54 protein-coding genes and 3 pseudogenes (1 of these 57 running past the window's edge) are annotated in these 57671 nt (G+C 38.5%); 22 read left to right on the top strand and 35 right to left on the bottom strand.

Going from position 1 to position 57671, the window contains the following annotated elements:
• A protein-coding gene (metH, locus tag H6G44_RS11700) for a methionine synthase (protein WP_190386602.1) crosses the window boundary here: on the bottom strand, positions 1 to 3098 show its 5' portion. The gene continues 445 nt to the left of window position 1, outside the view; only the first 3098 of its 3543 coding nucleotides appear in the window; the start codon lies at positions 3096 to 3098; its stop codon lies beyond the left edge, outside the window.
• Between the two features lie 88 nt (positions 3099 to 3186).
• Positions 3187 to 3315: a hypothetical protein gene (locus tag H6G44_RS20520; RefSeq protein WP_276513850.1), complete on the bottom strand. Its 129-nt coding sequence runs from the start codon at positions 3313 to 3315 to the stop codon at positions 3187 to 3189.
• Here H6G44_RS20520 and purC point away from each other — a divergent pair.
• From purC to H6G44_RS11655, 9 genes are all read left to right on the top strand, one after another.
• On the top strand, positions 3314 to 4057 hold the full coding sequence (gene purC, locus H6G44_RS11695; protein WP_190386603.1) for a phosphoribosylaminoimidazolesuccinocarboxamide synthase: 744 nt from the start codon (positions 3314 to 3316) through the stop codon (positions 4055 to 4057). The genes H6G44_RS20520 and purC overlap by 2 nt on opposite strands.
• A gap of 52 nt (positions 4058 to 4109) precedes the next feature.
• Complete coding sequence (locus tag H6G44_RS11690; RefSeq protein WP_190386604.1) at positions 4110 to 6452, top strand: BamA/TamA family outer membrane protein; 2343 nt, start codon at positions 4110 to 4112, stop codon at positions 6450 to 6452.
• Positions 6453 to 6567: 115 nt separating this feature from the next.
• Positions 6568 to 7416, top strand: coding sequence for a UDP-3-O-acyl-N-acetylglucosamine deacetylase (gene lpxC, locus H6G44_RS11685; RefSeq protein ID WP_190386605.1), 849 nt, complete (start codon positions 6568 to 6570; stop codon positions 7414 to 7416).
• Between the two features lie 68 nt (positions 7417 to 7484).
• Positions 7485 to 7994, top strand: a complete 510-nt coding sequence (gene fabZ, locus H6G44_RS11680; protein ID WP_190386606.1) for a 3-hydroxyacyl-ACP dehydratase FabZ — start codon at positions 7485 to 7487, stop codon at positions 7992 to 7994.
• Positions 7995 to 8207: 213 nt separating this feature from the next.
• Positions 8208 to 9023, top strand: coding sequence for an acyl-ACP--UDP-N-acetylglucosamine O-acyltransferase (gene lpxA / locus H6G44_RS11675; protein WP_190386607.1), 816 nt, complete (start codon positions 8208 to 8210; stop codon positions 9021 to 9023).
• A 181-nt stretch (positions 9024 to 9204) separates the two neighbouring features.
• Entirely contained in the window at positions 9205 to 10362 is a 1158-nt protein-coding gene (lpxB, locus tag H6G44_RS11670; protein WP_190386608.1) for a lipid-A-disaccharide synthase, read from the top strand.
• A gap of 12 nt (positions 10363 to 10374) precedes the next feature.
• Positions 10375 to 11622, top strand: a complete 1248-nt coding sequence (locus tag H6G44_RS11665) for a DNA cytosine methyltransferase (RefSeq protein ID WP_190386609.1) — start codon at positions 10375 to 10377, stop codon at positions 11620 to 11622.
• Between the two features lie 78 nt (positions 11623 to 11700).
• Positions 11701 to 12147, top strand: coding sequence for a deaminase domain-containing protein (locus H6G44_RS11660; protein WP_190386610.1), 447 nt, complete (start codon positions 11701 to 11703; stop codon positions 12145 to 12147).
• 14 nt (positions 12148 to 12161) lie between these two features.
• Positions 12162 to 12932, top strand: coding sequence for a hypothetical protein (locus H6G44_RS11655; RefSeq protein ID WP_242035064.1), 771 nt, complete (start codon positions 12162 to 12164; stop codon positions 12930 to 12932).
• A gap of 9 nt (positions 12933 to 12941) precedes the next feature.
• Here H6G44_RS11655 and H6G44_RS11650 read toward each other — a convergent pair whose 3' ends face one another.
• The 4 genes from H6G44_RS11650 to csaB form a co-directional block, all read right to left on the bottom strand.
• A complete protein-coding gene (locus tag H6G44_RS11650) occupies positions 12942 to 13520 on the bottom strand; it encodes a Uma2 family endonuclease (protein ID WP_190386612.1) in 579 nt (192 codons plus the stop codon).
• An 81-nt stretch (positions 13521 to 13601) separates the two neighbouring features.
• Entirely contained in the window at positions 13602 to 14213 is a 612-nt protein-coding gene (locus H6G44_RS11645) for a PIN domain-containing protein (RefSeq protein WP_190386613.1), read from the bottom strand.
• A 5-nt stretch (positions 14214 to 14218) separates the two neighbouring features.
• The gene (locus H6G44_RS11640) at positions 14219 to 14671 is read right to left on the bottom strand and encodes a hypothetical protein (RefSeq protein WP_190386614.1); all 453 of its coding nucleotides are present in this window, start codon (positions 14669 to 14671) and stop codon (positions 14219 to 14221) included.
• A gap of 45 nt (positions 14672 to 14716) precedes the next feature.
• The gene (gene csaB, locus H6G44_RS11635; RefSeq protein ID WP_190386615.1) at positions 14717 to 15763 is read right to left on the bottom strand and encodes a polysaccharide pyruvyl transferase CsaB; all 1047 of its coding nucleotides are present in this window, start codon (positions 15761 to 15763) and stop codon (positions 14717 to 14719) included.
• 75 nt (positions 15764 to 15838) lie between these two features.
• Between csaB and H6G44_RS11630 the strand changes: the two genes are divergently transcribed.
• The 3 genes from H6G44_RS11630 to hisA are packed head-to-tail and all read left to right on the top strand — an operon-like array spanning position 15839 to position 17308.
• Positions 15839 to 16174: a DUF2499 domain-containing protein gene (locus H6G44_RS11630; protein WP_190386616.1), complete on the top strand. Its 336-nt coding sequence runs from the start codon at positions 15839 to 15841 to the stop codon at positions 16172 to 16174.
• Entirely contained in the window at positions 16171 to 16500 is a 330-nt protein-coding gene (locus tag H6G44_RS11625) for a DUF3593 domain-containing protein (RefSeq protein ID WP_190386617.1), read from the top strand. Before H6G44_RS11630 ends, H6G44_RS11625 begins: the two co-directional genes overlap by 4 nt.
• Before the next feature lie 34 nt (positions 16501 to 16534).
• Positions 16535 to 17308, top strand: a complete 774-nt coding sequence (gene hisA / locus H6G44_RS11620; protein WP_190386618.1) for a 1-(5-phosphoribosyl)-5-[(5-phosphoribosylamino)methylideneamino]imidazole-4-carboxamide isomerase — start codon at positions 16535 to 16537, stop codon at positions 17306 to 17308.
• Here the strand turns inward: hisA and H6G44_RS11615 are convergent.
• The 4 genes from H6G44_RS11615 to lipB all read right to left on the bottom strand — a co-directional run bounded on the left by H6G44_RS11615 (position 17305) and on the right by lipB (position 20950).
• Complete coding sequence (locus tag H6G44_RS11615) at positions 17305 to 18411, bottom strand: alpha-hydroxy acid oxidase (protein WP_190386619.1); 1107 nt, start codon at positions 18409 to 18411, stop codon at positions 17305 to 17307. The genes hisA and H6G44_RS11615 overlap by 4 nt on opposite strands.
• A gap of 23 nt (positions 18412 to 18434) precedes the next feature.
• Positions 18435 to 19310 (bottom strand): M48 family metallopeptidase, encoded by an 876-nt coding sequence (locus H6G44_RS11610; protein WP_190386620.1) that lies wholly within the window; start codon positions 19308 to 19310, stop codon positions 18435 to 18437.
• Between the two features lie 223 nt (positions 19311 to 19533).
• On the bottom strand, positions 19534 to 20193 hold the full coding sequence (gene msrA / locus H6G44_RS11605; protein ID WP_190386621.1) for a peptide-methionine (S)-S-oxide reductase MsrA: 660 nt from the start codon (positions 20191 to 20193) through the stop codon (positions 19534 to 19536).
• Positions 20194 to 20224: 31 nt separating this feature from the next.
• Positions 20225 to 20950 carry a lipoyl(octanoyl) transferase LipB gene (gene lipB, locus H6G44_RS11600; protein WP_190386622.1) on the bottom strand — a complete coding sequence of 242 codons (726 nt, stop codon included), beginning with the start codon at positions 20948 to 20950 and terminating at the stop codon, positions 20225 to 20227.
• 536 nt (positions 20951 to 21486) lie between these two features.
• On the opposite strand from lipB, the gene hpf reads away from it, so the two are divergent.
• From hpf to H6G44_RS11585, 3 genes are all read left to right on the top strand, one after another.
• Entirely contained in the window at positions 21487 to 22131 is a 645-nt protein-coding gene (gene hpf, locus H6G44_RS11595; protein WP_190386623.1) for a ribosome hibernation-promoting factor, HPF/YfiA family, read from the top strand.
• A 138-nt stretch (positions 22132 to 22269) separates the two neighbouring features.
• Positions 22270 to 22854 carry an L-threonylcarbamoyladenylate synthase gene (locus H6G44_RS11590; RefSeq protein WP_190386624.1) on the top strand — a complete coding sequence of 195 codons (585 nt, stop codon included), beginning with the start codon at positions 22270 to 22272 and terminating at the stop codon, positions 22852 to 22854.
• The gene (locus H6G44_RS11585) at positions 22844 to 23770 is read left to right on the top strand and encodes a sensor histidine kinase (RefSeq protein WP_190386625.1); all 927 of its coding nucleotides are present in this window, start codon (positions 22844 to 22846) and stop codon (positions 23768 to 23770) included. Before H6G44_RS11590 ends, H6G44_RS11585 begins: the two co-directional genes overlap by 11 nt.
• On the opposite strand, the gene H6G44_RS11580 is transcribed toward H6G44_RS11585, so the two are convergent.
• From H6G44_RS11580 to H6G44_RS11560, 5 genes are all read right to left on the bottom strand, one after another.
• Positions 23718 to 24182, bottom strand: a complete 465-nt coding sequence (locus H6G44_RS11580; RefSeq protein ID WP_190386626.1) for a GNAT family N-acetyltransferase — start codon at positions 24180 to 24182, stop codon at positions 23718 to 23720. The two genes, H6G44_RS11585 and H6G44_RS11580, sit on opposite strands and share 53 nt — an antisense overlap.
• A 213-nt stretch (positions 24183 to 24395) precedes the next feature.
• Positions 24396 to 24806: a hypothetical protein gene (locus tag H6G44_RS11575; protein ID WP_190386627.1), complete on the bottom strand. Its 411-nt coding sequence runs from the start codon at positions 24804 to 24806 to the stop codon at positions 24396 to 24398.
• A 74-nt stretch (positions 24807 to 24880) separates the two neighbouring features.
• Positions 24881 to 25849, bottom strand: coding sequence for a protein translocase subunit SecF (secF, locus tag H6G44_RS11570; protein WP_190386628.1), 969 nt, complete (start codon positions 25847 to 25849; stop codon positions 24881 to 24883).
• On the bottom strand, positions 25846 to 27258 hold the full coding sequence (secD, locus tag H6G44_RS11565; RefSeq protein ID WP_190386650.1) for a protein translocase subunit SecD: 1413 nt from the start codon (positions 27256 to 27258) through the stop codon (positions 25846 to 25848). Before secD ends, secF begins: the two co-directional genes overlap by 4 nt.
• 166 nt (positions 27259 to 27424) lie before the next feature.
• A complete protein-coding gene (locus tag H6G44_RS11560; protein ID WP_190386629.1) occupies positions 27425 to 28408 on the bottom strand; it encodes an alpha-ketoacid dehydrogenase subunit beta in 984 nt (327 codons plus the stop codon).
• A 202-nt stretch (positions 28409 to 28610) separates the two neighbouring features.
• On the opposite strand from H6G44_RS11560, the gene H6G44_RS11555 reads away from it, so the two are divergent.
• Positions 28611 to 29135, top strand: a complete 525-nt coding sequence (locus tag H6G44_RS11555; RefSeq protein ID WP_190386630.1) for a hypothetical protein — start codon at positions 28611 to 28613, stop codon at positions 29133 to 29135.
• Positions 29136 to 29137: 2 nt separating this feature from the next.
• Here the strand turns inward: H6G44_RS11555 and H6G44_RS11550 are convergent, their stop codons facing one another.
• The 10 genes from H6G44_RS11550 to H6G44_RS11505 form a co-directional block, all read right to left on the bottom strand.
• Positions 29138 to 30262 carry an extracellular solute-binding protein gene (locus H6G44_RS11550; RefSeq protein WP_190386631.1) on the bottom strand — a complete coding sequence of 375 codons (1125 nt, stop codon included), beginning with the start codon at positions 30260 to 30262 and terminating at the stop codon, positions 29138 to 29140.
• Between the two features lie 106 nt (positions 30263 to 30368).
• Positions 30369 to 31478, bottom strand: a complete 1110-nt coding sequence (cobT, locus tag H6G44_RS11545; RefSeq protein ID WP_190386651.1) for a nicotinate mononucleotide-dependent phosphoribosyltransferase CobT — start codon at positions 31476 to 31478, stop codon at positions 30369 to 30371.
• A 7-nt stretch (positions 31479 to 31485) separates the two neighbouring features.
• On the bottom strand, positions 31486 to 32196 hold the full coding sequence (locus H6G44_RS11540; RefSeq protein ID WP_190386632.1) for a DUF2232 domain-containing protein: 711 nt from the start codon (positions 32194 to 32196) through the stop codon (positions 31486 to 31488).
• 182 nt (positions 32197 to 32378) lie between these two features.
• Positions 32379 to 33071 carry a glycerol-3-phosphate 1-O-acyltransferase PlsY gene (gene plsY / locus H6G44_RS11535; protein WP_190386633.1) on the bottom strand — a complete coding sequence of 231 codons (693 nt, stop codon included), beginning with the start codon at positions 33069 to 33071 and terminating at the stop codon, positions 32379 to 32381.
• An 89-nt stretch (positions 33072 to 33160) separates the two neighbouring features.
• Positions 33161 to 34348 (bottom strand): DUF3086 domain-containing protein, encoded by a 1188-nt coding sequence (locus H6G44_RS11530; protein ID WP_190386634.1) that lies wholly within the window; start codon positions 34346 to 34348, stop codon positions 33161 to 33163.
• Between the two features lie 68 nt (positions 34349 to 34416).
• A complete protein-coding gene (locus H6G44_RS11525) occupies positions 34417 to 34806 on the bottom strand; it encodes a DUF3119 family protein (protein WP_190386635.1) in 390 nt (129 codons plus the stop codon).
• 77 nt (positions 34807 to 34883) lie between these two features.
• Entirely contained in the window at positions 34884 to 35639 is a 756-nt protein-coding gene (locus tag H6G44_RS11520) for an MlaE family lipid ABC transporter permease subunit (RefSeq protein ID WP_190386636.1), read from the bottom strand.
• Positions 35640 to 36088: 449 nt separating this feature from the next.
• On the bottom strand, positions 36089 to 38101 hold the full coding sequence (locus H6G44_RS11515; protein ID WP_190386637.1) for a cation:proton antiporter domain-containing protein: 2013 nt from the start codon (positions 38099 to 38101) through the stop codon (positions 36089 to 36091).
• A 195-nt stretch (positions 38102 to 38296) separates the two neighbouring features.
• A complete protein-coding gene (purD, locus tag H6G44_RS11510; RefSeq protein WP_190386638.1) occupies positions 38297 to 39574 on the bottom strand; it encodes a phosphoribosylamine--glycine ligase in 1278 nt (425 codons plus the stop codon).
• A 690-nt stretch (positions 39575 to 40264) separates the two neighbouring features.
• Positions 40265 to 40564 carry a hypothetical protein gene (locus H6G44_RS11505; protein ID WP_190386639.1) on the bottom strand — a complete coding sequence of 100 codons (300 nt, stop codon included), beginning with the start codon at positions 40562 to 40564 and terminating at the stop codon, positions 40265 to 40267.
• A 174-nt stretch (positions 40565 to 40738) separates the two neighbouring features.
• Between H6G44_RS11505 and H6G44_RS11500 the strand changes: the two genes are divergently transcribed.
• Positions 40739 to 40993, top strand: coding sequence for a type II toxin-antitoxin system Phd/YefM family antitoxin (locus H6G44_RS11500; protein WP_015081214.1), 255 nt, complete (start codon positions 40739 to 40741; stop codon positions 40991 to 40993).
• Entirely contained in the window at positions 40986 to 41246 is a 261-nt protein-coding gene (locus tag H6G44_RS11495; protein WP_190386640.1) for a Txe/YoeB family addiction module toxin, read from the top strand. Before H6G44_RS11500 ends, H6G44_RS11495 begins: the two co-directional genes overlap by 8 nt.
• A 650-nt stretch (positions 41247 to 41896) precedes the next feature.
• On the opposite strand, the gene H6G44_RS20745 is transcribed toward H6G44_RS11495, so the two are convergent.
• The 3 genes and pseudogenes from H6G44_RS20745 to H6G44_RS20735 all read right to left on the bottom strand — a co-directional run.
• Complete coding sequence (locus H6G44_RS20745) at positions 41897 to 42622, bottom strand: bluetail domain-containing putative surface protein (protein WP_390802822.1); 726 nt, start codon at positions 42620 to 42622, stop codon at positions 41897 to 41899.
• Positions 42608 to 43867, bottom strand: a pseudogene (locus H6G44_RS20740) (Calx-beta domain-containing protein); the annotation flags it as partial. The gene H6G44_RS20745 and the pseudogene H6G44_RS20740, both read right to left, overlap by 15 nt.
• Positions 43868 to 44959: 1092 nt before the next feature.
• Positions 44960 to 46603: pseudogene (locus H6G44_RS20735) on the bottom strand (S8 family serine peptidase); the annotation flags it as partial.
• Positions 46604 to 46922: 319 nt separating this feature from the next.
• Here H6G44_RS20735 and H6G44_RS11485 point away from each other — a divergent pair.
• The 3 genes from H6G44_RS11485 to H6G44_RS11475 all read left to right on the top strand — a co-directional run bounded on the left by H6G44_RS11485 (position 46923) and on the right by H6G44_RS11475 (position 49662).
• Positions 46923 to 47825 carry a helix-turn-helix domain-containing protein gene (locus H6G44_RS11485; protein WP_190386641.1) on the top strand — a complete coding sequence of 301 codons (903 nt, stop codon included), beginning with the start codon at positions 46923 to 46925 and terminating at the stop codon, positions 47823 to 47825.
• A gap of 257 nt (positions 47826 to 48082) precedes the next feature.
• Positions 48083 to 48709, top strand: coding sequence for a dTMP kinase (gene tmk, locus H6G44_RS11480; RefSeq protein WP_190386642.1), 627 nt, complete (start codon positions 48083 to 48085; stop codon positions 48707 to 48709).
• 2 nt (positions 48710 to 48711) lie between these two features.
• Complete coding sequence (locus H6G44_RS11475; protein WP_190386643.1) at positions 48712 to 49662, top strand: DNA polymerase III subunit delta'; 951 nt, start codon at positions 48712 to 48714, stop codon at positions 49660 to 49662.
• 30 nt (positions 49663 to 49692) lie between these two features.
• Here H6G44_RS11475 and H6G44_RS11470 read toward each other — a convergent pair whose 3' ends face one another.
• The 6 genes from H6G44_RS11470 to H6G44_RS11445 all read right to left on the bottom strand — a co-directional run bounded on the left by H6G44_RS11470 (position 49693) and on the right by H6G44_RS11445 (position 56684).
• The gene (locus tag H6G44_RS11470; RefSeq protein WP_190386644.1) at positions 49693 to 50136 is read right to left on the bottom strand and encodes a VOC family protein; all 444 of its coding nucleotides are present in this window, start codon (positions 50134 to 50136) and stop codon (positions 49693 to 49695) included.
• A complete protein-coding gene (locus tag H6G44_RS11465) occupies positions 50133 to 51521 on the bottom strand; it encodes a hypothetical protein (protein ID WP_190386645.1) in 1389 nt (462 codons plus the stop codon). The genes H6G44_RS11470 and H6G44_RS11465 overlap by 4 nt, the downstream gene beginning before the upstream one ends.
• Positions 51518 to 51892 carry a hypothetical protein gene (locus tag H6G44_RS11460; protein ID WP_190383048.1) on the bottom strand — a complete coding sequence of 125 codons (375 nt, stop codon included), beginning with the start codon at positions 51890 to 51892 and terminating at the stop codon, positions 51518 to 51520. Before H6G44_RS11460 ends, H6G44_RS11465 begins: the two co-directional genes overlap by 4 nt.
• 3 nt (positions 51893 to 51895) lie before the next feature.
• Positions 51896 to 54952 (bottom strand): CHAT domain-containing protein, encoded by a 3057-nt coding sequence (locus tag H6G44_RS11455; RefSeq protein ID WP_190386646.1) that lies wholly within the window; start codon positions 54950 to 54952, stop codon positions 51896 to 51898.
• 111 nt (positions 54953 to 55063) lie between these two features.
• The gene (locus tag H6G44_RS11450) at positions 55064 to 55906 is read right to left on the bottom strand and encodes a tetratricopeptide repeat protein (RefSeq protein ID WP_190386647.1); all 843 of its coding nucleotides are present in this window, start codon (positions 55904 to 55906) and stop codon (positions 55064 to 55066) included.
• A 463-nt stretch (positions 55907 to 56369) separates the two neighbouring features.
• A complete protein-coding gene (locus H6G44_RS11445) occupies positions 56370 to 56684 on the bottom strand; it encodes an RNA recognition motif domain-containing protein (RefSeq protein ID WP_190386648.1) in 315 nt (104 codons plus the stop codon).
• 354 nt (positions 56685 to 57038) lie between these two features.
• On the opposite strand from H6G44_RS11445, the gene H6G44_RS11440 reads away from it, so the two are divergent.
• A complete protein-coding gene (locus tag H6G44_RS11440) occupies positions 57039 to 57485 on the top strand; it encodes an SRPBCC family protein (RefSeq protein WP_190386649.1) in 447 nt (148 codons plus the stop codon).
• 51 nt (positions 57486 to 57536) lie between these two features.
• On the opposite strand, the pseudogene H6G44_RS11435 reads toward H6G44_RS11440, so the two are convergent.
• A pseudogene (locus tag H6G44_RS11435) lies at positions 57537 to 57671 on the bottom strand (photosystem II q(b) protein); the annotation flags it as partial.

Raw genomic sequence — 57671 nt, 5'->3', positions numbered from 1 at the left:
ATACATAAGCGATTCAAAGACTTCTGACGCGGAAACTCAAAACCGACTCTTACCTCCGTGTCCTCCGTGCCTCCGTGGTTCGTTTCATAAATCAATAAACTATTCCCCACAGACTGACAAGGAAAATACCCATAAATCACATGAGGGTGCAATAAATTTTCCTCAATAATTCGCCCTTTCCACACCTCTAAAACCGGATAAACCTTATCAGCTAAAAACCCCTGATATTCCTCCTTAGATTGTTCCTTAGGTTTACGAAATTGCCATTGTCCAGCCACCAAAGCTTGCAAATCCAAATACCAAAATAATTCCTCCAAAGAAATATCATCAGGTTCTAAAAACTGCGTTCCCCAAAAAGGTGGTTTTGGACGTTCAATATCTACAGACACAAAATCAGAACGCCGCGTATCAACCTCTTTTTTAATCTCAACATTATCTATTGTGGGGTGGGCATCTTGCCCGCCCTTTTTCCCAACTAATTCATGTCCATTTTCTGCAACTTCATCCAAGAACCCTTGTAAATCATCCCAATTGCCGCCGATTTTTGCAGGCATTAATTTATCCATAAAATGCAAATCAGAAAAAGCATCTTTGCCATAAATAACCTTACCTTGGTAAGTATTTTGGCAATCTTGATTAACAAATTTAGGAGTTAAAGCTGCACCACCTAAAATCACGGGAACAGTAATACCCTTTTCATTAAAAGTCTGTAAATTCTCCTTCATAAAAGCGGTGGATTTTACTAATAATCCACTCATAGCAATACAATCAGGTTGATATTGTTCGTAAGCTTGAATGATATTTTCTACAGATTGCTTAATGCCCAGGTTAATCACCTTATAACCATTATTAGATAAAATGATATCCACCAGGTTTTTACCAATATCGTGAACATCACCTTTTACCGTAGCAATCACAAAAGTTCCTTTGGCATTATTACCAGATTCCGACTTTTCCATAAACGGTTCTAAATAAGCAACCGCAGCTTTCATAGTTTCCGCTGATTGTAATACGAAAGGTAGCTGCATTTGTCCAGAACCGAACAATTCTCCCACAACTTTCATGCCGTCTAATAAGAAAGTATTGATGATTTGTAAGGGAGGATATTGTTCTAAAGCCTTAGTTAATTGTGCTTCTAAACCAATACGTTCACCGTCAATAATATGGCGTTTCAAACGTTCTTCAATTGGTAAACTTTCATCAATTCCCGTATTCCGTTTAGTTTTGACTCCTGCAAAAATTGTCGTCAGTTCTCCCAAAGGATCATAAATGCAGACATTACCATCAAATTTGCGTTGATCATAAATTAATTGTCGACAAACTTCTTGATGTTGAAGTTCGATTTTAGCTAGTGGTAAAATTTTACTCGCGCTGACAATTGCTGCATCCATACCAGCTTTCATGGCTTCATGCAAAAACATGGAATTTAGGACCATCCGCGAGGCAGGATTTAAACCAAAGGATATATTAGAAACCCCCAACATGACATGACTTCCGGGCAATTCTTGACGAATACGGGCAATTGATTCTATTGTCGCCTTACCATTTTTTCGATCTTCTTCAATTCCCGTAGAAATAGGTAAAGCTAAAGTATCAAAAAATATTTCCGTAGGAGCAATACCATATTCTACAGCTTGACGGTAAGCACGTTGGGCAATTTGAAATTTTTTGTCCGCAGTCCGGGCCATACCATCTTCATCAATTGTCCCAATAATTACACCAGCACCGTATTTTTTAGCTAATTCTAGCACTTTCAGAAATCGCGGTTCGCCATCTTCGTAATTAGTGGAATTGAGCAAACACTTACCACCAGCTACCTTTAACCCTGCTTCCATTTTTTCCCATTCAGTGGAATCAAGCATTAAAGGTAGTGTAACATTATTCACGATACGAGAAACCAACTGTTGCATATCACGCACGCCGTCACGTCCGACATAATCAACGTTAACATCAAGGATATGCGCCCCCTCTTTTACCTGACTTCGCGCCATAGAGACTAAACCATCCCAGTCTTCGGCGTTCAGTAAATCACGGCATTTTTTAGAACCACTGGCGTTAAGACGTTCACCAACAATCAAGAAAGAATTTTCTTGTTCATAAGGTTGAGTAGTATAAATTGATGCGGCTGCTGATTCTAAACTTGGCTGTCTAACTTTCGGTTTTAAATCCCGAGCAATTTCCGCCAATTGTTGAATGTGTGCTGGTCGTGTCCCACAGCAACCCCCAATCACTTGGACACCTAGATCTTCGATAAAGTGCATTAACGCCATTCGTAATTCTACGGGCGTAAGCCTGTAATGTGCTTGACCACCTACATTTTCCGGTAAACCCGCATTAGGAATACAGGAAACCACGAAGGGAGAATGTTCTGATAAATACTTGATATGTGGTTTCATCAAGTCAGGTCCAGTGGCGCAATTTAAACCCAGAATATCAATGGGGTAAGGTTCTAAAATCGTGAGAACGGCGTTGATTTCTGTACCTACTAGCATTGTCCCCATGCTTTCCATGGTTACAGACACCATTAATGGTCTTCTTTCCCCTTTTTTGCTAAAAATTTCCTCAATTCCGTTTAATGCGGCTTTAATTTGCAGTACATCTTGACAAGTTTCCACGAGGAATAAATCCACACCACCATCAAATAAAGCTTCTGCTTGTTCAGCAAAAGAGGCTTTCATCGTGTCAAAATCAATATGACCCAAGGAGGGAAGTTTGGTGGTAGGACCTATAGAACCGGCTACAAACCGGGGTTTTTCTGGGGTGGAAAATTCCGCAGCCACACTTTTGGCTAGTTCGGCGGCTTTTTTCGTGAGATAGTAAGCTTGCTCTGCTAGGTCGTATTCTGCTAGAACTATGGACATAGAACCAAAGGTATCAGTTTCAATGACATCAGCGCCAGCGGACAGAAAATCACGGTGAACTTTAGCGACAGCTTCGGGTTTACTGTGGACTAAATACTCATTACAACCTTCATACTGCGCGCCTCCAAAATCTTCGGCGGTCAGGTTTTGAGATTGTAAGTTTGTTCCCATAGCACCGTCAAAGACGATAACGGGACGTTCTGGACTATGTAGGTGTTTAATAAAGGGATGGGTCATATTCTGTGAAAAAATAGAGTTTGTTTTGTAATACTAGACTTAATGTATTATCTGTTTACAAATTGAGGTAGTCTAGCTTCAATTATTGTCAGTTATCAGTTGTCCGTTGTCCGTTGTCCGTTGTTCCCTGATCATTAATTTTTAACGCTAACCTACTTAAAATAGGAAAATTTTCAGATTTAAGCAGTCCATTACCGAAAACATTATCTACCACCATGTCTGTTAATTCTAAGCTCTATGAAGGCAAAGCTAAAATTCTTTACGCAACAGATGATCCAGATATCTTGTTAACTGAGTTCAAAGATGATGCTACAGCCTTTAATGCTCAAAAACGGGGTAGCATTCAAAACAAAGGCATGATTAACTGTAGTATTTCCAGTCAACTATTTCCACAATTAGCGGCACAGGGGATTAAAACACATTTTATTGATAGTCCAGCCCCTAATTTGATGAGAGTTAAGGCTGTAAAAATCATTCCCTTAGAAGTAGTAGTAAGAAATATTGCCGCTGGTAGCCTGTGTCAGCAAACGGGGTTAGCATTAGGGACGGTATTATCACAGCCCTTAGTGGAATTTTATTATAAAAATGATCATTTAGGTGATCCTTTACTAACAAGCGATCGCTTATTTCTTCTAGAATTAGCGACAAGGGAACAAGTGGCTCAAATTACCGATCTTGCTTTGGAAATCAACGAATTTCTCAAGCAGTTTTGGAAAAAATGTCAAATTATCCTAGTGGACTTTAAACTTGAATTCGGTGTGGACTCACAACAGCAGGTGCTTTTAGCGGACGAAATTAGTCCCGATACCTGTCGTTTATGGGACATAGCCGAAACCGATACTAACCGCCGAATTATGGATAAAGACCGATTTCGTCGTGACTTAGGAAACGTAGAAAATGCCTACCAGGAGGTTTTAGAAAGAGTATTAAAAGTAGTAGATAACTACAAAATTGAGTAAATAATTTTTCGTATAACTTAAAGAACAATGGTGTGTGGTAGTGAAAAGAAACATGATTAAAAAACATTTAACACCGAGATTAATGGCAATGGTAGCCATGACAATCCCGTTAGCAATTTCCGTCAAAGCAAATGCCCAAACTACTGATAGTCAAGCACAGACCACAGAAGTTTTGACATCAGAAACAAACCAACCAGAAAAACAGAATCTTGTAAAAAGTGCTGTTAATGAAAATCCAGCACCTTATACCCTGGTAGTGCCAACAGTTACAGAAAAAGAACCTAACCAATTTTCTCCTCTGGTCAAAGTTTTAACTCCCAACATCACAGCACAAGCTCCTGAGACTGAAACTGGTCGAGAAAAACCCAAACCGCCCACTGTAGAGCCTAAACCAGTAAATCAGCAACCTGTTATTATCCCAAAACCGACAATAGTTCCTCAAAAAACACCAGTTACTCCAACACAACCGACCCAAGCACCTGAGGCTGAAACTCCCACAGCAGCACCCACACCCTCCCCTAATCCTGAACCAAGGGAAACCCGTGTACTGATATCCGAAGTCATGATTAAATCGGAAACAGGACCAGTTACCCCCGAACTAGAAACCGAAGTTTATAAAGTAATTCGCACCCAAGCCGGACAAACAAGCACCCGTTCCCAAATCCAAGAAGATATTAATGCGATTTTTAGAACTGGGTTTTTCTCCAACGTGCAAGCATTTCCAGAAGATACCCCCCTTGGTGTGCGGGTAAGTTTTATTGTTACCCCCAATCCCATTCTTTCTAAAGTCGAATTAGAAGTTAATCCTGGTACGGGTGTAGCTTCTGTACTGCCTGTGACAACGGCCAACGAAATATTTAGCAGTCAATATGGCAAAATCCTCAACTTGCGAGAATTGAATGAGGGAATCAAGCAATTAACCAAACTTTATCAAGACCAAGGTTATGTACTGGCCAATTTAATTGGAGCGCCCAAAGTATCAGAAACCGGAGTTGTCACCCTACAAGTAGCAGAAGGGGTTGTAGAGAGCGTTAAAGTCCGGTTCCGTAATAAAGATGGTGAGGATGTAGACGACAAAGGAAATCCAATTCGGGGGCGGACAAAGGATTATATTATTATCAGGGAATTGGAATTAAAGCCAGGAACCATATTCAACCGGAATACAGTCCAGAGAGACCTAGCACGGGTATATGGATTGGGGTTATTTGAACCACCAGATACTGAGCCTATATCCCTTGCCCCTGGTAGTGACCCCAGCAAAGTAAATGTGTTAGTTAATGTAATTGAACGCAGTAGTGGTTCTATTGCCGCTGGGGCAGGGATAAGTTCCGCCAGTGGTTTATTTGGGACTATCAGCTATCAGCAACAAAACCTGGGGGGAAGAAATCAAAAATTAGGGACGGAGATACAGTTAGGAGAACGGGAACTACTGTTTGACCTGCGCTTTACTGACCCTTGGATTGCTGGTGATCCTTACCGTACCTCCTATACGACAAATATTTTCCGTCGTCGTTCTATTTCCACAATATTTGAAGGTAAAAATCAAAATATTAATACTTTTGATCCTAGTAATATAACGGATACAAATCAGCAAGTTACCCCCCGGATTACCCGGTTAGGTGGTGGTATTAACTTTACCCGTCCCCTTTCCGCCAATCCTTTCAAAAACTCCGAGTGGTTGGCTTCCGCTGGACTACAGTATCAACGGGTTTCTGGTCGTGATGCTGATGGCAATTTGCGAAAGGAAGGGGCAATATTTGATGGTAGTGGCAAGATTATCAGCGATAAAATTCCTCTCACCGTTTCGCCTTCTGGGGAAGATGATTTGTTACTATTAAGACTGGGAATACAAAGGGATCTCCGTAATAATCCCGTACAACCCACAAAAGGTTCTTTCCTCAGCTTTGGAATTGATCAATCTGTACCTATAGGTACAGGTAGTGTTTTTATGACGAGGTTACGGGGTAATTATAGTCAGTATTTACCGATTAAATTGATTAGCTTTAGTAAAAAATCGGAAACTTTGGCCTTTAATCTTCAAGGGGGAACAATCTTGGGCGATGTCCCTCCCTATGAGGCCTTTACCTTGGGTGGTAGCAATTCAGTTCGGGGTTATGATGAAGGACGATTGGGTACTGGTAGCAGATATTTACAAGCTGCTGTTGAATATCGTTTCCCTGTTTTCTCTGTTGTTAGTGGTGCACTATTCTTTGATTATGGTAGTGACCTGGGAAGTAGTACCAAAGCGGCACAGGTGTTAAATAAAAACGGTAATGGCTATGGCTATGGTTTGGGTTTACGGATACAATCTCCACTCGGACCAATTAGGATAGATTACGGTATCACTGATGAAGGTGATAGTCGAATCAATTTTGGCATTGGAGAAAGATTTTAATTTGGTCAGTTGTCGGTGGCTAAGGATTTTCATAATTTTCAGACAAGATTAATCAGGGTTTGTACTCAAGACGGAATATGAACAATACTCACTACAATATCTGGATTGTCAGGCCATGCAACAACATACTTTAGCTGGGGAAATTACTCAGACTGGTGTGGGGTTACATAGTGGTGTCAATACTCAAGTACGAATACTACCCGCACCAACCGACAGCAATCGCTTTTTTATGCGGGTAGATTTACCAAATTCACCAATAATTCCCGCTCAAGTGGCGGCTGTGAGTCAAACTGTGCTTTCTACTCAATTGGGTCAGGGTGAGGTCTGTGTTCGCACGGTGGAACATTTATTAGCAGCTTTGGCGGCTATGGGGGTAGATAATGCCAGAGTGGAAATTGATGGACCAGAAGTACCACTTTTAGATGGTTCGGCTCAAATTTGGTGTGAAAGCATTGCTCAAGTCGGTTTGGTCTCCCAAACAGCTAATCATTTAACCGCACCTGTGGTTATTACTGAACCGATTTGGATTTATGAAGGTGATGCTTTTGTTTGCGCTTTACCTGCGTCGGAAACTAGATTTAGCTATGGGATAGATTTTAACTTGCCTGCAATTGGTAATCAATGGCACAGTTGGTTATTAACGGCCAGTTTAGAAAAATCTGCTGGTGATTTTGCGACAGAAATTGCTCCAGCACGGACTTTTGGTTTACAACATCAAATCGAATATCTGCAAAAGTCGGGACTGATTAAAGGTGGTAGTTTAGATAATGCTTTGGTTTGTGGGGACCAAGGTTGGCTAAATCCACCATTAAGATTTGCAAATGAACCAGTTCGTCATAAAATCTTGGATCTAGTCGGAGATCTAAGTTTACTGGGAACTTTCCCTGTTGCTCATTTTTTCGCGTACAAAGCTAGTCATAATTTACACATTGAACTAGCACGGAAAATTTTAGAACTGATCTAAAATTCCCAAGTTTATAGCAGTTACTTCACTTATTTCTAGTGTTTAATCATTCAAATAACGTACAACTAATGTCAACTATTACCGAAGCTGATTCTCAGGAAGTGAATACATCAAGTGAGGATAATACCAATACACAGACAATTAAAACTACCTTTAGTATTGAGGAGATTCAGGAACTTTTACCCCATCGCTATCCGTTTTTACTCGTAGACCGGATTATTGATTATGTACCGGGAAAAAAGGCCGTGGGTATTAAAAATGTTACCTTTAATGAACCCCAATTTCAAGGGCATTTCCCAGGGCGATCGCTGATGCCCGGTGTGCTAATTATTGAGGCGATGGCCCAGGTCGGGGGTGTGGTAATGACGCAAATGCCAAATTCACAAGGAGGACTATTCGTATTTGCTGGTATTGATAAGGTCCGCTTCCGGCGGCAAATTGTCCCCGGTGATCAACTGGTGATGACTGTGGAACTGTTGTGGGTGAAGCAGCGTCGTTTCGGAAAAATGCAAGGACGAGCGGAGGTGGACGGAAAACTAGCCGCTGAAGGAGAACTAATGTTTTCTCTAATTAGTTAAAGGTGATTGGTTGTTAGTCATTAGTTATTATTTATTAATATTGAATCTCAATGGCTAATGTTTAGATACCTTGCAGCCTCAAGCAAGCCTAAATAAATTAAACACAACTTTTGGCTAATTCTAAATTTTTGCCCTCACACATAACTTACTTTGCCCGACACTTTTATTCAGTAAAATATTTCATACACAGCACTTAGTTTTGGAGATTCACCCTTGAAAACACTTATTCATCCAACTGCTGTCATACATACTAATGCGGAACTCCACCCAACAGTGCAAGTCGGCGCTTATGCTGTGATAGGAGAGAATGTTAGAGTTGGTGCAGATACTGTCATTGGACCTCACGTTGTTTTAGAAGGACTTTGTGAAATTGGTACGGGAAATCAGATTTTTCCGGGTGCTGCTATCGGTATGCAGCCCCAAGACCTCAAATATGTCGGAGAACCAACTTGGGTAAAAATTGGCAATAATAATTCCATTCGTGAGTACGTAACGATTAACCGCGCTACTGGGCGTGGAGAAGCGACGGTAATCGGTAATGGTAATTTATTAATGGCTTATGTTCATGTGGGTCATAATTGCTTAATTGAAAATTCTGTAATTATTGCTAACTCTGTAGCATTAGCGGGTCATGTACATATTGAATCACGAGCTAGATTGAGCGGTGTTTTAGGTGTACATCAATTTGTACATATTGGGGGGATGTCAATGATAGGCGGTATGGCACGCATTGATAGAGATGTACCTCCGTATATGTTAGTAGAAGGAAATCCTGCAAGAGTGCGATCGCTAAATTTGGTAGGATTAAAACGTTCGGGAATGCTAAAAAGTGATTTTCAATTAATTAAAAAGGCTTTCCGTCTTCTCTACCGTTCTGAGTTCTTATTTAAAGATGCTTTAGAAGAGTTGGAAAATTTAGGAGATACAGAAGAATTAAAACATCTCCGCCGTTTTTTGCTACTTTCCCAAATGCCAGGAAGAAGAGGTTTAATTCCCGGAAAAGGCAAAAAAACAGTTATTGATGAATAATAAGTAAGGACTCAAATCTGGGGGCGGGTTTTTCCCGTTCTCAAAATTTATCAGTTACTTTGTTTTGGTAGGAAGAATAAAGTTTTAAAAAACCACAAAAACGCAAAGAATACGAAGGAAGAAAAGAAGAAGAATCAAGAAAACAGAAAAGGAAGTAAAAATCTAAAATCTAAAATCTAAAATGCGGATATTTATTAGCACTGGTGAAGTTTCCGGCGATTTACAGGGGTCGCTATTAATTGCAGCACTTCAGCGTCAAGCTGTAGCTGTCGGGTTGACATTAGAAATCGTGGCTTTGGGTGGGGAGAAAATGGCCAAAGCTGGGGCGAAAATTTTGGGTAATACGAGTGGTATTGGTTCTATGGGTTTGATTGAATCTTTACCTTATGTTATCCCTACATTAAGAGTACAACGGCAAGCGATTACTTATTTAAAAGAAAATCCTCCTGATTTGGTTGTATTAATTGATTATATGGGTCCTAATTTGGGTATTGGGACTTACATGAAGGAAAATTTACCTGATGTTCCTGTTGCTTATTATATTGCGCCCCAAGAGTGGGTATGGTCAATGAGTTTTCAGAATACTAACCGCATTGTTGGTTTTACAGATAAACTATTAGCAATTTTCCCAGAAGAAGCGCGATATTATCAACAAAATGGGGCTAATGTTTGTTGGGTAGGACATCCTTTAATTGATAGAATGGCAAATGCACCCAGTCGAGAAATTGCTAGGGAGAAATTAGGAATTAAAGACGCAGAAATGACCATTGCTTTATTACCAGCTTCCCGTCATCAAGAATTAAAATATCTATTACCAGTTATTTTTCAGGCTGCTCAAAATATTCAATCTAAATTACCAAATGTCCATTTTTGGATTCCGCTATCTTTGGAAACATTTAGAAATACAATTACAGCAGCAATTAAAGATTATGGTGTGAAAGCTACGGTAGTATTAGGTCAACAAAGAGAGGTTTTTGCAGCGGCTGATTTTGCAATTACTAAATCGGGAACTGTGAATTTAGAATTAGCATTATTAAATGTTCCCCAAGTTGTTGTTTATCGTCTAAACCCCCTTACAGCTTGGATTGCACGTCATATTCTTAAAGGTTCAATTCCCTTTGCTTCTCCGGTAAATTTAGTGGTTATGCGGGAAATTGTCCCAGAATTTTTACAGGAAAAAGCCACAGCAGAGAATATTACTCAAGCTACTATGGAACTATTATTAAATTCAGAAAAAAGACAAAAAACCTTGACAGGTTATCAAGAAATGCGCTATTCTTTGGGAGAATTGGGAGTGTGCGATCGCACTGCAAAGGAAATATTAGCAATGAAAAAGTAGATAATAGTTAAAATGACCAAAAAACGACCAATAGCAGTTGATTTATTTGCAGGTGCAGGAGGGATGACTTTAGGTTTTGAACAAGCTGGTTTTGATGTCCTTGCCTCTGTGGAAATAGACCCAATTCATTGTGCAATTCATAAATTTAATTTTCCTTTTTGGACTGTATTATGTAAAAGCGTAGAAGAGACGACAGGGGAGGAAATTAGAAATAGTTCTCAAATTGCTAATCAAGAAATTGATGTAGTTTTTGGTGGTCCTCCCTGTCAAGGTTTTTCATTAATGGGAAAACGTTCTTTTGATGATCCCAGAAATTCTTTAGTTTTCCATTTTATTAGATTGGTTGTAGAATTACAACCCAAGTTTTTTGTATTAGAAAATGTCAAAGGAATCACAGTAGGAAAACACAAGGAATTTATTGCTGAAATTATTAATCAATTTACTGAAAGTGGTTATCAAGTTAATGCAAATTATCAAGTTTTAAATGCAGCTAATTATGGAGTACCACAAAATCGGGAAAGGTTATTTTTACTCGGTTCACGTCAAAATATAGAATTACCCAAATATCCAGAAAAAATTACATTCCCTGATCAAAAATCTCCGACAGTTTGGGACGCATTACAAGATTTACCAGTCATAGAAAACTATCCAGAATTATATCAACAAGATTGGATAATTACTGAATTTAGTAACCCTAGTAATTATGCTAAAAAACTGCATAATCTGGAAATTGCCAAAAACAACTATTCCTATCAACGTCAGTATGATCATAATTTACTCACATCAAGTTTAAGAAGCAAACATTCAACGGAATCTAGAGAAAGATTTGCCTCTACACCCCATGGTAAAATCGAATCAATCAGTCGTTTTCATAAACTTGATCCTCATGGTTTATGTAATACCTTAAGAGCGGGAACACCTAGTAATAAAGGGGCATTTACTTCTCCTCGTCCTATACATCCTTTTATTCCCAGATGTATTACTGTGAGGGAAGCTGCGCGGTTACATTCCTATCCTGATTGGTTTAGATTTCATCCCACAAAATGGCATGGTTTTCGACAAATTGGTAATTCTGTTCCCCCGCTTTTAGCGCAAGCAGTCGCAGAGGAAATTATTCAAGTTTTAGATATTAAATCTTCTCAACCTCAAGGTGTTAAAGAGTTAGGGGATATTAGTTTATTAACATTTGATATGTCAGCAGCCGCAAAATATTTTGGAGTCAATCCTCATGTGATAGAACCAAGAACCAGAAAAAAATGAATATTTAGCATTTATTTAGCTAATACAGCAATTTTATTGTAGCTAAATTAATTATTTGATTATTATTATAAATCCAATATGGAAGAACCAAATTTAATCTCAGATGCAGCTAATATCCGAGAGATATATCTTAGAAGATCATTTCCGAAGGGTAATATTGCTATTATCGAGGTACGATTAGAAGATGGTAAAGCTTTTGGAATGGGTGCAACATCTAGAGCCAACAGTCCAGCACCTCAACCAGAACCTAAGTCAAAGGGAGGACAATTTGAACCTGCTGTAGATTCTCACTCAGAACGTATTATGGATACTGATGCGGAATATAAGGTTTTGTCAGCCATTGCAGAAACTTTAGAATTTATCTACAATAAGGATAATAACCGCGTTAGAGGGCAATTGTATCTTTACACAGAAAGAAAACCTTGTGAAAGTTGTCAAGGTGTTATAAATCAGTTTCGTCAAAAATTTCCTGAGATAAAAATAACTATCTCCTGGACATATCCTTATCCTCCGAGTAGCAATTAACTATGACATTCATATTGCATGAAGTTGAAAAGTCTCCTCTCATTTTATCTGCTAAAATTCCTGATTCTTTACGTTTAGTCATAGAGAGAATTCAGTCATATTCCTATGCAGAATTATATGAAGAGAAAAACATTAAGGGAATAAGTTTAGAAGATTCTTTAATCACTGTATTTGATGCAATAGAAAAAGAAAAAAATAGTTTAGATATAAGTTATTGCTATTTCTTTATGGCTATAGTTATGGGAATCGCTGTACAACCAACGATTAAAACTTATTTACCCGGTGAGACAGCTCGTTTTAATCGTGAAACAATAACTGGTAATATATTTCAGTATCTTTTTCGAGATTGGATATATTCTCAACATAATTATCAGCCATATTTTAACGTTTCATTTCAGGATTATCAGAATTATTTGGGACAATATCAAGCTCTTGATGAAGCTGTTGATGTTTTTGACAATATGCTGCAAGTGCTGGAGTCTGTGAGAACCAGAGCAGCTATATTAAACATTTTAGATGATTGCTTCCAGGGTTATGCTATTTTTCCAGGATCACAAGGTAGACGGGAACTTTTTGATTGGTGGTTATTAGATGTTGTTCCCTCTGTTTTTTGTGGACGTTTACCTAAAAGTATTCATACTTTAAAGGGAATTGATAAAATGACTAAACATATTACTAGAATCCGAAACTGTTTTTTTAAAGTAGTCGGGAATAATCAGTCTCAAGGAAATACAGATTTGGAAAAACAAAATTTGTTGTTGAGATTTTTGGCAGTTGATAAATAATATTAATATTTATCCCCACATAATTTCCACATTTAAAATAAATCCTGGTAAAATATCTTCCCCTGATAATTCTTGAGGAAAGTCTAATATTTCCACTGGTTTACCAAGACAATAAATTTCCACCTGACCCATTTTCCGATTAATTAACCAACCTAATTTAACTCCATTATTTATATATTCCTGCATTTTTGCTCTGGTTTCCTGTAAAGTATCACTAGGTGACATTAATTCTAAAACAAAATCTGGAGCAATTGGTGGAAACTTTTCCTGTTCTTCTGTTGTAAGTTTATCCCATCTATCTTTTTTTATCCAAGCAACATCAGGAGAACGATTTGCACCATTAGGAAGTTTAAAACAGGTGGAAGAATCAAAACAAACTCCTAATTTAGTTTGACGATTCCAAAATACAAAATCTGCTGCAACTTCTACATTACGTTTTCCTGTCTCTCCTCCTGTTGGTGACATAATCAATATTTCTCCTTTGGTATTGCGTTCAAATTTGATTTCAGGATTTTCTCGACAGAGTTGATAAAATTGGTTGTCAGTAAGTTGGATAATGGGGTTTAAGTTGACGGTTATAGCTGTCATAATCAATCTCCTTGAGGATGATATCAACCTTAACTAAATTATAAAGTAAGTTGCAGGTTTTGTCATCACAATTTAAGTTAGTTAGACAATCCCGATTTGATTTTTAATATAGCCAAATCCAGCATCAAATTTAAATAATATTCGGCAATTATATTTATCTAAAGCTTCTTGAATATCTGGATTATCGAAGTCCTTAGAATTTCTATTAATAAAGCAACATCGCTGTTCACCTGACTTATTCAAATGTTCAACAACCGAAGCGTAAACAATAGCATCCTGGGGTGTAAAGTCAAGATCAGACTGATATCCCATAGCTGCGATTAATATCTCCACTGTTAAAGGAATGACTTTGCTAACCACTAATAACTTCTCTACAACTATTTGGAATCTTTGCTTTTCTTCTCTTCCACTATTTACCAAAAACTCAGTAATCTCTTGATAAGTATGTACCTGTTGTTGGTAAGGTAGAGAACGTCCAAGCTGAGAAAGCTCTTTATGCAAATCTTGTGATAAGTTTCGACGATTTTTTTCCCTACGAATTAGCGTTTCATAAGGTTCTGTAAGACTGAATGCGGGTAAAATCAAATTTATTCTTCCTGCTTCTGCCAAGTCTAGCAGTTTTTGACAACTTTCCTGCTGCTCCTGAAGCAACGCCAGTTCTAAGACAAAATTCGTTTCTACATAAACATCCATTACAATCAAACCAGTTCCTGTAATTTTAGGTGTCCGTGGTGAATAGCATCAAATAGACCTGAATTTACTAACCAATCCATATTTTCCGGGAGTAAATCAACAGATGGTAATGTTAATATTTGATGAAGCCAAGCAGAAACTATTAGCTCAAAACCTTCACCACTAATTTCATAGTTGGGAGCATAAGCTTTAGGGTAATAAGGCTTAAGAAAAGATTCAGGGTTAATTTCATAATCTGGCTCTATCAAATCAGTAGATAAACCTATATTTTTCCACAAATAAAATTTATCTGGAAGTGCTAATAGAAAAAAAGGTGCTTCTGGAAGTAACCCATGAGCATACATATTGCGTCGCATTTTAGCAGCCCAAATTTTAGATGCACTACGTTTATTTTTAACTTCCACTAAAAGCTGTAAATGTCTATTTTTTCCGTGTACTGCCATATCAGCATAATACATCTATATCACCTCATAACTAGGAAATGACTCACCTATTCGGAAATTTCATTTTAACACTTTACTTAACAAATCCCGATGCAAAAAAGCTCCATTTACTAAAGATTGAATTTTATTAGGTGACAAAGCCGCACCATGATGATAATAATCAATCCAAGTTTTACTAATTAACTCTACATCATTTGGTAAATTATGTAAATCCCAACCAGGTATTTTTAAATCTTCCATTAAATGATTGACTTTAGGATCATAACTCAATGCAAAACAACGAGAACCTTCACTAGCTGCCATAATTAAACTATGTAAACGCATTCCTATGGACATTTCCACACCACGAAACACACCTTTTAAAACTTGTGGATCTTCGGAACAAATAACTCTACTCACATCTTTTAATTGAGTATGAATCTTTTCCGCAATTGCTAGATCTTCGCTTTTTTGAAATGGCAATAATAAAATAAAAGTTTGAGTCTCTTTCTGTAAATTAACTAAAGCTTGAATTAAATTTGTTAACCGATTTTCTGTTAATTGAGGATGATTTCTTAAAGTAACCGCAATTCTCGGTTTTGGTAAATCTACTAATTCCGGTACTGGCTTTGATTCTAACGCCCAAACCGGGTCAGGGGCAAGAATATGGGGTATACTCCAATCTGATAATAACCGAGAACTAGCAATATCGCGCACACTCACCTGAGTACAACCCGCAAAATTACGCTGGGCTAAAAATCGAGTTTGGGAGCGCAACAACGGACCTATACCCTGTCCCCAAGCCACAGTTTTTAAACCCATAACTTGAGCTAAAGCCATCAATCCGCCATAATAAAAAGGGCTAATTATGCTAGTACAATCTTGAATTAAACTACCACCACCCCAAACAAAAGCACCACAAGAACGCAAAGCCTTGAAGACGGAGAAAAACGCCATACGATTGTAACATTCCACACCATAATGACGATGAGTTTCTTCAGGATTTCCAGAAAGCACCACAGGAGTAACATCAAGTGGTAACATTTGCAGAAGTGTGGCTAACAAAGCTTCATCACCACCATTACCCTTACCGTAATAACCAGACAATAAAACCCGCATTTTTGCCATTTTTAGATTTTAGATTTTAGATTTTTTTAACCCAGTTATTTACAACTGACCACTGACCACTGACAACCGACAATTATGCACGTACTTTCAATTCCCACCTGGATAATTCATATTTCCAGCGTTCTTGAGTGGATAACCGCAATATGGCTAATTTGGATATATGGTGAACTTACAGAAAATCGGACTTGGTGGGGATTATCCTTTGCTATGTTACCAGCTTTAATTAGCGCAATGTGTGCTTGCACTTGGCATTACTTCGACAATTCCGAATCTTTAGAATGGTTAGTCACCCTACAAGCTACCATGACATTAGTTGGTAACTTTACCCTTTGGGCGGCAGCTTATGTAATTTGGCGTTCTACCAAGCCTAAAAGCCCAATTAAGACACAAACCATCAAATCAGAACAATGATATCAAAAGAAACCCTCTTTGCCCTTTCTCTGTTTCCCTATTTGGGTTTCTTGTGGTTTATCAGCCGCAGTCCACAAATGCCACGGTTAGCCCTATATGGATTTTACGGCACATTGGTATTTGTTGCTGTCACCATTCCCGCCGGCATTTACGCCAAAGTGCAGTATGGAGAACAATTAGCCAATGTAGACTGGTTACATGGCAGCGCGGAAGCCTTTTTAACCCTAGCTAACATCTTACTAGTCTTAGGCTTCCGTCAAGCAGTACAAGAATTAAGGAACAGGGAACAGGGAACAGGGACTGAACAACGAACAACTGACAACTGACCATTGACAACTGACAACTAACCACTGACAAATCATGGAAGTAATACCCGCAATTGATTTACTAGAAGGTCGCTGCGTGCGACTATACAAAGGAGACTACACACAATCCCAAGTATTTAGCGAAAATCCCGTAGAAGTTGCTAAAATGTGGGCAGACCAAGGCGCGACCAGATTACACCTAGTTGATTTAGACGGCGCGAAAGCTGGTAAAATAGTTAACCTAGCAGCCATTGCAGCCATTAGAAATCATCTTTCCATACCCATTGAAGTTGGGGGCGGATTGCGCGATCGCACAAGTGTGGTAGAATTATTTAATCTAGGAGTAGATTGGGCAATTCTGGGAACTGTCGCAGTTGAACAGCCCCAACTAGTTCAACAACTCTGTCAAGAATTTCCCGAAAAGATTATTATTGGTATAGATGCCCGTAACGGCCTAGTTGCCACTCGTGGTTGGTTAGAAACCTCATCAGTATTAGCCACCCAACTAGCAGTACAAATGCAGGAATTAGGAGCAGCAGCCATAATTTATACTGATATAAACAGAGACGGAACATTAGAAGGACCAAATTTAGACGCATTACGAGAACTTGCTGCGGCCATTTCCATACCCGTAATTGCTTCTGGAGGTGTAAGTTCAGTCACCGACTTATTAAGTTTATTGTCCTTAGAACCCCAGGGTGTAACAGGTGTGATAGTGGGGAAAGCCTTGTATACTGGTGATATTATCCTCAAAGAAGGATTACAAGCCATTGGACCGGGAAGAATACAAGATATACCACCAGATTTAAGTATTTCTAACATTGCTTAGATAGAACCCCGATGATCACCGATGATACTAACTAAGCTAGAATCAATATCTGTTATGGTAGCACAACCGCTGAGAGCCATTGCCACATTTAACTCATCTTGTAACAAAGAAATAATATGAGATACACCAATTTGTCCAGCTACTGATAACCCCCATAACACAGGTCGTCCAAGGAGTACAGCTTTAGCACCATAAGCTAAAGCTTTGAGTATGTCCGTACCGCGACGAATTCCTCCATCTAACAGAACTTCGGCTTTACCGTCCACTGCGGCTATAATTTCCGGTAGGGCATCCAAAGAAGCAATCGCCCCGTCTAATTGTCTACCACCGTGATTAGAAACAACAATAGCCTGTGCTCCATATTCTACAGCCCGGACAGCATCATCAGCCCGTAAAATGCCCTTTACTACCAAAGGTAGGGGACTGAGGGATTGTAACCATTGTAAATCTGGCCAAGTGACTGCGGGATTAATCTGTTGAGCAAAATAAGTCAATAAACCAGATTCTCCTGGTGCTTGGGGAATATCCAAACCAGAGATATCAGTTAAATTGGCAGGATATAAGCCAGGAGGCAAGGTAAACTCATTTTGGTGATCTCGTTCTCGCTTTCCCAGTATAGGAGCATCTACAGTCAGACAGAGTGCTTTATAGCCAGCTTTGTATGCTCGTTCCACCAAAGCACGAGTTAAACCCTGATCTTTGTGAATGTAAAGCTGAAACCATTGTAAACCATTGGCAACTGTAGCAACCGCTTCTAAACTTTTAGTAGCCAAGGTACTCAAAACCATACCCACACCTGAGTCAGCAGCAGCTAAAGCTGTAGCAATTTCCCCCTCTGAATGAGCTAGACATTGAAAAGCCATTGGTGCGATTAATAGAGGTAGTTGCAAAGATTGTCCTAAAATCTTGGTAGTGAGGTTAACTTCACTGACATCGACCAGCATTTTCGGACGCAGTTTAACTCTTGTAAACGCAGCCAGATTGTCTCGCAATGTGACCTCATCCCATGCACCACTACTATAATAGTCAAAAGCCATCTGTGAAAGATGCTCTTTTGCCAATTGTTCATATTCCCATAAATTAATCGCTGACAAAGAACTCATAATTCCAATTTACCCTTTAAAGTCTACCAATTACGCCATCCTCCTGAAGATGCAGGTTCACCTTTATGATTAATACCGTGATTATGCACTAATTTTTGGTACTCTTGACTACTTGCCCAACGGTCAATTTCTCGCGCCCTCAGCACTGGTACAGGATGGGATAATTGGGCCGTGTGGGCAAATTTTACCATTTCTCCTAATTCGGTTTTACTAATATCATCATAGGCGCGAGCTTGGTCAACAAAGGCATCTAAATTGAGTTGGGGTGCTAAGGTAGGGGAACCGCCGGCTAACTTCATTAATACCGACATGACAACTTTCGGGTTTTGAGTAGCCAACAAAGCAGCGCGGTCACAAGTAAACTCAGCACAACGTACCCATTCTAACAATTGTGACTGAATAGCTTGAGCCAGAATAGCGCCGACATTTGGCACCGTTGCGGCGGCTAAAATTAATAAATTCACAGGTGTTAAATACACACTATGATCACATTTAAGATGACCTAACTCATGGGCAATTACAGCCTGTACCTCCTCTGGTGTCAAGATTTCCAGCAAGGATGTATGAATAACCACAAAAGGCTGCTTACCTCGCATAGCAAAAGTATAAGCATTAGGGGCTGGATGTTGACGCACATATAACTGAGGTGGCGCAATATCGAGAGTTTGACAAGCTTCCAATAATAAATTGTGTAAATTAGGGAGTTGTTTTTCTCCCACCAAAATACTAGAAGCGATATTTTCCACATAAAAAACCTGCTCAGCCATTGGACCGAGCCAAGTCCGCACCATCATATCTAAACCAGGAATTTGTTTAAGAGTTTTAGTAGCTTCCAAATCCAGAGGGTGACGAAACGAGTCAGCTTTTAAGCCAGTCAGCGAGGTTTTGAGTAAAGACATACAGCGTTTTCCGCTCTGAGGAGGTACAAAGTTAAATCATGAAACTCTTGTATTGCGGGCATCTTGCCCGCTAGATATGTAACTCATAACACCGATAAGTCCTGTAATATTGATTTACCATGGGATAATATCAGTACGAGTTACGTTTCGCGCAAAAGCACAAAGTAGCAAAGACTTCAAACTCTTACTCTCTGAGACTGGAGCGCCTCTGCGTGAGGTAAAATCATATCGGGCTCAGCATACCCACCGGACAAGCCACATTAGTACCACCTAAACCACAATAACCACCGGGGTTTTTAGCCAAATATTGCTGATGGTATTCCTCAGCATAATAAAATTTAGGAGCATCTAAAACTTCTGTGGTGATTTTACCATAACCGGCACTGCTGAGGGCTGCTTGATAAGCGTTTTGTGATGTTACCGCTAATTCTTTTTGCTCTTGTGAATAGACATAAATTCCTGAACGGTACTGAGTACCAGTATCATTACCTTGACGCATTCCCTGGGTGGGGTTGTGGCTTTCCCAGAAAACTTTCAACAGTTGGGAATAAGTAATGATTTTGGGGTCAAATACCACTAATACTACTTCATTATGACCTGTCAGACCGCTACAGACTTCTTGATAGGTGGGGTTGGGTGTGTAACCAGCCGCATAACCTACCGCAGTGGTGTAAACTCCTTCTTGTTGCCAGAATTTGCGTTCTGCACCCCAAAAACAGCCTAAACCAAACATGGCGGTTTCTAGGTCTTGGGGAAAGGGTGCTTGCAGAGGGTTTTTGTTAACGTAATGTTGTGCAGGTACTCGCATTACTTCGTCCCGTCCCGCTAAAGCTTGCTCAGGTGTAGGTAAAGCTGATTTTTTACCAAATCCAAATATTCCCATGGTTTTTAATTTGTATTATCTATGATTGCTGTTATTCTTCATTGTAAAGATTTTTGTGGCTATTACAGGTTGGGTGAATAAACTTCATGTCGTTACTTTTAACTAGGGTTATATCAAATACTTCTGCAAAGCACTGACTGACAGAATCAGTAATTTGGTTACAGGTAATGTCAGGAATCCATGCGGCTAAACTGCTAACTGGTTTATCAATAATACCACAGGGGATAATTTTCTCAAATCCTGTCATGTCTGGACATACATTTAAGGCGAATCCGTGCATAGTGATCCATTTACTAACTTTTATGCCTATAGCTGCAACTTTGTATCCTTCTAGCCAAACACCGGTAAAACCAGAAATTCGTTCTCCTTTCAAGTCGTAATGTGCTAAAACGCGAATTAATACTTCCTCAAGTTGATGTAAGTACCAATGCAGGTCTTGACGATAACGACGCAAATTTAAAATCGGATAACCTATCAATTGTCCAGGACAATGATATGTAACCTCTCCTCCTCTTTCAACGCGGTGCACATCATAATCACTTTTGTCAATATTAAATTTTATAAATTTTGGGTTTGCTCCCGTCCCTAAGGTATAAACGGGAGGGTGTTCTAATAACATTAACACATCATTTAGCTCTGGGTTATGAACGCGCTCTGCAACTAACAACCGCTGCCACTGATGAGCAGTTTCATAGGACATTAAACCAAAATTATATAATAAACAACTGGATTTAGGAAAATGAGTGCTATAAGTCATCAGTAATTGTCAAGGGATAATTGTCAAGCTATGCAAAGGATCTTAAAGGAACGTCAAGAAAATATACTTTAGAACCCACAAGATGCTAGTTTGAATATATAACCTGAATGGGCTGGGGAGGAGTTTTCTATAATTAGTGCCAGGCCAAAACAATGGCAGTTTAAAAATTTATTGTCGTCAATTAGGATCAAATTTCCCAAAAGAGTTGTATTCTCTATACAATAGAAAACACAAATGAGGAACAAAAAAAGAGTCAGCACTCCTGTTTTGGTAAAGTCCCATAGAAGTAGGTGTTTAAAAGAACCATATCTCAAAAAAGCCTAATTCAATAGTTTTGCTTAAAAAACCAATTCCTTGGCAAACGGTTGGAAACAAGAGGGTCAGTAGTGCAAGTATAAAGATGTAAAAATGTTAAAAATCCTCAGGCAGTGTCTGAGGAATAGGTAACGATTTATGCTGGTGGCAGTGATAAGCCTTACCGCAATTTCTATTCCTACCTGAAAACATCACATATAATATTGAACGGGAGAGTTTACATGAAGCTTGTCATCCACGGTAAAAATATTGAAATCACTGATGCAATCCGCGAATATGTGCATCAGAAGATTGAAAAGGCAGCTAGTCACTTCCAGAACATCACAAATCAAGTGGATGTCCATTTAAGCGTAGCTCGCAATCCCCGAATAAGTACAAAGCAAGCAGCAGAAGTAACTATTTATGCCAATGGTATCGTTATCCGTGCGGAGGAAAGCAGCGAAAGCTTATATGCAAGTATTGACCTAGTTGCAGATAAAATTGCTCGGCAATTACGTAAATATAAGGAAAAAAGGCAGGATCATAAAACTCAACCTATATCAACTAAGGAAGCAGTAGCACCGGAAACTGTTGCAGCGGATTTAATTGGAGATCGTACTCCTGAATTACCCGAAGAGGTTGTTCGCACCAAATACTTCTCTATGCCGCCAATGACATTAGAAGAAGCGCAAGAACAACTACAACTGGTGGGACACGACTTTTATATGTTCCATAATGCGGAGACTGGCGAGATTAATGTCATTTATGAACGTAATCACGGTGGTTATGGAGTAATTCAACCCCGCAATAACGGTAACTCCAATGGTAAAAATGGCAAATCAGCTAACGTTAATGTGACTGTAGCGGAAAAATCCCACTCTAAATAAAGTCTAATTAAATGCTAACTGTGTAGGGGCGTTTGGTAAAACGTCTCTACTGTCTTGTTTGTGGGAATAACACTAATGATAATATGAAAATAAAATAATTCATCCCCAACTCAAAAAACCGACAGAAAAACCACCTTTATGAATCTTTCATTAGAAATCCTGATAAAAGCTGCAAAAGCTGGAAAAATGATTAGTTTCCCCACAGATACTGTCCCTGCATTAGCTACCATACCCAGACAAGCAGAATTAATTTATGCTGCGAAACAACGCAGTTTTGATAAACCTTTAATTTTAATGGCTGCTAAAGCTGAGGATTTATGGGATTATGTTCAATGTGGTAATAGAGAATATCAAATTTGGCAAAAAATTGTTAATCAAAATTGGCCAGGTGCGTTAACTTTAGTTTTACCAGCTAGTGACAAAGTTCCCAGGGTCATGAATCCTCAAGAACCAACTACCATTGGTATTCGAGTTCCAAATCATCCAATTGCTCAAACTATTTTAGCCCAAACAGGTCCAATGGCAACAACTAGTGCTAATTTATCAGGACAACCAACTTTAGAAACCAAAGCAGAAATAAAAGCTCAATTTCCAGAGGTTTTAACATTAGAATTAACAGAATACAAAGGTTTGGGAATACCTTCTACTGTTGCTAAATGGACAGAAAACAATTGGCAAATTTTACGACAAGGTAGTATTAAATTGGATAATTATGAATTTTGATAAATGGCTATATTTAGGAGCAGGAATAGGAATAGGAATAGGTTATTGTAAATTATTCTTCCAGTCTATCAAATCTGTATCTATTCCCCGCCAAAATGCCCTACAACTGCCAGAAAATCAATTTTTGCAAGAATTGAAGCAAACCCAATTAGCCTATTATAGTGCGCGGGAAATGAGTCAATTTCAAGCTGGTTTTTTAGCACGGACTAGTCATGAATTGCGATCGCCATTAAGTGGTATAATTGGTTTACATCAGTTAATTTTGGCGGATTTGTGTGAAAATCCCGAAGAAGAGCGAGAATTTATCGGCCAAGCTCACGAAAGATCTCTAAAATTATTAAAGCTAATTGATGAAATTCTGGATGTTTCCAAAATCGAATCTGGTAGAAATAAATTAGATATTCAGACTTTAGAATTAAGTAAACTTTTAGAAGAAGTTTATAACTCAACCTATCTATTAGCAGTTAATCGTAATTATACTTTTATTTTATCACGGTCAGATTCAGAAATTCGGATTTTAGCAGATTCCCGTTATCTTAAACAAGTATTAATAAATTTGATAGATACAACAATTACTCAAATGGAAACCGGAAATATTTATCTTTCTAGTAATTTACCATCTACAGGTAATTGTGTAAATATTTGGTTAGATGTACCCACTGACGCAGTAATGACCTGTGAACCTATAGATTTAATGAAATCTGAAAATCCCACAAATCAGGAAAATATAGCACTATCACCGGGAATGAAACTGGCAATTAATCAAAGTTTAGTAGAATTGATGGCAGGAAAATTAGAAATTTTGTCTTTTCCCACCGAAAAAGCAGAAACACCACAGTTAACTAGATTGCAAATATCTATTCCTATAGAGACTCTTGAAAACACATTTCCTCACTCATCAAAGCATCAAAATTAGACTGATTTTGTAAAACCATTGTCGTGGTGTTATTGACTTGAAAACCAATCTTTTCATAAAATTCCTGTTGGTGAGTTGTCATCAAGTATACACGCTCTACCTTTTGCATTCGGGGGTGACTTAAAACAGTTTCTACCAACTTGCTACCCAGTCCTTTACCCTGATAATCTGGATGAATGGCAACATCCCAAATTGTAGCGCGATAGATGCCGTCAGAAGTCGCCCTCGCAAAACCAATCAATAATTCCCTATCCCAGATAGAAACCACAGGTTCACTGTTAGCAATAGCTGTACCCCAATCCTTAATACTGCGTTCTTTTGCCCAAAAAGCAGCCAAATTAAACAATTCTTGGAGTTGGTAAAGATCAATATCCGCAAGGCTTTGGCTAAATTGAATCTGAGAAACATTCATAAGTTGTCGCAGTAAGTAGAAAAAGAGCGCGTTAGACCTGAGAGGGAAGCGACACGGGCGGTTTTTGAACTATAGACATCTAATAATCGTAGTATCTTTGTTTATCTTATGGCATATTTTTCTATAAGTTACTAAACTTGTATATGTATATGCAACAATTCAGTTAAAAATTAAAAATTAAAAATTAAAAAACTCCTGCTTCCTATTCCCTCCTTACTGACAAACCCACTTCCATAGAGGGTGGGAAGGTCCTTGTTGACGAATGCGATAAAGTTGCTTTTGTAGATTTTCCTGTTCTGGTAATGGTAGTCCCCAAATAATATTACGACTTTGCCAAACTAAAACAGAAGTTGTCATTCCAATACATAAACTTAAACCTAGAGTAGACAAAGGATGAAATATTAGTGCATATCTTAGTCCTACCCAGGTAAAATATTGTTGTAACAAATAAATTTCCGCCCACAAATCCCACAGACAGAAAGGTGCGATAATTAGCCACAAACAACCCGCAAATAACCATCTACCGTATACTGTTAGACTATGTAGCTTTTGTATTTGTTGAGCAAAAGCAGGGTCTAAACTCAAATCTTCTGCTTCAATTTCTGGTTTTTCAGGTTTATCCATAGGAAAGGTATAGGGTGGGTCTAAAAAATCTTGTTAATCTCGTTCCCAGTGTGACTAAGAACGAGTGAATAAATTTAACTTTCTGGGGAACTGATAGGGGGTTCAACCGGATAACTTTGACTGCGTTCTCGCCACCAGATTAAGAGTGTACTAGCAATGAAAATACTAGAATAAGCGCCCATTGTAAAGCCGACAATTAAAGCTAAGGAAAAATTATGCAGTGTTTCGCCACCAAAGAAGAAGATAGCAGATAATGTCAGTAGAACAGTTAAAGTGGTATTAATTGACCTGGTTAAAGTTTGGTTAACAGCATCATCAACAACTTCAGCAATTGGTTGTCCAGGGTGAAGTTCAATAGTTTCCCGAATTCGGTCATAAATGACCACAGTATCATTAACGGAGAAACCTGTGATAGTCAGCAAAGCCACGATAAACAGACTATCCACTTCAACGCCGAAAACCAAGCCTAAAATCGAGAAAACCCCAGTGGTAATCAAAATGTCGTGAAACAAGGCTACAATGGCAAATACAGCGTAATCCCATTGAAACCTAACAGCCATATAGATAGTAATTCCTATAAAGGAAACTATTAAAGCTAACACCCCAGAGGTAAATAACTCCTTTCCTAAAGTCGCACCAACGGAGTCAATTTGATTTTTTTGCGGGTCGAAAGCGCCGATTTTTTCAGTTAGGGAACTTTGTAAATTACTTCGTTGTTCTGTTTCCAGGTTTTTGGTGCGAATAGTAATACCATTTTCTTGGCCATTTTCCGAGATTAATTGAATACTACTATCTCCAAGACCCTGGGATTTAGCCACTTCTCGCACAACATTGATATCTATTGGCTGGTCACAATTACCAGGTTTGCTACAGTCCCGCACCAATTGCAATCTTGTACCGCCGATAAAATCCAAACTAGGGCGCAGAGGTGCTTTGATACTGGGATTTAGAGAAGATATCACCATAGAAATCATCCCAATCAGGATAATAATAGCGGAAATAGTCCACCAAGTACCCCGGGCTTTGTTAATATCTAATCTCATTGTGCCACTCCTGTCTTATTTATTACTGGCACATTCGGAGCATAAAGTTTTTTGTTCCGCAAAGAGGGAATGGAAATAACTAAAAACATCAATGTGCGACTACAAGTAATTGCGGTAAACATACTTACTGCTACCCCTAAAGCCAAGGTGAGGGCGAAACCTTTTACCAGTCCTGAACCTAACCAAAATAAAGCAGCACAAGCAATCCAGGTAGTGACGTTACTATCTAAGATACTAGAAAAAGCGCGGTAAAAACCGGATTCTACAGAACGATACAAAGATTTACCTGCTTGTAATTCTTCCCTAGTGCGTTCAAAAATTAAGACGTTAGCATCAACCGCCATACCGATACTGAGAATAAAACCCGCAATTCCTGGTAAGGTGAGGGTGACACTGAGTAAACAAAATGCTGCCCAAGTCAGGAGAGAGTAAATCAATAGTGATACATTTGCGATCATTCCTGGTAAGCGATAGTAGCATACCATAAATATTAATACTAAGGTCAGACCACCAATACCAGCGTATATGCTTCTTTGAATACTATCTTTTCCTAAAGTAGCGCCTACTGTTCTTCTCTCCGCAATTTCCACAGGAACAGGTAATGCACCACCGCGCAACTGTACCCCCAAGTCATTAGCTTCTTGGGCTTGAAAACGACCTGTAATGATAGCAGAACCACCTGTAATCCCAGTAGCAGCAAATTCTGCTCCTACGGTGGGTGAACTGATTAATTCATTGTCGAGGAAAATACCGATAGTGCGACCAGTTCCAGCCAGGTCTTTTGTTAGCCCTGCAAAGAGTTCACCACCCTTTTGATCAAAACGGATGGCCACGTCCCAATTATCGCCCTGAGTGGGCTGTCCATAGGCATCCTGGAGATATTTACCGGTTAGGGGTGGGTTGGTACTTGCAAACAATTCTGCTATTGCTTGATTACTTTTATCAAACTCTTCTTTATTTTTATCAATTGTTACTTGATCTTTGGTCTTTTTCAAGTCTTCGCGCTTGGTTTTCAGGTCGTTTATTGTTACTTGTAAAGCAATAAGTTGACTTTCTGTATTTGGTTTTTGGACGCGGAACTCTAATTGCGCCGTACCTCCTAATATCCGTTCTGCTTGTTCTGGGTCATTGACACCCGGTAGTTGTACTGATATTTTATCCGTACCTATAGTTTGAATTACTGGTTCGGAAACACCTAGACCATTAATTCGTCCTTCGACGACTTTTTTCACAGCTTCTAATTCCCTTTCGGTAATTTGGGGAATTTCCGCTGTTGGTTTTACCTGAATGGTAAGCTGAGAACCGCCCCGCAGGTCTAACCCTAGGGGTACAGGAATTTTGACAATTACCGTAATAGCGGCAATTACCAAGACTATAATTAATGCTAATAGCGATCGCTGTTTTTGCATACTATCACTCACAACTGACAAAGGTTATAATAACGCTCTTTTTGTCGGTTGTGAGTAGAAAATTTCCAAGGGAATAGGTAATACTTCGCTCAGGACAAGTCGCTCAGTAACCAGAGGCGGCCGTTGGGGCGAACGGCCGTTCGCCCGTACAACTGTCAACTGTCACCTAAACCCGCAAAGCCACCATTTTCTGGACTGCTTCCACGATTTGCTCTGGTTGGACAATGGTTAGGCGTTCCAGATTACCATTGTAAGGTGTGGGGATATCTTGAGAAGAAAGCCGCAATACAGGCGCGTCTAATTCATCAAATAAGCGATCATTAATTGAAGCCGTTAATTCTGCACCAATACCTCCGGTTCTCATACACTCTTCTACAACAATCACCCGGTGAGTTTTGCGAATTGATGCGCCAATAGTGTTAAAATCGAGAGGTTTCAAAGAAATTAAATCAATAACTTCTGGATCATAACCTTGTTTTTCCAAAACTTTCACTGCTTGCAGTACATGATAGCGCATCCGCGAATAAGTTAAAATTGTCACATCCTTACCTCGACGGACAATTTCAGCCTTATCTAGGGGGAGGACATATTCTGTTTCTGGTAAGTCTTCTTTTAAATTATAAAGTAAAACGTGTTCAAAAAATAACACTGGGTTATCATCGCGGATAGCTGCTTTTAACAATCCTTTAGCATTGTAAGGGGTGGAACAAGCCACAATTTTTAAACCAGGAACAGCTTGAAAATAGGCTTCTAGCCGTTGGGAATGTTCCGCACCTAATTGTCTACCCACACCCCCAGGACCACGAATCACCATAGGGATTTTAAAGTTACCACCGGAAGTGTAGCGTAACATACCCGCATTATTAGAAATTTGGTTGAAGGCGAGGAGCAGAAAGCCCATATTCATTCCTTCAATAATTGGACGTAACCCAGTCATAGCAGCACCTACAGCTATTCCAGTAAAGCTATTTTCCGCAATAGGCGTATCTAAAACTCGCAGATCACCATACTTTTGGTGTAAATCTTTGGTAACCTTATAAGAGCCGCCGTAGTGTCCTACGTCCTCACCCAAAACAAATACGCTAGAATCGCGGGCCATTTCTTCGTCAATAGCTTCCCGCAGGGCGTTGAAAAATAGTGTTTCTGCCATTTAGACCTTTATTGCAATTTATCGTTATATAATTTTATCGTGCCATTGTCCCGAATACCGTCAAGCGTAGCACTGTTGTTGAAAACAGAATATAATTCTTTCATATCCTGTTTTCAATTGTCAAGCTAAAAGCAAACTAAAATGCTGATACCCGGACGGAATAACTCCTTTTTTCTAACTCGTAAAATATCTTGTCTCAGCTATGAATAAAAATAATTTATTTACCTGCAAAAAAACACGGTTATTATCAGCAATTCTCAGTTTTACTACTTCTTATCTTGTGTTGATACTTCCATCAATAGCAGAAAACATTCTCCGACCTTCTAATGCACCTTTGGAATTAAATCTACTCAGCCAACCAAAAGATAATATTATCACGGCTAAAACCATTGATCCCCAAAAATTAACAGTTCCTAGTTTATGGTGGTCTAAACAAACCTCGGAAAACAAACTTTTAGATAATTGGATTGCTTATCCAGCTTCTTCAACAGAACCACCACGGGCGGATTTAATTGTTAATCAGCAAATTTGGAGTTTATTAGACTATTTAGAAAAATATGGTTTTGTCAATAATTTAGGGAGGATAGCCAGTAAATCTGGTTATAACATCCGAGTTTTTAACTACCAAAAAGAAATGTTAGGAACTTACACTTGTAATTTTTCTCAACGTCCTGTTTTCTGTAGTATTCAGATGAATAATCAAAGTAAAGTAGGATTTCGTTTCTAAAATCATGATTGTTTCATCTTCATAAATAAATCTTCATACTCTTTCATCACTGCTGGAGGTAAAGGTAATAAAAATTCACTTTTGGCAAAAATTTCTGCATTAGTTAATAATAAGTTCTGTATCTCAATATTTCCCATGACCATATTATCCTGAATAGGAGAATTACTTTTAGTGAGTAAAGCAATTTGTTTAGATATATGGGGTTGTAAACAAAAATCTAGCCATTGATATGCTAAATCATCATTATTAACACCTACGGGACTTACCCATAAATCAGCCCATATTGCTGTTCCTGATTTCGGGACAATTGCGGCGAATTTTTGATAACGACTAATGACTGGAATAATCTCGTCAGACCAACCGACTGCTAACCAAGTGTCTCCAATAATTAATGGTTCTAAATAATTTGTAGAATTATAAAATTTAACTTGTTGATTTAATGCTTGTAATTCTGTTTCTAAGGAAGAGATTTGATTGAGATTTTCTGTATTATAAGATTTTCCTAGTTTCTTCAATACTAAACCAACTACTTCTCGTGGATGATTTAGTAAAGAAATCCGGTTTTGTAATTCACTTCGCCATAAATCACTCCAATCTGTTGGTGTCCAACCCAATTTTTGAAACTTTTCTCGATTATAAATAATTACTGTATTTCCCCACCGATAAGGAACTCCCCAAATTTTACCATTTTGATCACGTTTAATTATCTGTTGCCATTTATCATTTATATAACCTATATTTTTGAGATTTTTTGTTTCTAATGGTTGAATTAATTCTTGGCTAATTGCTGCTTCTAACCAATAGTCTCCCAAGGTGACTAAATTCGCAGTTGGTGATCTTTGATTTTGATTAAAGGGTAAATAACTAGTCCATTCTTTTTGCTGATTTGTTGGCGGTTGTTGCCAAGTTTGTAATAATTTAAATAAATCCTCAAGTTGATCAATTGGGGTAAATTTCAACTCCCCCCCCTGAGTTACAGTTTTCCGAAACTTCTTAACTACCTGACCGGGAATAGAATTTTTTAATAATTGTACATTTAAGAGTAGTTGCTGATTTGTTCCGCACCCTGTGATCACTTGAGAAAGTGCTAAGGTACTTACACTTAATAAAAAAGCTCGTCTGTCCATTAATTTTACAGTCAGTCAATAAAGAGTGTGTGCTAAATAGGTTAACAAAATAAAACTAAACTGTGTAAAGAAACTTAAAATCGCTGAAAACTTCTTTACTATTACCTTACTTGTATTGATTGGCGTGAAGTTGCTCAATTTGGGCTTCAATAGCTGCTAATAGTTGATTTTGTTGCCAATTTTGACATAAGGAAGCAGCAATACAGGCCGCACCCGCACCAACCCCTTCTTTGACAAAACCCAGTTCATAAGCTTGAAGTTGGGGGTATCGAGAACTAGCAAAACTCAATTGTGTGGCTAATAAGGGCGGGATACTGTTTTTTGGGAAACTTTGGGCTAAATCAACTGTTGCACCTGTAGAATCTTCTGCTACCCAGCGGGTAGTACCGATTATAACTTCTGTGGGTTGCCAAGATAAAGAATATTTCTCGGTGATAGCCTGAATTAAAGCATAAACTGCTAACATTTGCGTACCTCCACCTAATAATACTCCACAAGTTCGACTAGCAGCGATCGCCATTCCCGCTACTACGACTTGCATAGGATCACCTACCGCTGCTACTAGATATAAAGGATCCCGTGATGGCGGCATTTTTCTTAATCCCGCTTGCACTAAATCCCATTTTTGCCCATGATTACAAATAGGATGGCTGCTGTTAACTTTACCGGCTGCATTAATCCCCAACCCAGTTAAAATCGCTAAAGCGGTTGTTGTTCCACCGACAACGCACTCGCTTAAAATTAAATAACTATCAGAATTTAGTTTAGAACTTAATTTAGCTCCATAGTATAAGCCCTGTGATAATAAATGCTTAACTGTAGCTATATCCATTGCTGCACCCTGACTTAAACACTTTGCCGGAGCACCTGCCAAATTAATTAATGGCACCGGTGGAGTATGTAGCAATCCCGCATTAAATAGGTAAACAGGGATGTTTAAATTAGCTACTACTGACCGCGAAATCAGCACAGGAGACGCGCCTGAACTTAAAGGTGGTAGAGGGTACTTAGGTTGATATTCAGCACCATAATAAAGAAATTCCGCATCAGCACAAGCCGTATATTGACGGTCTTCTGGAGTCAACCCAGCCGCAGAAATCCCAGGAATTAACCCGGTTTCCGTAAATCCTAAAATACAGGCAAATATCGGTAATTTACCCCGATAACGGTCTAACCAGGCTTGACTCTGGGGAACTTGGGTATAAATATTAATCATATCTGAACTACTCATAATCCATCAATACCTGCACCCAATGAGGTGGACGGGGAATAGGATTTCCCAAGCGGTCTAAAAGCAACCAAGCAACAAGATGAACGATAAACAAGTAAATAAAATTATTAAAGAGAATTAAAGCGATCGCTCCTAATTGAATTAATAATAAATTGGGAGTCATCAACAATTCCAACTTTAAAAAAATCCATTCAATAATTCCCGTCACCTGGTTAATTGCATAAACCCATAAGTCTTCTCCAGATAACACCGACAAAAACCATAACCGAAAAAACACCCCCAGCGTCCCCAACAGCGTCCCTGAAGTTATGGAAACAATCCAGTGTACACGACGATACCAACTTGCCCCCAACATCACGCCCATAAAGGCAAAAGGCATGACAAATAACAAACTGCGAACTGGTCCCATCAACACAGATAATAGTAACGCAGAAGTTACCGCTGCCATCCAAGCTGCCCGTTTACCCCAGCGTAAATACACCAAAGCAATGGGGATAGGAAAAAATACTCGCAATACTGGACCTAAAGGAAAATAAAAATTAATAAACCAAATTAAACTGGCTGTACTTGCTAAAAAAGCGGTTTCTACCATCCTCAAGGTACTCTCAACTTTGAGGGATTGGTATTGTAATTGGTTTTCCAGAGGAGATTCAGAAGATGAATTTTGTTCTGGTTCTTCCGATAGGGAATCAACAATACTCATCAGGTAACAAATTAAACTAAGGTTGGGTCTAAAGCTGACTAATCGCAAATATAAATTATATCTTGATTCTGGACAATCAAACCCATTTTTTCTAGTTTTTTTGCCACTCTTGTTATAGTTTCTCCTGCTAATCTACTTAAACTACTTGAGGGTTGCTGAAAGATTTTTTTGCGAGGGAACAATTAACAGTCAACCCGAATTCTGTTATTTTCTTCTGTTTGTGTTTCCACTTTCTGGCCAATTTTCGGTTCTGTACCTGCGATTAATCTTTTAATATTACTGCTGTGACGGATAATTACATATAAACCTCCAGCTATGCCCAGAATAATGTAGGCTAAAGGTTGATGAAAAATTACCATAAAAATAGGCACAGCCACAGCCCCAGCAATAGAACTTAAAGACACAATTCTAGAAATAGCAATTACGACGGCAAAAACTCCTAATGTTGATAATCCCATTTGCCAATTTATAGCTAACAAAATCCCCACACCGGTAGCCACAGATTTACCACCTGTAAAGCCGAGAAAGATGGATTTACTATGTCCTAAAAGGGCAGCTAAACCAGCTAAAGTTACTAAATAAGGTTGCCAAGTTTGTATATTTACAGTTGTTGGTATTAGATTCTGAACATAAGGAATATTAAATAAAGCATAAACTAAATTTATTGCTAATACTCCTTTTAAAGCATCAATTAATAACACAAATGCACCGGGAACTTTACCCAAGGTTCGTAAAACATTAGTTGCACCTGTTGAACCAGAACCAACCTCTCGAATATCAATTCCTTTTAATAGCTTACCTGCTATATATCCAGTTGGAAAAGAACCAAAAATGTAAGCTAATAAAACTATCACTCCACACAAAGTTAACCACATAATCTAGTTGTTCGTTGTTCGTTGTCTGTTGTTCGTTGTCCGTTGTTCGTTGTTGTGCCACTGACCACTGACTACTGACCACTAACCAATTAAAAATTATCATCAAAATCTCGATCTTTTATAGTTTTTGGATCAGGAGCAAAAGCCAGCCAGAGAGGGAATTGTAGCAAAGCCAAACTAATTTGTTCTTCAGAATCATCAATAATAATTAAAGGCATTTGATTGGCTTTAACTAATCTTTCTGCCTTTTGTGCTAATGCTGTTGATGCTTCAAATAATACCACACCCCTATCCGGTCCAAAATCAGGACGACCAATACCCAAACAATCTTGTAAACCGCGTCGCCATTCGCCTAAACGTTCCGGTGTATTAGCTAAAATCAAAGTTCGTAAGCGATCGCCGTATAGTTCATGTAATATAGAAATTGCCGAAGAAGCAATTAAAATATTTTGTAAGCGGCTACCCATTGTCCGTAAAGCACCGCGTCCACCTAAAGTAAATAACCAACTGGAGATTTTTTCCCCGTGAATCGGTTCAAAAGTGCGGCGTAATTGCCAGGGTGGTCCATAATAATCTGGTTGATTGCGATATTGGTCAAGCAAGCGGCGGATTTTTTTAGTCGTATCTTGAAACTGTTGTTGTCCAAGTTGGGGAGCTTCTAATTGTTCTTTAACGGGTTTTACTTCTTTCGGTGCTGACCTTTCACGTTCTTTCACAGGTTGTACAAGCTGCATTTGTTCCGCGGCTGAGGCCAAATCCTGTAAACTACCCGTGAGATAGTCCTTAAAACCCTGTACTCGAATTGCTATATCTTGAGATGTCCCCGCAAAGGTTGTCCGCATTTCATTACGAATTCGTTCTTGACGGCGTTCGAGTTGTTCTACAGAGATTTGTAAAGCTTGTTTGCGTTGTTCTAACTGTGATAATGACTCTTGAACAACTTGGGAAATTGTAGCTTGAGTTACACTTATTTGCGCCTGAAGGGTTTGATATGTAATTTCCAATTGGGCAACTTCCGCTTTTAACTCTGCTGACTTTTGCTGTAATTGGCTTACTTTTTGCTCTGGTTCTGTATATAATGAATTTACCGCTTCTAAAGGCATTGTTTCCGTTAATTTCGACTCATGTATAGAATGTTGCGATTCTGTTGCAATGGTAACTACCTGTGTAGACCCTTCCACCTCTGATTCTAAATCAGCAGATGGGGTTTTTGGTAGTTGATCTGTAGGGAGTTGCTCATCTATTGGTTTTGGGTTTTGAGATTCCTCTGGGTTCATAAACAACAATATAAATTTTCCATCATCCAAAAAATATCTTTCCCAAAATATAAAATTGGGGACAAAACCTAATCAACCCGTGGACAACGTTCTTCTAAACAAGATTTTAAGGTTTTGGGGTCAAATAAAATGGGCAAAAAGTGAATACTGTTAACTTCCTTAAAATAGAACAAAATGGGAACTTGATTCCAGAATATCCGCCAATTTTGCCATTCTTGGTAGGGAAAACGCCGAATTAATTTTTCTCCTCTGTAAAGATCAAAATCTGTAGCGGTAAATTGAAATCGCAATGTTACAGCTTGCAACATCAAAAATAAACCCAATAGTGTCAATATACATCCTAGCCAAGGTTGTATCAACAGTACGGGAATAGCGACCAGGACTAAGACAACAGGAATATTATAACTAGGCTTTAATTCTACTGTTGAGGTGGTGTTAGGTGTTAATGAACTATTCAAAATCTTTTACTCCTGACAATTCGTTATTATTTCTTTTGACCTTTCAATTACTGTCCTGGTGTAAATTCACTACCTGGTCATTGAAACATCACCCAAGACAGAAAGAAGTTGCTAATAAATATCACCAATAAGGCAGTAACTACAGCCGTTGTTGTTGATTGTCCCACACCTTTAGCCCCGCCAGTGGTTGTTAAGCCCCAACTACAGCCAATAATGGCGATAAGTACACCAAAGCAACAGGCCTTAATCATCGAACTAGAAATATCCCAGATATCGAGAAAGTCACGGGCTGAATCTAGAAATACTGTATCTGAAAGATTATAAATACGGGTGGCTATGAGTAACCCTCCAGACATTCCTGTGACTAAGCATAGCAAGGTTAAAATCGGTAGCATGATCAGACAGGCCAGAAGCCGGGGAATGACTAGATAATCAATAGGATCTGTTTTTAACATTAACAGAGCATCTATTTGTTCTGTAACTTTCATTGTGCCAATTTCTGCAGCAAAAGCCGAACCTACTCGTCCTGCTAAAACTACTGCTGTTAATACTGGGGTCAGTTCTCTAGTTAATGCTACTGCTAACACGCCACCAACGAGGTTTCCCGCCCCAAAGTTGATAAACTCCCGTGCTACCTGAATTGTAAATACTGCACCGACAAATATGGCTGTTAATAAAGCAATAAAGAAGGAGTCTGGTCCAACTATTGCCAGTTGTTCTAGGGTGTTACGTCGGTGAATTTTACCTTGGAGGAGGTGAAATATAACTTGTCCACCTAAAAAAATCGCAGACAGCAACCGCTGACTCCATGATCCTAAACTGGATTTAGTCATTTTTATTGGGGAATAGAATCAACATTTAAGCAATTTACATAGATGGAAATTTACTTTGCTCTGATTAGAGCGTTGGTGTTACCCGATGATAATTTTTAATACCAAGGGTCTTGATTTATAAGTGGGTAACTGAGTACACCTTGATTATACCAAAAAGCGAACTGCTTGGGTTAGCTTACTTATCATACAGCACTTTCTGGTATTATGAGGTACATATCTAAAGGGCAAGATGCCCACACTACAAGAGTTTCATGATTAAATTTTGAACGCTGCATATCTAAATGAAGTACACACCAATTTATTCACTGTTCCCTGTTCCCTAAAACTAAAAAACTTTGTAAGTCACGTCAACACAATAAAACCAAACTATGTAAAGAAACGTAAAATTGTTGGAAACTTCTTTACTCTTGCCTTGCGATAACAACAATTTTCAATGATAACCTACTTAACTACTTAATAGTGATTTTACCCTCAGCAAAGGCGATTAAAGCATTAAGTTCCTGATTTGATCCTACCACTAATAAGCGATCGCCTAAAAGTAATGTAGTTTGATTATGAGGATAATCTATTTCTTCATCATCAGCACGACGAATAGCCATTAAACTCACCCCGGTTAAATAACGCATATTCACTTCTTCTAAAGTCATCCCAATAAAAGGTGAATTTGCTGGTAAATCATACCAACGACGATTCAGATCACGAGTAACTTTTTGTAAATACTGAGAAACTTCAGCAGGAGAAGGTTCAGGACGTAAATCTAAATAATGATTTTGGCGAATTTCTTGCATTTTCTGTTGTACCAAATCTGGTAATAAACCCACACCAATTAATAGATGATTTGCCATTTCTAAACTAGCTTCAAATTCGGGTTGTATTACTTCCTTTGCTCCTAATTGATAAAGCACTTCAATATTTTTATCTTGGGTAGCACGGACAACTGTATCTAATTCTGGACATAGTTCCAAAGCCCGTTTTAAACACAGTCGAATACTTGCCGGATCTGGAAGAGCAATAGCCATACCTTGAGCGTGATTTACCCCAGCAGTTTCTAATACATGAAGACTGACAGAATTGCCATAAACATAGGGTATACCTGCTTCCCGTAACTGCTGAATACGACTTTCTGATTGGTCAATTACCACGACAGGTAATTGATATTGCTGTAATAATTTCACCAAATTTTGACCAATGCGGCCATAACCACAAACTACTATGTGATTTTTCTGTGGTAAATCTGCCGATAAATCAAGAGCTTGATCATTTACTAAATAGGGTTTTAGCCAAGGAATAGATTCTGCAAAATCGAATAAGAAAGGTAATAATCGTAGGACAAAGGGAGTTAACATTAAAGTAACAGCCGTAGTTCCTAGAATTAATAAATATATCCGTCGAGAAACCAAACCTAAAGCTTGCCCTTCACTGGCTAAAACAAAGGAAAATTCCCCAATTTGTGCTAATCCCAAACCGACAATTAAAGCTGTTTTTAAAGGGTAACGAAATAGTCTAACTAAAGGAGTAATAATTAAAAACTTACCCACAAAAACTAAAGCCACTAATCCGAGAATTAACTCCAGATTTTGCCACAAAAATAATGGATCAATTAACATCCCAATAGCGGCAAAAAATAAACTGGCAAATATATCCCGCAAAGGTTCAACAATAGTCAAAGTTTCATCAGCATATTCTACCTCAGAAATCATCAAGCCGGCGACAAATGCGCCCATTTCAATAGATAGCCCTAAATATTCTGTCAGCAGAGCAATTCCTAAACAGATCGTAACAACACCTAATAAAAATAACTCCTTGCTTTCCGTGCTGGCTAATAATCTCAGTAAAGGGGGAATTAACCAAATCCCCGCTACAACCGCACCAGCCGCAAATAACCCAATTTTAATCAATGCCATGACCACAGCAATACCAATGGCTTCTCCTGGTTGATGGAGGGCTGGTAATACGGCTAACATTAATCCCAGTGCCAAGTCCTGGACTACCAAAATCCCTAGCATTACCTGTCCGTGGGGTGTTTCCGTTTCATTGCGTTCCATCAAGCATTTGAGAACCACTGCGGTGGAAGACAAAGACAAAATCGCACCCAAAAATACACCCTTAGCGGGTAAAGTTCCCCAAGCACCCGTAACACCACATACAAAGACAGTGACGAGAATAGTGAGGATAATTTGTAAAGTACCACCTCCCAGAGCGATCGCTTTAACCTTTTTGAGTTCCGTTAAAGAAAACTCCACACCTAAAGCAAATAACAAAAACGCTACCCCAAACTGAGCTAGGGTTTCTACCTGGACAAGTTCTTTAATTAGTCCCAATCCAGTCGGACCAACAACCATACCACCGATGATATATCCAAGCAAAACAGGTTGTTTTAACAATGCTGCTAGTAGTCCACCGCAAGCTGCAACAGCAAACACCGAAACCAAATCAACAATTAATCGAAAATCTTCTTGCACCGCTTTTAATTAAAAACTATAAAGAACCTTATAGATTCAGCATACAAACTTTTAGCAATTTGCGGGGAGGACTGGGATACAAGAAACATAAAAGAGCCGACAGACCCCGAAGAGGGAGGAGGGAGCAAGGGTTAAGATTCCTTCGCGCCTCTGTGCCTCTGCGTGAGTAGAAAATCTAACTCATGTACCCAAAAATCAGCCTAAAACCCGATAACCAATATCTCGGCGATAATACATCTGAGCAAATTGAATATTTTCAATACCTGCATAAGCTTGAGCTAAAGCTTCCTGAAAATTCTCACCCAAACCAGTCACATTTAACACCCTACCACCATCTGTCACAACTTCTTGGGCGGCATTTAACTTTGTCCCCGCATGAAACACCGTCGCCCCCGCAGTCTCCGCAGCAGCCAGACCAGTAATTACCTTGCCTTTGGCATATTCTCCCGGATAACCACCAGAAGCCGCCACCACTGTGGCCGCAGCCCCCTGTTTCCAAGCAATTGGCGGCATATCTTCTAACCGCTGTTCTATACAAGCCAAGATCAGGTCTTCCAAAGGTGTTTCTAGCATTGGTAAAATTACTTGGGTTTCTGGATCACCAAAGCGACAGTTAAATTCTAAAACCCGAAAATCCCCATCTGGTGAAATCATTAACCCCGCATACAAAATGCCTCGGTAGTCAATGCCCCTAGCCTGTAAGGCGTGAATAGTTCTTTCTAATACTTCTGTTTGTACCCGTGCCATTAACTGCGGTGTCGCTATTGGTGCAGGAGCATAAGCACCCATGCCTCCTGTATTTTCTCCTGTATCACCTTCGCCAACCCGCTTATGATCTTGAGCAGGTAATAATGGACGAATGGTTAAACCATCAGTGAGAGCTAAAATAGATACTTCTTGCCCGACTAAACATTCTTCAATGACAACGGAACTACCAGCAGATCCAAATTGTCCTTGAAAAATTGCCTCAATTGCTGCTTCAGCTTGGGCAATGGTTTCGGCAACTGTGACACCTTTACCAGCAGCTAAACCATCGGCTTTTATGACAATGGGTGCGCCCTCAGATTGAATGTAAGCTTTTGCTGGGGCTGCTTCTGTAAATACCGCAGATTTAGCAGTGGGAACTCCGGCTTCTGTCATTAATGCTTTAGCCCAGGCTTTACTTGCTTCTATTTGCGCCCCTTCCTTATTTGGACCAAATACCATTAAGCCTTGATTTTGCAGATAATCGGTAATTCCCTGAGCTAAAGGTACTTCTGGTCCAACAATTACTAGAGGAATATCATTATTTACCGCATATTCGCTAATACCAGCAAAATCATCCACTGCTAAGGGCAAGTTTTCACAACCGGGCATAGTTGCAGTACCACCATTACCTGGTACACAGACAAGCTTGTTGATTTTTTTGGATTGCAGCAGTTTCCACGCTAGAGCGTGTTCCCGTCCCCCATTCCCGATAACTAAAACTTTCACTTATTTCCTCGCGCGTAATCCAGCAAAACGAGTATATATGATACTATCTTCAATTGTCCAAGCTGGTAATCTAGGTAGATTTAGGGTTTGTGTAAAAGAGAGATAGCACAATTATAATCTAATAATATGCTCTTAGTTTTATCCTAAATGCTATTTATCAGATATATTATTCATAATGGCTTTATGATAAGCTTAAATTATAGAAAATCAATAATACTTTTGATATTTATAACTTTTAGCAATTTGCCTTTAGATTTTCTTAATAATTAATTGAGAATATTTTCTATTTACCAACGAGGTTGCAATACTTTCCGCGATTTGCTATAATTTCAGAGAATTTCATAATTGGGTTATTGTTGTCAATTTTGGATCTTTCAAAAGATGTTAGTCTCAAACCCTTTATGGACAGTAGTTTCAGAAATTAATTTCCCAGGCTAATACAAAACTTTACAAAATTAATAGCTATTCCTTGAACAATTTTAGCCATGAATTTGCTCAGAAATGATCTAATTTGAGAGATAGTAAAAATTTACTATTGACAAATTGCTAGAAAAGTGATATTCGCACTGATATTATAGAGTGAACGTCTAAATATGGGTAGGGGTTTGGAAAATGATTCTAAGTTATCAAATCAGGTACGAGAAATAATTACCAATCCTGAGAATTTAATTTCGGCATTTCTAACATTTTTCATAAAGCTTGTTCTAATTTATGGATTTTTTTTAAAATATCTTTGCGTAGTTCCCATAAGCCGAACCGCTCAAAAAAATCCATTTCATCTCCTAAATTTCCTGAGTTAAATTGTTCTAAAAATTTTTCAGAAGTTAGTTGATATTTTTTCTGAAATTTATCTATATCTAAGTTATACATAGCGAGTTTTTGACGATAACGGGTTAAAATTACATTTAAAAGTTGTCCAATAATTCTATCTAATTCTGTGTTGTCGCTACAGTTTTCACTCAACAGTTCTAATTTTTCTAATGTATTCATAATTATATATGCCCTTAGTGAATTTTTCCTTGATTATACACTATTCGAGGCAATAAATATCATATATGGGTGCGGCTCTTTTAGGAAGACAAAATACTACATAAACGTCTGGGGATTGTACAATTTGCCCAAACCTGCTATACTTGTACAATAAACAGTACAGGTTCTCCGCCAATGAAAATTATCTCTTTTAGCGAGGCCAGAAATAGTCTGAAAACGGTTTTAGACCAGGTGACGGCAGATGCCGACTATACAATTATCACTAGACGGGATGCTGATGATACGGTGGTGATGTCCCTGGAGTTTTTTAATAGTCTCATGGAGACTGTGCATTTATTGAAGTCTCCGGCAAATGCAGCCCATTTAGAACGTTCCATTGCTCAATTTAAGCAGGGGAAAGTGGTGCAGCGAGATTTGTTAAATGAGTAGAATGTTGGCTTGGACTGATGAGGCTTGGGGTAATTATCTTTACTGGCAAGGGCAAGATCAAAAGACTCTCAAAAGAATCAATAAGTTGATTGAGGAGACGATGCGGATGCCTTTTGAGGGTATTGGTAAACCAGAGCTTCTCAAGGAAAATTTAGCCGGATTTTGGTCACGGCGAATTGATGATACAAATCCTTTGGTTTATGCTGTTGATGATGTCTATGTAACTATTATTTCTTGCCGATATCATTATTAATTTTGCACTAAGTAGGTTGGCGTTAAAAATTGTCGTTATGACAAGGGAATAGGGAAGAGGTTTTGGGCAACTTTACTTTTCTTTACACAGTTTGGTTTTATAATGTCGACCTACTTATATTATTCATAATAGCTGTATGATAAGCTTAAATTATAGAAAATCAATAATACTTTTGATATTTATAACTTTTAGCAATTTGCCTTTAGATTTTCTTAATAATTAATTGAGAATATTTTCTAGTTATCAACGAGGTTGCAATACTTTCCGCGATTTGCTATAATTTCAGAGAATTTCATAATCGGGTTATTGTTGTCAATTTTGGATCTTTCAAAAGATGTTAGTCTCAAACCCTTTATTGACAGTGGTTTCAGAAATTAATTTCCCAGGTTAATACAAAACTTTACAAAATTAATAGCTATTCCTTGAACAATTTTAGCCATGATTTGCTCAGAAATGATCTAATTTGAGCGATAGTAAAAATTTACTATTGACAAATTGACAAAGAAAGGATATGTAACTTGTCACCCGTTAAGGGGTTTAGTGCTACTAAATTCTTACATATTGCATCAATTACAGGATGGTTTAATGTTAATGTAGAGATGTTTCATGAAACATCTCTACAACGTCGTTCATCTACATAATACCAGAAGCTACACTAAGGTAGTTGTAAAGTTATTGAGTCCTAAAGTACCAGTTAAACCTGTCACCTCAATGATGGCATCAGTAGTTGCACCAAATCCTGCGGTAGCGTTGTTAATAGCAACAAAGGTACGGCTACCAAAGGTAAATTGAGCCGCAGAATTAACTGTAAAAGCAGCAGCAGTTAACTTAGCTGCAATCCCGGCTGTATCAAGTGTTGCCACAGATCCGACATTAGAAAATACGCTGCGAGCAGTGGAAACAAGGAATAAATCATTACTAGCATTAGCATTGAAGTCGGTAACGACATCAAAGTTACTCAGAAGAGAATTAGTTAAAACGCGGTAGTCAAAACGGTCTACTCCCAACCCTCCAGTTAGGCTATCTTTTCCAACTCCTCCGGTGAGGATATCATTACCAGCACTTCCGTTAAGAGTGTCATCACCAGTACCACCAGTAAGAGTGTCATTACCAGCACCACCAAACAAGAGATCATTACCATCACCACTAATAAGATTGTCATTACCAGCGTTACCATTGAGAGTATCATTACCGGCGTTACCTGTGAGGGTGTTATTAGCGCTGTTACCGATAAGGACGTTATTGCCGGCATTACCAATACCGTTAATTGCTGTTGTTCCTGTCAGGGTGAGGTTTTCTACATTCGTTGCTAGGGTGGTAGTAACGGCAGCTGTGAGGGTATCGCTTATAGTTGTAGTTACAGTTGCTGTACCCAATTGGGCATTGGTAGGAGAAGACAAGGTAAGATTAAAGGTTTCCTGTGCTTCGTTAAGAGAGTCATTGAGAATGGGAATAATGATGTCTTGACTAGTAACACCCGGATCAAAGGTTAGAGTTCCGCTAGTGGTAGTATAGTCCGACCCTGCTATGGCCGTATTGTTAACAGTGGCATATTGAACAGTAACGGTTTCAGTGCTGTCACCAGACAAAGTAACAGTATAAGTGACATTTTGGGGACTGGTGATGCCTTCGACTACCGTTTGGTTAGTACTCAGGTCAATAATAATGGGATTAACGGGTAAATCATTATCAGCAATATTGACTGTGGCACTAGCAGCAGTTCCAACTGTGTAGCCTGTTCCTGATGTGACGGTGAGGATAGCTGTTTCTGCTGCTTCTACAAGCGTGTCATCAGTAACGTTCAGGTCAACTAAGGCTGTGCTAGAATTTGCGGCAAAGGTAACAGCATTAGGAATGGTTGTGTAATCTGTACCATTGGTGGCTGTTCCACTCAAGGCAACGTTAACTGTTAAGCTGCTGGTGGTAGCACCTGTCCGGGTTAATGTGTATTGTCCAGGATTTGGTGTTGTTCCTAGTAGGGTTTCGGCAGCATCTGCATTTGCATCTGTGGCTACTACTGTGATTGTGGGTAAATCATTATCAGCAATATTGACTATGGCACTAGCTGATGTGCCGACAGTGTAGCCTGTTCCCGATGTAACGGTGAGGATGGCAGTTTCTGTTCCTTCTACCAAGGTGTCATCAGTAACGTTCAGGTCAACTAAGGCTGTGCTAGAACCTGCGACAAAGGTGACAATAGTAGGAATGGTTGTGTAATCTGTACCATTGGTGGCTGTTCCACTCAAGGCAACGTTAACTGTTAAGCTACCAGTGACATCACCAGTCCGGGTTAATGTGTATTGTCCAGGATTTGGTGTTGTTCCTAGTACAGTTTCGGCAGCATCTGCATCTGTGGCTACTACTGAGACTTGTGGAGGATCATTATCAGCAATATTGACTGTGGCACTAGCAACAGTTCCGACAGTGTAGCCTGTTCCTGATGTGACGGTGAGGATGGCAGTTTCTGTTCCTTCTACCAAGGTGTCATCAATAACGTTCAGGTTGACTAAGGCTGTGCTAGAACCTGCGGCAAAGGTGACAGTAGTAGGAATAGTTGTGTAATCTGTACCATTGGTGGCTGTTCCGGTCAAGGCAACGTTAACTGTTAAGCTGCTGGTGGTAGCACCTGTCCGGGTTAATGTGTATTGTCCGGGATTTAGTGTTGTTCCTAGCAGGGTTTCAGCCGCGTCTGCATCTGTGGCAGCAACGGTGATTACAGGTAAAGTGGGAGTAGTAGAAGTTCCAATTAAGAGCGACCAACCACCCGCAATACTTCCCGAATCACCACCCAAGTCATCCATAACGTAGAGAGTCCAATTCCCGTTGGGGTTGGTATTGTTAAAGACGGAAAAGTCTGTACCGTAAGGACCAACGGGGGCTGGAGAGTTAAATAAGTCTCCAGATTCAAAATCTGTTGGCTTATAGCTACCACTGGTAATCTGGTTGGCATCAGGCAGGTTAGCAGTAGCTGTGGGATCGAAAGTCAAGGTCACGTTCGCTAAACCACTGCTACCACCCACGTCAGACATCAAGATGGCTTTCCCACCAGTCGGACTAACTAACAGCACATCAATGTCATCAGGCCAGGTGTGACTAAGATTCGTTAATGTGACTTTGAGGCTCGTAATGTTACCAGTTAATCCTGAGACATTGATGATTGAAGGATAGGGATTACTTGCACCAGAACTGGGAATGCTAATATTATTAGGGTTGGTAAAAATTGGTAAAGTTTCTTCCGAAACAATAGTTCCAGTTGCTGCACCCGGAGAACCACTGATATAACCCGTGCCGGAATTAACTGTTATGTTTACCGTCTCATTCTGAATTTCTGCTAATGTATCAGCAATCGGATCAACCACAACCGTTGCAGTTGTGGCATTAGCAGCAAAGGTGACAGTTCCCAGTTTCGTCGTCGGATTAAAGGTAACACTGCCATTGGTGATAACACTATAATCTACTGGATCTGACCCAACTAGCACCGCATTTGCGGTTCCGCTTGCACCAAAATTTACTGTCAGAGGTGAGCTTAAATTGAGAGAAGTACGAGTAAAGGTATAGACTAAATTCGTGATTCCATCCTCTTGGACAGTAGTAGGACTTACACCAACAGTTACAGAAGGAAGACTAGATGATACTAAGGCATTATAGACATTGAGGCGTTTACCAGAAACCGTTTTCCCTGCTAGGGCAGCAATCGAGTCGCCGGTGTTCATCAAGGTATTCTTAACCTGCTGTGCGGTCCAAGTCGGATTTTGAGACCAGACTAAAGCCGCAGCCCCAGCAACGTGGGGACTGGCCATTGATGTGCCACTTTTAAGACCGTAGCCACCATTTGGAATAGTGCTATAAATGCCTGAACCTGGTGCGCCTAAATCCACACTGGTCAATCCATAGTTGGAGAAGGAAGACAGGCCATCAGTGTTTGTGGTGGAAGCAACAGAGATAATATTATCTAGGTTATAGCTGGAGGGATAGTGGGGTAATGTGTCAGTGTTAATAGAGTCATTACCCGCTGCCGCAATGAATAAAGCTCCCTGTTGTCCGGCGGCATTAATGGCATCATACAAGGCTTGGCTATAGCCTCCACCTCCCCAGGAGTTGTTGGTCAGTTTCACGCCCTTGGCTGTGGCATAGTTAATTGCTGAAATGGCACCGGAAGTAGAACCTGAACCAGTGTCGTCCAAAAACTTCAGAGGCATAATCTTGGCATTCCAGGCCACCCCTGTCACACCAACGCCGTTATTACCTTTACCAGCAATAGTTCCTGAAACGTGGGTGCCATGTCCGTCCACATCCATGGGGTTGTTGTCATTATAGGCAAAGTCCCAGCCGCGAATATCGTCTATATATCCGTTATTATCGTTATCTATGCCATCATTGGCGATTTCTCCTGAATTAGTCCAAATGTTGCCTACTAGATCAGGGTGGTTATAATCAACTCCTGTATCAATCACTCCTATGACCAGGTTGGGATTGCCTGTTTGGATATCCCAGGCTTCAGGAGCATCAATATCTGCATCAGGAGTACCGCCACCTTGACCTGTGTTATGCAGTCCCCATAGTTGAGGAAAGCCTGGGTCATTGGGGAATGTGGCTGCTGTGGTGACAATATAATCTGGCTCAATGTACTCGAATGTGGGACTATTTTTATATGTAGCTAGGGCAGTTTCTACAGAGGTTTTTCCAGATAACGTCCATATTTGAGCCCCAGTCAGCTTAATGGTCTCTGTCTTGACTAATCCTAAGGTGTTTTTAATCTCATTGGCTTGGGCGATATTGATTGTGTCATTGAATTTAACAATCAGTTTATTACTGGCATAAGCTGGTTTCGCAGTTCGATATTTTCCTACGGTATCTTGACTATTTCCGTTCGAGGTGATGGATGGAATTTCTAGCACTGGAGATGCCTCAATCAATCCAGTAGTGTATTCTAACACCCAGTCTCCACCTGATGCCGTATTCCCAGTCAAGTCATCAGATGCAGCTACATCTGCCCCGGTTAACTGACTAATTTGCTGGACAAAAGTTTTACCTGCTGAACCCTGAGTAACATTGGAACCATATAACAGAATATCTCCTGTGGCGGTGAGAGATTGACCCCATTTTGATGTGTAACGGCTGAGGGTTGCGGAGTTGAGGACGATTGAACCAAGTGACAAACTGCCTTCTGACCCTTGAGAAATAATCTGAAGGCTATCAATGTTTGTCAGTCCTGATAGATTCTGAGTGATTTGCTGAATATCATCGTTGCTATTGACAAGAAACAACAGTGTACCAGGTTTAACTTGATTAACTAGATTTTGATAATCTTGAATATTTGAATCAATGAAAACGACTGTTTTAGTAGAGCTTGGCATAAACATAACCTTCCGTTATTTTATGAAGTACCTGACTCTCCTAATCTACCCAATACTGTATTAACTTCCGCACTGACTTCATTTAAGTTAATATGACTTCATCTGTCTTGAGAGGTAATTTTGACACCAAAAAACAAAACAATCATTGTCACCTATCTAAAGAGGTATTTTTATAGTGCGCTGATCATGAAAAGATATCACCTATAACATCTGAAATCTAGCCAAATCTTCCGGAAAAACTGGATTATTGTTACTACTAAATTATTTATATATGCCAAAGTCACTAAAAGTAAGTTTTGACTTTATTGAAACAGTTAATATGGCACTTACACGCAATGGCTACTCCAATCAAAGAGCTTTAGCCCGTTCTGCTGGCTTGTCCTTAGCTACAGTTAGCAACTTCCTGACTGGTAAACCCGTGAGTTATGCAACCTTTGAAGAACTGTGTCGCAAATTAAATCTAGACTGGCGAGAAATTACTACCAGTGCTGAAGTAATATCTACCCCCGCTCCATACGCACGAAAAAGAAAACCAAATTTAAATCAATTCCTAGACTGGGGAACTGCAATTGATATTTCAGCATTTTACGGATATAGCCAAGAACTGACACAATTGCAGTCATGGATTTTACAAGATGGTTGTCGCTTGCTAGGATTATTCGGTATCGGTGGAGTTGGGAAAACAACTTTAGCTACTCAACTAGCAAGACAAATTCAGGATCAATTTGATTACGTTTTTTGGCGTTCAGTACCGACAGTTCCATGTTTTGATAGTATGATGACTGACTTACTATCTTTGTTCTCCCATAACAAAGAAAATCAACTCAATATTAATCAAATTATCTATTATTTGCGTACTCATCGTTGTCTGATTATTTTGGATCATGTAGATATTGATCATCTAAAATATATGCAATTCATCAAAATACTTGCTGAAACCTATCATCAAAGTTGTGTGATTTTCACCAGTCGAGAACAATATCAAGAGTTCATTTTTTTGGAATATTGGCTATTATCAGTACGTTCTTTAAAGTTGTCTAATTCCTTAGAAATAGCCTTGTTTCTGATAGAATCACAACCACTATGGGGAACTGATCAAGAAAAGTATGATTTATGTAATTTATGTAATAATAATCCTTTGAAAGTTAAACAAATGATTGTTTCTATAATTCATTTATATAATGGTGATATTAGTAAGTTCTTAAAACGAAATACATCATAAATAGAACTTATATACTAGACAAATTTAACATTATATGTATTATACTGTAAACGGTTCATAGTTTAACCAAATATGAAACCCCTTTCCAAACCTCTCCCTGGAACGGGAAGGGGCTTTGAACCTTTTTTTCGTATGATAAAAAAGTCCAGCTTCTAGCCGTTTTGAGTATAATAAAATTGCCTCTTTTCAGGCTTTTCGTGATCAGGTTTATATAAATAGGGATGTCTAAAAAATCAGTATTTACAAAATTTAACAATATGAGTGGTAAATTAATTGTCTTTGAAGGGGTAGAAGGTTGTGGTAAAACTACTCAGATGCAACTGTGTTTTCAGTGGTTGGAAAGTTTAAATATATCGGTGCTGCTGACTCGTGAACCGGGGGGGACAGAGTTAGGAAAGGATTTGCGGGCGTTATTATTGGAGAAGTCACTAAGTAAGCCAGTAGGGGAAGTTACGGAACTGTTATTGTATGCTGCAGATAGGGCGCAACATATTGAAGAGGAATTAAAACCGAATTTAGCTACAGGTAAATTTATTTTGTGTGATCGCTATACTGATTCTACCATAGCTTATCAAGGTTATGGTAGAGGTTTAGATATGAGTTTAATTAATAATCTGAATCAGATTGCTACTGGGGGTTTAAAAAGTGATATAACTATTTGGTTAGATGTAGATGTGGAGGTGGGTTTATCGCGCAAACGTGGACAAACTAAATTGGATAGAATTGAACAGGAAACTATGGATTTTCATCGTCGGGTACAGCAGGGATATACAGAATTGGCGGTATCTAATCCCTCCCGAATTGTGAAAATAGATGGTAATTATAGTCAAGATATTGTTCAAAAAAATATACAGGAAATTTTACAGAAACGCCTGTTTTCATAATTATGTTTTCGTCATTAATCGGACAACCGCAAGCGGTAGAATTATTAACTCAATCTGTTAAACAACATCGAGTTGCACCAGCTTATATGTTTGTAGGTGCTGATGGTGTGGGTAGAAGTTTGGCAGCAAAATGTTTTATTGAATTACTTTTTTCTAGTTCTATAAAACCTGAGCAAATTCCCATTTTACATAATCGTATTCAGCAAAGAAATCATCCAGCTTTATTATGGGTAGAACCAACTTATCAATATCAAGGACAAAGACTGACCCCAGCAGAAGCAGCGGAAAAAGGAGTTAAACGCAAAGCACCTCCGGTCATTCGGTTGGAACAAATTCGAGAAATTACACAATTTCTTTCCCGTCCACCATTGGAAGCCACGAGAAATGTTATAGTATTAGAACAAGCAGAAACAATGGCAGAATCTGCGGCTAATGCGTTATTAAAAACTTTAGAAGAACCAGGAAAAGCGACATTAATTTTAATTGCTCATTCCCCAGAATCTGTGTTACCAACTTTAGTATCTCGTTGTCAAAAAATCCCTTTTTATCGGTTGGATAATGGTGCTATGACTCAGGTATTGACACAAACAGGAAATACAGAGATTTTGGAATATCCAGAAGTTTTGAATATAGCCGCAGGTAGTCCAGGAAATGCGATTTCATCTTACCAACAATTGCAAACTATTCCTAGTGAGTTTATAGCTCAAGTGAAAAAAAAGCCAACATCTTACCGTCATGCTTTAGAATTAGGTAAGAAAATTGATAAGGAATTAGATACAGAAGCGCAATTATGGTTAATTGATTATTTACAACAATACTATTGGCAACAAATACATGAACCGAAAATTATTCAACAATTAGAAAAAACTCGGAAACATTTACTTTGTTATGCTCAACCTCGTTTGGTTTGGGAATGTACATTTTTAGCTTTGTTTCAGATGTCACAAATATAATTTAATTATTGGTATTTCCTATTATCTCATTTAATGGGGATCACAACGAATTTCAATCATAAACCCATCAGGATCATAAAAGTACACTCCTCTACCAGTGGGACGGAAAATAGGACCATAAGCAATGACTAAATTATTTTCTTTAATTACTGCTAATGCTTGGTCAAATAATTCGGGAGCAATATCAAAGGCTAAATGATATGCTCTGGTAAAGGATTTACTAGGATCTGGATTTGGTGGTAATAATTCTGGTTCTCCAAATAGGTCTATAATTGTACCGTCGGGAGTGATGAAATTAGCAACTTTACCAGCATTGACAAGTTCTATTAATGTTTGTGGTATTTCGTCCCCTGTAAGTTCGTGTAAGCCTAAAATATGACCATAAAAATGGCGAGATGCTGCCATATTTTGGACATTAAAAGCGATATGATGGACTTTACGGAGGTAGCCTGTGGGAATGGTTTTGTTAGTCATTTGCGAGGATAGCGATCAATAATTAACCAAATAAGAAGAGTCCATACCAAGGTAGCAATTATGCTTAAAATTAATGAGGCCGAAAAGGGATTTTTTGGTATTATTGGTAATAAAGGTAGATTGATTTTATCAATGTGTTGAACTATCACACCGGAAACTATCGCACCTCCACCCAAACCTATACCTAATATTTGTACTGTTCTTTCTAAAGAGCGATCGCTTTTAGCTTGTTCTATTTCCACTATACCACGAATTGTATCAACAAATTGCCCAAATAATTCCTGTCCTGGGGTGAGATAGTTAATATCAGTTTGAATTTGTTCTTGCAATTTTTTACATTCTTTATCTAGGAAATCTTGCCAGAATTGGGGACTTGTTTGATTATTTATGGCTGTAATTTTATTTAAGCAAATTCGGTAATTTTTAAAATTTGTCTGAATGGATGTATTATGAATTTGTAAATCTTGCAAACATCGGGTATAATCAAAGCTTTTTTGGGGAATTTCTGATAATAGTTTCTTTAAATCAGATATCTGTGTTTTTGGGTTAGATATTAAAGTTTGAAAATCTTGAATTTTCTTCTCTAAATAACTATAAATTGTTCTCGCCTTTTGGTGACTTTGACTTGCTTGGTAATTAACAAAGAGAATTTTCTGATAACAGCATAATAAATTTAATAACCACTGATAAGGATCTCCAATAAATTGGACTGTGTTAGCTTGTTGATTATTTAAAAGGATCAAAATCTGACATTGTTTAACAGGATTATTTGGTTCATTGGGATCATTTGCTTGGTAGATAAAGAGTAAACTATTGAATAATTGTCCTGAGTGAGTAGAAACAGGATTTAAGTTTGTATCAGCAACTAAAGCATTAGCGATTTTTTCAGCTAATAAATTACAGTCTTCATTTACGTCAACTTCTCCACAAATCCATAAAGTTTGTCCTAAAGATGCTTGAATTTGGGAAGGTAAAAAACAACTAGGTTTAAAACGTTGGATTTGCAGTACATTAATATCAATATTTGCTGACTCTGGAAGCAAAGTTAAATCAACTGCATAAGTATCATTAAGTAACAATGGTTGTAAATTACCATTAATTTTAAATCCGTCTGTAGTTGGGAAACTTCCTAAATCTACTAAATCTCTGGAATGAGTTAACCATTCGTTTTTTCTTCCTACTTCTTGTTGGGGTTCATATTTACCATTTTTATAACAAATTAATTGAGATTTTAAATCTTTTAAACTGGTAGCAGGAAATGAAGATACACCCAAATTAGAAAGATTATCCCACAAAAGATGGGCATTTTCTAAAACTTGATCAGGTGTATGTGCAAGAGTATGTCGCAAATGGAAAGCATGGAGAGTAATACTAAAATTTTTCACGGTTTTGGTTGGGATTTTTTATCATCAGATAAAGATGAATTTAATTTTATAGCATTTTGAATCAGTTCTTTAGAAGATTCACTAGGTTCGTTTGCTGGTGTTGGCCATTTAGCACCACCTAGACCCAATGTATTCTCGGACTTGGTTAATTCAGAAGGAATTTCTTGCCTTTTTTTATCAAATGCTTGTTTAATTTGAGAACGTGATTCTAATTTTAACCAATTTCTAATTTCGGTAGATATTTCTTGTGAATCTTCTGGTAAATTACTGGCTAATTTATCTAAATTATCCCAGTCTTCTCTAGAAAATAAACTAGATTCAGATTCTATTAATTTAACAAAAGCTTGGATTGTTCTTTGATAGGCAGACATTGTTTAAACTCCTTTACCAATTGCACAAAAAGCTGACCAACAAAAAGGTGATGCGAATATTTTGACGTTACTTCCTTGTTCTTGTTCCTCCTTTGAAAAGTAATCATTTAATTCATCTTGCCAATCTTCATCCAGATTTGATTGTGGTAGCCATTTTCTAAACCCTAAAATATTTGTATCTCTTAACCATCTTTGGGAATTTTGCAAAGCTAAGACAATATTATTTTGATGCTTTAATTCTTCGTAAAATTTTATCATTAATAAAGCCGTAGCTATTGTACTAACAGTCCATAAACTACCAACTATATTGGTGCTACCGGCTAACAGAAAACCATTAGGTAAACCAATATATTCATCACTAATATTTGTACCATCTATCATGCCAGTTTCGCAAGCAGCCAGAGTAACTAAACGACAGTTTTCTAATTTAATATGAGTGATGATATCCGCTAAAGTGAGAATTTTATCCGCTAATTTTAAACCCGAATTGAGAGGAATATTAGCATTGAAATAACCATGACAAAAGAAAAAGAGATTATTGGCTTTCGTCAAATTTTCATTATTTGGAATAATTGCTGATTCTTTAGCTTTATCTTGTTTTAAAATATCACCATTACTAAACTGCTTTTTAATTGCTGCAACTGCACCTAAGTCTTTTCCATATAAATCTTCTGTGGGTGTTTGGATAGCAAATAAAGATTTAAAATCATCACGTTGACGGAGTTGAATTTGTTGTAATATTTGCAGACTGGGTACATAACCCACACCTTGAGGAAATAAATCCATTAAATAGGAATTTCTAACGGGTAAAGCATGGAGAGGGAAAAGGTGTAAAAATTGATGAGGAATCAAAATCAGTTTTTCACATTGTGGAGGTATTTTATCTAAAATTTCCTCAATGTGTAGGATTGACGCTAACTTTTGTAACTGTTGTTCTAACTGATTTTTCCATACTTGTTTTTGTTCTCTATCTCTATAGTTACCTACATATTCATTAGCCCAATCAAATAAAGCTTCTCTTTCTACTGATGAAGATTCCCAAATTTTGATTTCTTTACCTCCTGGTTGAATCACAAAAGCGAGAATTTTATCAAAAGTAATATACCATTCAATTATTCCTGTATCATTATCAACTATTTTCTCTAATGACGCGAAATTAAACTTATAATCAATGGGTAAATGTGTATCTTGTAATTGTTGCCGTTGTTGTCGTAATTTCTGGAGATGTTGCCATGAAAATGTAGTATTTTTAACCTTTCCAGTTTGCAGTAAATTCTGTTTACTCGCTATTTCATCTCGCAGTTGTTCTAGCTGGGTAACAACCGCAAGAGGGAAGATGGTTTTTAAGTCACGGTTAAGGATTTCTTCTACTAAATTGCGAGTTTTACTGCGTTCAATATATTCAATAGCTTCTGTTTCTCTACCCAATGCTAAACAAACTTGCACCATGCGTATAAAAAGTTTATTCGATTCTTCCGCTTGTTTGCGTTTACTTTCTTCTCCAGAAATAATTTCACCGCGCAAATCTTCAAAAATGCCAATGGCAGATTTAAAGGTATCGTAAGCTGAATCTAACTGTTGTGATTCTTGGTAAGCAATACCTAAACTTGATAAAATTTGGGCGTTATGTTGAGGAAAATCTGTGTGGGTATAAACCTCTAAAGCATTAGTATAAGCATTGATAGCCTTAATGGACTCTTCCAGATTCTCGGTTTTATCTCCCCTGATTCTGTTGCTGTAGACAAGCCCCAGATTATTTTGCGTCTCTGCCCATTTTTCAGGACAAGCGTTGCGGGTTCTGACTTCTAAAGCATCAGTATAAGCAGCAATAGCTTTTTCCAGATTATCCGCTTTATCTCCCCTGATTCTCTCACTGTAGGCAGCCCCCAGATTATTTTTCGTCGTTGCCCAATCTTGAGAAAAATCATCGGTGCGCGTATAAAATTCTAAGGCATCAGAAAAAGCAGCAATAGCCTTTTCCAGATTATCCGCTTTATCTCCCCTGATTCTCTCACGGTAGGCATTCCCCAGACTATTTTTCGTCGTTGCCCAATCTTGAGAAAAATCATCAGTGCGGGTATAAAATTCTAAGGCATCAGAAAAAGCAGCAATAGCCTTTTCCAGATTATCCGCTTTATCTCCCTTGATTCTCTTACGGTAGGCAATCCCCAAATTATTTTGCGTGGTTGCCCTTTTTTGAGGAAAAGCGGTGCAGGTTCTGACTTTTAAAGCATCAGTATAAGCAATGATAGCAATTTCAATGTTATCGGCTATATCTCCCCTGATTCTCTCACTGTAGGCAGCCCCCAGATTATTTCGCGTGGTTGCCCAATCTACAAGAAAATCAGTGCGGGTTCTGACTTTTAAAGCATCAGTATAAGCAGCGATCGCAATTTCAATGTTATCGGCTTTATTTCCCCTGATTCTGTTTAAGTAGGCATTACCCAAATTATTTTTCGTCATTGCCCAATTTTTCGGGGAAGTGGGGCGGGTATACACTGAGGAAACTATATCATAACCAGTGATAGCAATTTCGATGTTATCGGCTTGATTACCTAAAGGAAATTCTCGAATCAGATTACTAAAATTACCTATAACTTCAGCGAAAAATTGTTTTGCGTCTGGTTCTGCTTCCGCTAATGTTTTCGTTGCCCGAACCTGTAATAATTGGCCAAAAGTCAGATTCAATTTATCTGTATTCGCTTTGAGTAAGGGGTAAACTACCTGGCGATTACCTTTACTTTCTGCGGTTGCTTGTAATACTTCTAATAAAAATTGTAAATAGGTATCAAAATTTGCTTGATTAAGCGGCGTTTCTGGTTCTGGGGTTAGGGGTATATCTAACTCTTCACTCAGTTGAGAAGCTAACCCCAGCAACCAGTTAGCAGTATTTTCCTCTCCCTGTTGGGTAAAGGTCGCTGCTACCTCTACCACCACTTGTAAAAAATCAACATCGAGTAATTCCCTGTTAGCTTGTAATATAGCCGCTTCTTGACCATGGGGACAACTAAGCAGTTGTTGAACTAGCTGATAATATGTCTGTAGACGCTGTTCATTCATAAGTTAGGACTGGATAGGGTAGAACCTAGATCATGCTTCAATAGTATTTTGACACATTGCGGACAATATTACCCTACAAATCCCGAAAATCCTGATTCTGACATTGCGAGTTTATTTACTTAATTCCTCAATATTTCTCATAACTTGTTGATACAAGTCCTTATTTCGCTCTTTTTCAAAAATCGCTGCTGCTTGTTGTAAATCTTTTAATGCACCGCGTTTATCACCAAGTGCAGAATAGGCATTACCACGATTATTATAAGCAGCACCAAATTTAGAATTAATGCGAATGGCTTCATTATAATCTGATATTGCTTTCTGTTGTTCTCCTCTAAAGGCATAAGCATTACCGCGATTATTATAAGCTATAGCATATTCTTGATTAATCCGAATTGATTGAGTATAGTCTTCTAATGCGCCATTCTTATCACCTTGATTAGCACGGGCATTACCTCGATTATTATAAAATTCAGCAGAATTAGGCTCAATACTAATTGCTTGATTATAATCTGCAATTGCTCTTTTATATTCTCCCATAGAAGCAAAAACATTAGCACGATTATTATATACTTCCCCATCCTGACTATTAAGATTCAATGCTTGATTATAATCTGCGATCGCACCCTGTTTATTACCAATATCAAAATAAACCAATCCTCGGCCTTTAAAAGCTGGTGCAAACTCAGGATTGAGACCAATAGATTTACTATAGGCAGCAATAGCCGCTTGGGAATTACCTTTGAGGTGTTGAGTTTGTCCCTGAACATAAAATTTCCCAGCTTTAGATGTTTTCCCTATTCGTGGATTTGGGGTAGTTGTAGCTCTTTCTGTCACCAAAACATCTTGATTATGACTGCAAGAAACGCAAATAATACTACTGAAAATCGTAAACATCGCTATAGTAAATGCTCTGTTTATTCCTCGTTGTTTTTGTGTTAATAACTGCCATTTCATAACTTACTATAATTGTCATTATACCTGGAGTAAATCATTCCTAAATTACTTGCTTAATTCGGCAATATTCTCACTTTTTAATTAAAATTAAATTCAAATTAGAAAATTCCCTGAAGTTCTGCAGAATTAACGAATAAATTTATCCAGTCAATCACCGCATAATAGTAAAAATTAAAAATAAAATCCTTGATATCTATTACATTATTACTAAAACTCCCTGATAATTCTGTTAATTGTTTAGCACTTTTATAAAAATTTCCATAGCAGTATTAGCCATAATCCTCTTCACAAAATCAGCAATAATATCTATAATTTATTAAAGACTTTTAAGTTCTAGATCATTATTTTTTCCTGACAACCCTAATCAGAAAATTTCCCATTAAAAAAGCCCAGGTTTTGACTCCTGAACTGCTGTTAAAATTAATTGTCCTAGATGGGGATATTATTTATCCACCTTAGAATACTAGTAGCGATTACGTGCGCCGAAGCTGCCACCACCACGGTTCCCACCACCACCACCAAAAGAACCACGTTCTTCTCTTGGTTTAGCTTTATTGACCTTTAAATCACGTCCCATCCATTCAGCGCCATCAAGGGCTTCAATGGCTTTTTCTTCTTCTGCATCTGATTCCATTTCCACAAAACCGAAACCGCGAACTTTACCCGTTTCTCGGTCGGTAGGTAACTGTACACGCTTGACAGTTCCATATTCCTTGAAAATTTCGCTTAAACCATCTTGGGTAACTTCATAAGAGAGGTTGCCTACATAAATTGACATAGATTTTCTCCAAAATCATAAGAGTGTAGAGATTTAGATTTCGGAGAAAAGTCTGTAAATACCAAAGGGAAAAGGCCTATCAATACTAAAAACAAAAGCAGTCCACCGAATTACTTCTCAACTCCTATTATTGCATAATAAATCATTTATAAACGGGTAAATTTCAAAAAGTTTATAAAATTTTTTTATACCTCAATTAGGGAACTACTGGCAGGAGTGCTTTGCTATTTGGTGCATTTTCTCATTATACTGATTTTAAGGAGTTTTTAGATGTCAAATTTCGGGTTTTCAGCCTATTTTCTTATAAAATTATAAATATTGAATCTAAAGGCTAAATTTTAGGTTTTTTTGTTCATGTTGCACTTTAAACATTTTTCAATCATTAACGCACCAGTAGAAGTAGTTTGGAAATTCCACGAAAGACCAGACATATTGCAAATACTCACCCCACCCTGGCAACCAGTACAAGTAGTCAGACGTGAAGGTGGACTCTTAGCGGGTGCAATTACGGAATTTCGGCTTTTTCTGGGCATTTTACCCTTAACTTGGTTAGCGCGTCACACAGACTATGAAAAGTATCATCTGTTTACTGATGAACAGATATCTGGACCTTTTGATTCCTGGGTACATCGTCATGAGTTTACATCAGAAAACGGCAAAACTAAATTAACCGATAATATTACTTATGCCATACCTGGTGGTGATGGAGTAGAATTTATGAGTGGTTGGTTAGTACAAGCACAGCTAGAAGCAATGTTTCGCTATCGTCATTATGTGACTAAACGCGAATGTGAAAAATGAACACAAAAAAACGCCCCCCTGTGGAGAGCGTTTTTTATTTAACTAGACTTATTAACCGTTGATAGCAGGAGCACTTAAAGCAACAGGAGCAACATCAGCAGCAGCCAAATCTAGAGGGAAGTTGTGAGCGTTACGCTCGTGCATTACTTCCATACCTAAGTTAGCGCGGTTGATTACGTCAGCCCA

This window comes from Aphanizomenon flos-aquae FACHB-1287, from assembly GCF_014698755.1.
Classification (GTDB): domain Bacteria; phylum Cyanobacteriota; class Cyanobacteriia; order Cyanobacteriales; family Nostocaceae; genus Dolichospermum; species Dolichospermum flosaquae.
This window is presented reverse-complemented; position numbering and strand designations above follow the sequence as displayed.

What these genes read in the sequence shown, in the direction of transcription:
- purC (WP_190386603.1), top strand. Translation starts at nt 3,314, where the DNA reads ATGTCTGTTAATTCTAAGCTCTATGAAGGCAAAGCTAAAATTCTTTAC.
- H6G44_RS20520 (WP_276513850.1), bottom strand. Translation starts at nt 3,315, where the DNA reads ATGGTGGTAGATAATGTTTTCGGTAATGGACTGCTTAAATCTGAAAAT.
- H6G44_RS11690 (WP_190386604.1), top strand. Translation starts at nt 4,110, where the DNA reads ATGATTAAAAAACATTTAACACCGAGATTAATGGCAATGGTAGCCATG.
- lpxC (WP_190386605.1), top strand. Translation starts at nt 6,568, where the DNA reads ATGCAACAACATACTTTAGCTGGGGAAATTACTCAGACTGGTGTGGGG.
- fabZ (WP_190386606.1), top strand. Translation starts at nt 7,485, where the DNA reads ATGTCAACTATTACCGAAGCTGATTCTCAGGAAGTGAATACATCAAGT.
- lpxB (WP_190386608.1), top strand. Translation starts at nt 9,205, where the DNA reads ATGCGGATATTTATTAGCACTGGTGAAGTTTCCGGCGATTTACAGGGG.
- H6G44_RS11665 (WP_190386609.1), top strand. Translation starts at nt 10,375, where the DNA reads ATGACCAAAAAACGACCAATAGCAGTTGATTTATTTGCAGGTGCAGGA.
- H6G44_RS11660 (WP_190386610.1), top strand. Translation starts at nt 11,701, where the DNA reads ATGGAAGAACCAAATTTAATCTCAGATGCAGCTAATATCCGAGAGATA.
- H6G44_RS11650 (WP_190386612.1), bottom strand. Translation starts at nt 13,520, where the DNA reads ATGACAGCTATAACCGTCAACTTAAACCCCATTATCCAACTTACTGAC.
- H6G44_RS11645 (WP_190386613.1), bottom strand. Translation starts at nt 14,213, where the DNA reads ATGGATGTTTATGTAGAAACGAATTTTGTCTTAGAACTGGCGTTGCTT.
- H6G44_RS11640 (WP_190386614.1), bottom strand. Translation starts at nt 14,671, where the DNA reads ATGTATTATGCTGATATGGCAGTACACGGAAAAAATAGACATTTACAG.
- csaB (WP_190386615.1), bottom strand. Translation starts at nt 15,763, where the DNA reads ATGGCAAAAATGCGGGTTTTATTGTCTGGTTATTACGGTAAGGGTAAT.
- H6G44_RS11630 (WP_190386616.1), top strand. Translation starts at nt 15,839, where the DNA reads ATGCACGTACTTTCAATTCCCACCTGGATAATTCATATTTCCAGCGTT.
- H6G44_RS11625 (WP_190386617.1), top strand. Translation starts at nt 16,171, where the DNA reads ATGATATCAAAAGAAACCCTCTTTGCCCTTTCTCTGTTTCCCTATTTG.
- hisA (WP_190386618.1), top strand. Translation starts at nt 16,535, where the DNA reads ATGGAAGTAATACCCGCAATTGATTTACTAGAAGGTCGCTGCGTGCGA.
- H6G44_RS11615 (WP_190386619.1), bottom strand. Translation starts at nt 18,411, where the DNA reads ATGAGTTCTTTGTCAGCGATTAATTTATGGGAATATGAACAATTGGCA.
- H6G44_RS11610 (WP_190386620.1), bottom strand. Translation starts at nt 19,310, where the DNA reads ATGTCTTTACTCAAAACCTCGCTGACTGGCTTAAAAGCTGACTCGTTT.
- msrA (WP_190386621.1), bottom strand. Translation starts at nt 20,193, where the DNA reads ATGGGAATATTTGGATTTGGTAAAAAATCAGCTTTACCTACACCTGAG.
- lipB (WP_190386622.1), bottom strand. Translation starts at nt 20,950, where the DNA reads ATGACTTATAGCACTCATTTTCCTAAATCCAGTTGTTTATTATATAAT.
- hpf (WP_190386623.1), top strand. Translation starts at nt 21,487, where the DNA reads ATGAAGCTTGTCATCCACGGTAAAAATATTGAAATCACTGATGCAATC.
- H6G44_RS11590 (WP_190386624.1), top strand. Translation starts at nt 22,270, where the DNA reads ATGAATCTTTCATTAGAAATCCTGATAAAAGCTGCAAAAGCTGGAAAA.
- H6G44_RS11585 (WP_190386625.1), top strand. Translation starts at nt 22,844, where the DNA reads ATGAATTTTGATAAATGGCTATATTTAGGAGCAGGAATAGGAATAGGA.
- H6G44_RS11580 (WP_190386626.1), bottom strand. Translation starts at nt 24,182, where the DNA reads ATGAATGTTTCTCAGATTCAATTTAGCCAAAGCCTTGCGGATATTGAT.
- H6G44_RS11575 (WP_190386627.1), bottom strand. Translation starts at nt 24,806, where the DNA reads ATGGATAAACCTGAAAAACCAGAAATTGAAGCAGAAGATTTGAGTTTA.
- secF (WP_190386628.1), bottom strand. Translation starts at nt 25,849, where the DNA reads ATGAGATTAGATATTAACAAAGCCCGGGGTACTTGGTGGACTATTTCC.
- secD (WP_190386650.1), bottom strand. Translation starts at nt 27,258, where the DNA reads ATGCAAAAACAGCGATCGCTATTAGCATTAATTATAGTCTTGGTAATT.
- H6G44_RS11560 (WP_190386629.1), bottom strand. Translation starts at nt 28,408, where the DNA reads ATGGCAGAAACACTATTTTTCAACGCCCTGCGGGAAGCTATTGACGAA.
- H6G44_RS11555 (WP_190386630.1), top strand. Translation starts at nt 28,611, where the DNA reads ATGAATAAAAATAATTTATTTACCTGCAAAAAAACACGGTTATTATCA.
- H6G44_RS11550 (WP_190386631.1), bottom strand. Translation starts at nt 30,262, where the DNA reads ATGGACAGACGAGCTTTTTTATTAAGTGTAAGTACCTTAGCACTTTCT.
- cobT (WP_190386651.1), bottom strand. Translation starts at nt 31,478, where the DNA reads ATGATTAATATTTATACCCAAGTTCCCCAGAGTCAAGCCTGGTTAGAC.
- H6G44_RS11540 (WP_190386632.1), bottom strand. Translation starts at nt 32,196, where the DNA reads ATGAGTATTGTTGATTCCCTATCGGAAGAACCAGAACAAAATTCATCT.
- plsY (WP_190386633.1), bottom strand. Translation starts at nt 33,071, where the DNA reads ATGTGGTTAACTTTGTGTGGAGTGATAGTTTTATTAGCTTACATTTTT.
- H6G44_RS11530 (WP_190386634.1), bottom strand. Translation starts at nt 34,348, where the DNA reads ATGAACCCAGAGGAATCTCAAAACCCAAAACCAATAGATGAGCAACTC.
- H6G44_RS11520 (WP_190386636.1), bottom strand. Translation starts at nt 35,639, where the DNA reads ATGACTAAATCCAGTTTAGGATCATGGAGTCAGCGGTTGCTGTCTGCG.
- H6G44_RS11505 (WP_190386639.1), bottom strand. Translation starts at nt 40,564, where the DNA reads ATGAATACATTAGAAAAATTAGAACTGTTGAGTGAAAACTGTAGCGAC.
- H6G44_RS11500 (WP_015081214.1), top strand. Translation starts at nt 40,739, where the DNA reads ATGAAAATTATCTCTTTTAGCGAGGCCAGAAATAGTCTGAAAACGGTT.
- H6G44_RS11495 (WP_190386640.1), top strand. Translation starts at nt 40,986, where the DNA reads ATGAGTAGAATGTTGGCTTGGACTGATGAGGCTTGGGGTAATTATCTT.
- H6G44_RS11485 (WP_190386641.1), top strand. Translation starts at nt 46,923, where the DNA reads ATGGCACTTACACGCAATGGCTACTCCAATCAAAGAGCTTTAGCCCGT.
- tmk (WP_190386642.1), top strand. Translation starts at nt 48,083, where the DNA reads ATGAGTGGTAAATTAATTGTCTTTGAAGGGGTAGAAGGTTGTGGTAAA.
- H6G44_RS11475 (WP_190386643.1), top strand. Translation starts at nt 48,712, where the DNA reads ATGTTTTCGTCATTAATCGGACAACCGCAAGCGGTAGAATTATTAACT.
- H6G44_RS11470 (WP_190386644.1), bottom strand. Translation starts at nt 50,136, where the DNA reads ATGACTAACAAAACCATTCCCACAGGCTACCTCCGTAAAGTCCATCAT.
- H6G44_RS11460 (WP_190383048.1), bottom strand. Translation starts at nt 51,892, where the DNA reads ATGTCTGCCTATCAAAGAACAATCCAAGCTTTTGTTAAATTAATAGAA.
- H6G44_RS11455 (WP_190386646.1), bottom strand. Translation starts at nt 54,952, where the DNA reads ATGAATGAACAGCGTCTACAGACATATTATCAGCTAGTTCAACAACTG.
- H6G44_RS11450 (WP_190386647.1), bottom strand. Translation starts at nt 55,906, where the DNA reads ATGAAATGGCAGTTATTAACACAAAAACAACGAGGAATAAACAGAGCA.
- H6G44_RS11445 (WP_190386648.1), bottom strand. Translation starts at nt 56,684, where the DNA reads ATGTCAATTTATGTAGGCAACCTCTCTTATGAAGTTACCCAAGATGGT.
- H6G44_RS11440 (WP_190386649.1), top strand. Translation starts at nt 57,039, where the DNA reads ATGTTGCACTTTAAACATTTTTCAATCATTAACGCACCAGTAGAAGTA.